The organism is Nocardia sp. NPDC047654 (assembly GCF_043205035.1).
Lineage (GTDB): Bacteria > Actinomycetota > Actinomycetes > Mycobacteriales > Mycobacteriaceae > Nocardia.
Genome location: NZ_JBIDDF010000003.1, coordinates 278805 through 333626, shown reverse-complemented (window position 1 = coordinate 333626; position 54822 = coordinate 278805). Strand labels below are relative to the sequence as shown.

At 68.6% G+C, this 54822-nt stretch carries 59 protein-coding genes, 1 tRNA gene and 1 pseudogene (1 of these 61 cut by a window edge); 23 read left to right on the top strand and 38 right to left on the bottom strand.

Annotation, left to right across the window (positions count from 1 at the left end; genetic code table 11):
- The first annotated feature begins 34 nt into the window (after positions 1-34).
- Entirely contained in the window at positions 35-523 is a 489-nt protein-coding gene (gene soxR / locus ACGF7Y_RS14795) for a redox-sensitive transcriptional activator SoxR (RefSeq protein WP_043731956.1), read from the top strand.
- Here the strand turns inward: soxR and ACGF7Y_RS14790 are convergent.
- The 7 genes from ACGF7Y_RS14790 to ACGF7Y_RS14760 all read right to left on the bottom strand — a co-directional run bounded on the left by ACGF7Y_RS14790 (position 492) and on the right by ACGF7Y_RS14760 (position 8575).
- On the bottom strand, positions 492-1331 hold the full coding sequence (locus ACGF7Y_RS14790) for an SDR family oxidoreductase (RefSeq protein ID WP_393233652.1): 840 nt from the start codon (positions 1329-1331) through the stop codon (positions 492-494). The genes soxR and ACGF7Y_RS14790 overlap by 32 nt on opposite strands.
- A 114-nt stretch (positions 1332-1445) precedes the next feature.
- Positions 1446-2573, bottom strand: a complete 1128-nt coding sequence (locus ACGF7Y_RS14785) for a glycosyltransferase (protein ID WP_393233650.1) — start codon at positions 2571-2573, stop codon at positions 1446-1448.
- Between the two features lie 93 nt (positions 2574-2666).
- A complete protein-coding gene (locus tag ACGF7Y_RS14780; RefSeq protein ID WP_393233998.1) occupies positions 2667-4484 on the bottom strand; it encodes a putative bifunctional diguanylate cyclase/phosphodiesterase in 1818 nt (605 codons plus the stop codon).
- A gap of 67 nt (positions 4485-4551) precedes the next feature.
- The gene (locus ACGF7Y_RS14775) at positions 4552-6690 is read right to left on the bottom strand and encodes an Rv1355c family protein (RefSeq protein WP_393233648.1); all 2139 of its coding nucleotides are present in this window, start codon (positions 6688-6690) and stop codon (positions 4552-4554) included.
- Positions 6680-7453 carry a hypothetical protein gene (locus ACGF7Y_RS14770; RefSeq protein WP_393233646.1) on the bottom strand — a complete coding sequence of 258 codons (774 nt, stop codon included), beginning with the start codon at positions 7451-7453 and terminating at the stop codon, positions 6680-6682. Before ACGF7Y_RS14770 ends, ACGF7Y_RS14775 begins: the two co-directional genes overlap by 11 nt.
- Positions 7454-7700: 247 nt before the next feature.
- Positions 7701-8135, bottom strand: a complete 435-nt coding sequence (locus tag ACGF7Y_RS14765) for an effector binding domain-containing protein (RefSeq protein ID WP_393233643.1) — start codon at positions 8133-8135, stop codon at positions 7701-7703.
- Positions 8132-8575 carry a GyrI-like domain-containing protein gene (locus tag ACGF7Y_RS14760; RefSeq protein ID WP_040869994.1) on the bottom strand — a complete coding sequence of 148 codons (444 nt, stop codon included), beginning with the start codon at positions 8573-8575 and terminating at the stop codon, positions 8132-8134. The genes ACGF7Y_RS14765 and ACGF7Y_RS14760 overlap by 4 nt, the downstream gene beginning before the upstream one ends.
- A gap of 363 nt (positions 8576-8938) precedes the next feature.
- Here ACGF7Y_RS14760 and ACGF7Y_RS14755 point away from each other — a divergent pair, with 363 nt between their 5' ends.
- Entirely contained in the window at positions 8939-9676 is a 738-nt protein-coding gene (locus ACGF7Y_RS14755; protein WP_393233641.1) for a uracil-DNA glycosylase, read from the top strand.
- A gap of 29 nt (positions 9677-9705) precedes the next feature.
- Here the strand turns inward: ACGF7Y_RS14755 and ACGF7Y_RS14750 are convergent, their stop codons facing one another.
- The 3 genes from ACGF7Y_RS14750 to ACGF7Y_RS14740 form a co-directional block, all read right to left on the bottom strand.
- Positions 9706-9939: a hypothetical protein gene (locus ACGF7Y_RS14750; RefSeq protein WP_393233639.1), complete on the bottom strand. Its 234-nt coding sequence runs from the start codon at positions 9937-9939 to the stop codon at positions 9706-9708.
- Positions 9940-10029: 90 nt separating this feature from the next.
- The gene (locus ACGF7Y_RS14745; protein ID WP_393233636.1) at positions 10030-10215 is read right to left on the bottom strand and encodes a ferredoxin; all 186 of its coding nucleotides are present in this window, start codon (positions 10213-10215) and stop codon (positions 10030-10032) included.
- Positions 10212-11681 (bottom strand): cytochrome P450, encoded by a 1470-nt coding sequence (locus ACGF7Y_RS14740; RefSeq protein ID WP_393233633.1) that lies wholly within the window; start codon positions 11679-11681, stop codon positions 10212-10214. Before ACGF7Y_RS14740 ends, ACGF7Y_RS14745 begins: the two co-directional genes overlap by 4 nt.
- 101 nt (positions 11682-11782) lie before the next feature.
- On the opposite strand from ACGF7Y_RS14740, the gene ACGF7Y_RS14735 reads away from it, so the two are divergent.
- Complete coding sequence (locus ACGF7Y_RS14735; RefSeq protein ID WP_393233630.1) at positions 11783-12448, top strand: TetR/AcrR family transcriptional regulator; 666 nt, start codon at positions 11783-11785, stop codon at positions 12446-12448.
- Here ACGF7Y_RS14735 and ACGF7Y_RS14730 read toward each other — a convergent pair.
- Entirely contained in the window at positions 12432-13058 is a 627-nt protein-coding gene (locus ACGF7Y_RS14730; RefSeq protein WP_393233627.1) for a TetR/AcrR family transcriptional regulator, read from the bottom strand. The two genes, ACGF7Y_RS14735 and ACGF7Y_RS14730, sit on opposite strands and share 17 nt — an antisense overlap.
- Positions 13059-13195: 137 nt before the next feature.
- Between ACGF7Y_RS14730 and ACGF7Y_RS14725 the strand changes: the two genes are divergently transcribed.
- From ACGF7Y_RS14725 to ACGF7Y_RS14715, 3 genes are all read left to right on the top strand, one after another.
- Positions 13196-13648: a hypothetical protein gene (locus ACGF7Y_RS14725; protein ID WP_393233624.1), complete on the top strand. Its 453-nt coding sequence runs from the start codon at positions 13196-13198 to the stop codon at positions 13646-13648.
- Between the two features lie 206 nt (positions 13649-13854).
- A complete protein-coding gene (locus ACGF7Y_RS14720) occupies positions 13855-14196 on the top strand; it encodes a DUF2511 domain-containing protein (protein ID WP_393233621.1) in 342 nt (113 codons plus the stop codon).
- A 406-nt stretch (positions 14197-14602) separates the two neighbouring features.
- Positions 14603-15139, top strand: coding sequence for a hypothetical protein (locus tag ACGF7Y_RS14715; protein WP_393233618.1), 537 nt, complete (start codon positions 14603-14605; stop codon positions 15137-15139).
- Between the two features lie 53 nt (positions 15140-15192).
- Here ACGF7Y_RS14715 and ACGF7Y_RS14710 read toward each other — a convergent pair whose 3' ends face one another.
- Positions 15193-15759 (bottom strand): CGNR zinc finger domain-containing protein, encoded by a 567-nt coding sequence (locus ACGF7Y_RS14710; RefSeq protein WP_393233616.1) that lies wholly within the window; start codon positions 15757-15759, stop codon positions 15193-15195.
- A gap of 101 nt (positions 15760-15860) precedes the next feature.
- On the opposite strand from ACGF7Y_RS14710, the gene ACGF7Y_RS14705 reads away from it, so the two are divergent.
- Positions 15861-17078, top strand: a complete 1218-nt coding sequence (locus ACGF7Y_RS14705) for an epoxide hydrolase family protein (protein WP_393233613.1) — start codon at positions 15861-15863, stop codon at positions 17076-17078.
- Between the two features lie 198 nt (positions 17079-17276).
- Here the strand turns inward: ACGF7Y_RS14705 and ACGF7Y_RS14700 are convergent.
- The 5 genes from ACGF7Y_RS14700 to ACGF7Y_RS14680 form a co-directional block, all read right to left on the bottom strand.
- Positions 17277-17349 (bottom strand) — tRNA-Ala (locus tag ACGF7Y_RS14700).
- Positions 17350-17439: 90 nt separating this feature from the next.
- Positions 17440-18543 carry a gephyrin-like molybdotransferase receptor GlpR gene (glpR, locus tag ACGF7Y_RS14695; RefSeq protein WP_393233610.1) on the bottom strand — a complete coding sequence of 368 codons (1104 nt, stop codon included), beginning with the start codon at positions 18541-18543 and terminating at the stop codon, positions 17440-17442.
- Between the two features lie 251 nt (positions 18544-18794).
- Complete coding sequence (locus tag ACGF7Y_RS14690; RefSeq protein WP_393233607.1) at positions 18795-19445, bottom strand: GNAT family N-acetyltransferase; 651 nt, start codon at positions 19443-19445, stop codon at positions 18795-18797.
- Between the two features lie 12 nt (positions 19446-19457).
- Complete coding sequence (gene glp, locus ACGF7Y_RS14685; RefSeq protein WP_393233604.1) at positions 19458-20714, bottom strand: gephyrin-like molybdotransferase Glp; 1257 nt, start codon at positions 20712-20714, stop codon at positions 19458-19460.
- A 151-nt stretch (positions 20715-20865) separates the two neighbouring features.
- A complete protein-coding gene (locus ACGF7Y_RS14680; protein ID WP_357035699.1) occupies positions 20866-21822 on the bottom strand; it encodes a UTP--glucose-1-phosphate uridylyltransferase in 957 nt (318 codons plus the stop codon).
- A gap of 68 nt (positions 21823-21890) precedes the next feature.
- On the opposite strand from ACGF7Y_RS14680, the gene ACGF7Y_RS14675 reads away from it, so the two are divergent.
- The 3 genes from ACGF7Y_RS14675 to ACGF7Y_RS14665 all read left to right on the top strand — a co-directional run bounded on the left by ACGF7Y_RS14675 (position 21891) and on the right by ACGF7Y_RS14665 (position 23627).
- Positions 21891-22499 carry a 5-formyltetrahydrofolate cyclo-ligase gene (locus tag ACGF7Y_RS14675; protein ID WP_393233601.1) on the top strand — a complete coding sequence of 203 codons (609 nt, stop codon included), beginning with the start codon at positions 21891-21893 and terminating at the stop codon, positions 22497-22499.
- Positions 22500-22568: 69 nt separating this feature from the next.
- Positions 22569-22874, top strand: a complete 306-nt coding sequence (locus ACGF7Y_RS14670) for an FmdB family zinc ribbon protein (protein ID WP_083864045.1) — start codon at positions 22569-22571, stop codon at positions 22872-22874.
- A gap of 87 nt (positions 22875-22961) precedes the next feature.
- On the top strand, positions 22962-23627 hold the full coding sequence (locus ACGF7Y_RS14665) for an SAF domain-containing protein (protein WP_393233598.1): 666 nt from the start codon (positions 22962-22964) through the stop codon (positions 23625-23627).
- Positions 23628-23786: 159 nt separating this feature from the next.
- On the opposite strand, the gene ACGF7Y_RS14660 is transcribed toward ACGF7Y_RS14665, so the two are convergent.
- From ACGF7Y_RS14660 to ACGF7Y_RS14625, 8 genes are all read right to left on the bottom strand, one after another.
- Positions 23787-24458: an MspA family porin gene (locus tag ACGF7Y_RS14660; protein ID WP_357035687.1), complete on the bottom strand. Its 672-nt coding sequence runs from the start codon at positions 24456-24458 to the stop codon at positions 23787-23789.
- 67 nt (positions 24459-24525) lie between these two features.
- Positions 24526-25200 carry an MspA family porin gene (locus ACGF7Y_RS14655; protein ID WP_393233595.1) on the bottom strand — a complete coding sequence of 225 codons (675 nt, stop codon included), beginning with the start codon at positions 25198-25200 and terminating at the stop codon, positions 24526-24528.
- Between the two features lie 323 nt (positions 25201-25523).
- Positions 25524-26195, bottom strand: coding sequence for an MspA family porin (locus ACGF7Y_RS14650; RefSeq protein ID WP_393233593.1), 672 nt, complete (start codon positions 26193-26195; stop codon positions 25524-25526).
- Between the two features lie 65 nt (positions 26196-26260).
- Positions 26261-26935 (bottom strand): MspA family porin, encoded by a 675-nt coding sequence (locus tag ACGF7Y_RS14645; RefSeq protein ID WP_393233996.1) that lies wholly within the window; start codon positions 26933-26935, stop codon positions 26261-26263.
- Positions 26936-27627: 692 nt separating this feature from the next.
- Positions 27628-28122: a molybdenum cofactor biosynthesis protein B gene (locus ACGF7Y_RS14640; protein WP_181719529.1), complete on the bottom strand. Its 495-nt coding sequence runs from the start codon at positions 28120-28122 to the stop codon at positions 27628-27630.
- 101 nt (positions 28123-28223) lie between these two features.
- Positions 28224-29597, bottom strand: a complete 1374-nt coding sequence (locus tag ACGF7Y_RS14635; protein WP_393233590.1) for a S1C family serine protease — start codon at positions 29595-29597, stop codon at positions 28224-28226.
- A gap of 245 nt (positions 29598-29842) precedes the next feature.
- Positions 29843-31297: an ATP-binding protein gene (locus tag ACGF7Y_RS14630; protein ID WP_393233587.1), complete on the bottom strand. Its 1455-nt coding sequence runs from the start codon at positions 31295-31297 to the stop codon at positions 29843-29845.
- A gap of 10 nt (positions 31298-31307) precedes the next feature.
- Entirely contained in the window at positions 31308-31994 is a 687-nt protein-coding gene (locus ACGF7Y_RS14625) for a response regulator transcription factor (protein ID WP_062977293.1), read from the bottom strand.
- Between the two features lie 357 nt (positions 31995-32351).
- Here ACGF7Y_RS14625 and ACGF7Y_RS14620 point away from each other — a divergent pair, with 357 nt between their 5' ends.
- The 6 genes from ACGF7Y_RS14620 (at position 32352) to ACGF7Y_RS14595 (ending at position 38565) form a co-directional block, all read left to right on the top strand.
- Positions 32352-35120, top strand: coding sequence for an ATP-binding protein (locus tag ACGF7Y_RS14620; protein WP_393233584.1), 2769 nt, complete (start codon positions 32352-32354; stop codon positions 35118-35120).
- On the top strand, positions 35117-35527 hold the full coding sequence (locus tag ACGF7Y_RS14615; RefSeq protein WP_039801134.1) for a roadblock/LC7 domain-containing protein: 411 nt from the start codon (positions 35117-35119) through the stop codon (positions 35525-35527). Before ACGF7Y_RS14620 ends, ACGF7Y_RS14615 begins: the two co-directional genes overlap by 4 nt.
- A gap of 7 nt (positions 35528-35534) precedes the next feature.
- Positions 35535-35906 (top strand): DUF742 domain-containing protein, encoded by a 372-nt coding sequence (locus tag ACGF7Y_RS14610; RefSeq protein ID WP_040782732.1) that lies wholly within the window; start codon positions 35535-35537, stop codon positions 35904-35906.
- Between the two features lie 100 nt (positions 35907-36006).
- On the top strand, positions 36007-36564 hold the full coding sequence (locus ACGF7Y_RS14605; RefSeq protein ID WP_040870011.1) for an ATP/GTP-binding protein: 558 nt from the start codon (positions 36007-36009) through the stop codon (positions 36562-36564).
- Complete coding sequence (locus ACGF7Y_RS14600) at positions 36557-37357, top strand: MHYT domain-containing protein (RefSeq protein ID WP_393233580.1); 801 nt, start codon at positions 36557-36559, stop codon at positions 37355-37357. The genes ACGF7Y_RS14605 and ACGF7Y_RS14600 overlap by 8 nt, the downstream gene beginning before the upstream one ends.
- A gap of 158 nt (positions 37358-37515) precedes the next feature.
- Positions 37516-38565, top strand: a complete 1050-nt coding sequence (locus ACGF7Y_RS14595) for a DUF1906 domain-containing protein (RefSeq protein ID WP_393233577.1) — start codon at positions 37516-37518, stop codon at positions 38563-38565.
- A gap of 480 nt (positions 38566-39045) precedes the next feature.
- Here ACGF7Y_RS14595 and rpmF read toward each other — a convergent pair whose 3' ends face one another.
- From rpmF to mrf, 3 genes are read right to left on the bottom strand one after another with little or no spacing between them, the layout of a single operon-like run.
- Positions 39046-39219 carry a 50S ribosomal protein L32 gene (gene rpmF / locus ACGF7Y_RS14590; RefSeq protein ID WP_393233574.1) on the bottom strand — a complete coding sequence of 58 codons (174 nt, stop codon included), beginning with the start codon at positions 39217-39219 and terminating at the stop codon, positions 39046-39048.
- Position 39220: 1 nt separating this feature from the next.
- Entirely contained in the window at positions 39221-39481 is a 261-nt protein-coding gene (locus ACGF7Y_RS14585; RefSeq protein WP_040869871.1) for a type B 50S ribosomal protein L31, read from the bottom strand.
- Complete coding sequence (mrf, locus tag ACGF7Y_RS14580) at positions 39478-40818, bottom strand: ribosome hibernation factor-recruiting GTPase MRF (RefSeq protein ID WP_393233572.1); 1341 nt, start codon at positions 40816-40818, stop codon at positions 39478-39480. Before mrf ends, ACGF7Y_RS14585 begins: the two co-directional genes overlap by 4 nt.
- Before the next feature lie 101 nt (positions 40819-40919).
- Between mrf and rpmB the strand changes: the two genes are divergently transcribed.
- The 4 genes from rpmB to rpsR are packed head-to-tail and all read left to right on the top strand — an operon-like array spanning position 40920 to position 41931.
- Positions 40920-41156 carry a 50S ribosomal protein L28 gene (rpmB, locus tag ACGF7Y_RS14575; protein WP_063052922.1) on the top strand — a complete coding sequence of 79 codons (237 nt, stop codon included), beginning with the start codon at positions 40920-40922 and terminating at the stop codon, positions 41154-41156.
- A 10-nt stretch (positions 41157-41166) separates the two neighbouring features.
- The gene (gene rpmG, locus ACGF7Y_RS14570) at positions 41167-41337 is read left to right on the top strand and encodes a 50S ribosomal protein L33 (protein ID WP_019049259.1); all 171 of its coding nucleotides are present in this window, start codon (positions 41167-41169) and stop codon (positions 41335-41337) included.
- A gap of 1 nt (position 41338) precedes the next feature.
- The gene (rpsN, locus tag ACGF7Y_RS14565) at positions 41339-41644 is read left to right on the top strand and encodes a 30S ribosomal protein S14 (protein WP_040869875.1); all 306 of its coding nucleotides are present in this window, start codon (positions 41339-41341) and stop codon (positions 41642-41644) included.
- 32 nt (positions 41645-41676) lie between these two features.
- A complete protein-coding gene (gene rpsR, locus ACGF7Y_RS14560; RefSeq protein WP_011211513.1) occupies positions 41677-41931 on the top strand; it encodes a 30S ribosomal protein S18 in 255 nt (84 codons plus the stop codon).
- Positions 41932-42018: 87 nt separating this feature from the next.
- Here rpsR and ACGF7Y_RS14555 read toward each other — a convergent pair whose 3' ends face one another.
- Positions 42019-42603 (bottom strand): LysM peptidoglycan-binding domain-containing protein, encoded by a 585-nt coding sequence (locus ACGF7Y_RS14555; protein WP_393233568.1) that lies wholly within the window; start codon positions 42601-42603, stop codon positions 42019-42021.
- 211 nt (positions 42604-42814) lie between these two features.
- Here ACGF7Y_RS14555 and ACGF7Y_RS14550 point away from each other — a divergent pair, with 211 nt between their 5' ends.
- Positions 42815-43276, top strand: coding sequence for a hypothetical protein (locus ACGF7Y_RS14550; RefSeq protein ID WP_393233565.1), 462 nt, complete (start codon positions 42815-42817; stop codon positions 43274-43276).
- 137 nt (positions 43277-43413) lie between these two features.
- On the opposite strand, the gene purH is transcribed toward ACGF7Y_RS14550, so the two are convergent.
- The 6 genes from purH to sucC form a co-directional block, all read right to left on the bottom strand.
- Positions 43414-44985, bottom strand: a complete 1572-nt coding sequence (purH, locus tag ACGF7Y_RS14545) for a bifunctional phosphoribosylaminoimidazolecarboxamide formyltransferase/IMP cyclohydrolase (RefSeq protein WP_393233563.1) — start codon at positions 44983-44985, stop codon at positions 43414-43416.
- Positions 44982-45638 carry a phosphoribosylglycinamide formyltransferase gene (gene purN, locus ACGF7Y_RS14540; RefSeq protein ID WP_393233993.1) on the bottom strand — a complete coding sequence of 219 codons (657 nt, stop codon included), beginning with the start codon at positions 45636-45638 and terminating at the stop codon, positions 44982-44984. Before purN ends, purH begins: the two co-directional genes overlap by 4 nt.
- Positions 45639-45695: 57 nt before the next feature.
- Entirely contained in the window at positions 45696-47192 is a 1497-nt protein-coding gene (locus ACGF7Y_RS14535) for a DUF6350 family protein (RefSeq protein WP_393233562.1), read from the bottom strand.
- 89 nt (positions 47193-47281) lie between these two features.
- Positions 47282-48358 carry a DUF5336 domain-containing protein gene (locus ACGF7Y_RS14530; RefSeq protein ID WP_393233559.1) on the bottom strand — a complete coding sequence of 359 codons (1077 nt, stop codon included), beginning with the start codon at positions 48356-48358 and terminating at the stop codon, positions 47282-47284.
- 438 nt (positions 48359-48796) lie between these two features.
- A complete protein-coding gene (gene sucD, locus ACGF7Y_RS14525) occupies positions 48797-49711 on the bottom strand; it encodes a succinate--CoA ligase subunit alpha (protein WP_357130856.1) in 915 nt (304 codons plus the stop codon).
- Positions 49712-49736: 25 nt separating this feature from the next.
- On the bottom strand, positions 49737-50903 hold the full coding sequence (gene sucC, locus ACGF7Y_RS14520) for an ADP-forming succinate--CoA ligase subunit beta (RefSeq protein ID WP_393233558.1): 1167 nt from the start codon (positions 50901-50903) through the stop codon (positions 49737-49739).
- A gap of 537 nt (positions 50904-51440) precedes the next feature.
- Between sucC and ACGF7Y_RS14515 the strand changes: the two genes are divergently transcribed.
- The gene (locus ACGF7Y_RS14515; protein WP_393233556.1) at positions 51441-52691 is read left to right on the top strand and encodes a M23 family metallopeptidase; all 1251 of its coding nucleotides are present in this window, start codon (positions 51441-51443) and stop codon (positions 52689-52691) included.
- A gap of 161 nt (positions 52692-52852) precedes the next feature.
- On the opposite strand, the gene ACGF7Y_RS14510 is transcribed toward ACGF7Y_RS14515, so the two are convergent.
- Positions 52853-53851 carry a hypothetical protein gene (locus ACGF7Y_RS14510; protein WP_393234026.1) on the bottom strand — a complete coding sequence of 333 codons (999 nt, stop codon included), beginning with the start codon at positions 53849-53851 and terminating at the stop codon, positions 52853-52855.
- A 36-nt stretch (positions 53852-53887) separates the two neighbouring features.
- A pseudogene (locus tag ACGF7Y_RS14505) lies at positions 53888-54163 on the bottom strand (multiprotein-bridging factor 1 family protein); the annotation flags it as partial.
- Positions 54164-54280: 117 nt separating this feature from the next.
- On the opposite strand from ACGF7Y_RS14505, the gene ACGF7Y_RS14500 reads away from it, so the two are divergent.
- Entirely contained in the window at positions 54281-54595 is a 315-nt protein-coding gene (locus ACGF7Y_RS14500; RefSeq protein ID WP_393233554.1) for a hypothetical protein, read from the top strand.
- An 81-nt stretch (positions 54596-54676) separates the two neighbouring features.
- Here ACGF7Y_RS14500 and ACGF7Y_RS14495 read toward each other — a convergent pair whose 3' ends face one another.
- A protein-coding gene (locus ACGF7Y_RS14495) for an MFS transporter (RefSeq protein WP_393233990.1) crosses the window boundary here: on the bottom strand, positions 54677-54822 show its 3' end. Its footprint extends 1414 nt past the window's final position; only the last 146 of its 1560 coding nucleotides appear in the window; its start codon lies beyond the right edge, outside the window; its stop codon occupies positions 54677-54679.

Sequence of the window (54822 nt, the reverse complement as noted above, 5' to 3'; positions counted from 1 at the left end):
TCAAGTATTGTTGAGGTGATTGGGAGGAGCGTGCATGTCGACAGCAGCCGATTGGCGGGCGAAGGAGCTGACCCCCGGGCAGCTCTCCGAGCGTAGTGGAGTCGCGGTCTCCGCGTTGCACTTCTACGAACGCGAGGGGCTCATCACGAGTAGACGTACCAGCGGCAATCAGCGCAGATATGCCCGTGAGACCTTGCGCCGCGTGGCGTTCATCCGCATCTCCCAGCGCGTCGGCATACCGCTGAGCGAGATCCGGGCCGCCCTCGATCAGCTGCCCGAGGGCCGCACCCCCACCCGGCGCGACTGGGAGGCCCTGTCCACGGTCTGGCGCGCCGATCTCGACGACCGGATCACCCAGCTGATCCGCCTGCGCGACAGCCTCACCGGTTGCATCGGCTGCGGCTGCCTGTCGCTGGGCAGCTGCCGCCTGGTCAACGAGCACGACCGGCTCGGCGCCGAGGGTCCGGGCGCCCGCGTGCTCGACGTACACCTCAACTGCCCGTCGAAGCCAGCAGCCTGCTGAAACGCGCACTGGTGCGCCGCATCACGAACTCGTAGGGGAACGCGAATTTGCGTGCCCACCAATATCCGAAGCGGATGTCGAATGAGCTGTAGACCAGGAACCGGTTGCGTTCGATCCCGCGCAGGATCGCGGTGGCCACCCGTTCCGGCGGCACCGCGTGCTCGGCGAAAGCCGCGGTGAGCCGCTTGATCTTCGGGTCTTCCTTGTTCACCCCGGCCAGCTCGACGCTCTGCACCAGCGGCGTGTTCACCGCGCCCGGCGCCACCAAGTGCACCGTGATGCCGTGTTGCGCCAGATCGAAACGCAGCACCTCCGACACGCCGCGAATGCCGTATTTGCCCGCGCTGTAGGCCGCGTGCCATGGCAGCGCGAGCAGCCCCGCCGCCGAGGACACGTTGACCAGCGCACCGCCCTTGCCCGCACGCACCATAGGCGGCACGAAGGTCTCGATGACGTGGATCGGGCCCATCAGGTTGACCTCCACCATGCGCCGCCAGTGCTTGTGCTCCAGGTTCTCCACGGTCCCCCACACCGAGGTGCCCGCGATGTTCATGACGACGTCCAGACTGCCGATTTCGGCGTGTGCCCGGTCGGCGAAGGCGCGCACCGCGTCGTAGTCGGTGATGTCCAGCGCTTCCGCCAGGGCGACGCGACCGCCCGCGGCGCGGATGTCGGTCACCGTGGCGTCCAGGCCCTCGGCATTGATGTCGGTGAGCACCAGCTCGGCGCCGTCCGCGGCGGCGGCCAGCGCGGTGGCCCGGCCGATGCCGCTCGCCGCACCCGTGACCAGAACCTTCGCATCGCGCATCGTCGTTCGCCCCGCTCGCCCACGACCTCTACCCAGCACCGCGCATCCCATCTCGAATCGCCGAATCGGTTCTCCGCAGGGTAGTCCAGTGGGCTGTCGCCGACCGGGACGCCGCTATCGCCCCAGGACCGCGAGCATGCCCGCGACGGCTCGCGGCCAAGTGAACTGCTCGGCGCGGCTGCGGGCGGCGCGGCGGCGACCGGCCTGCGGCATGGCCAGCACGTCGCTGACCGCCGCCGCGAACGCGGAGGGATGGTCGGCGGCCACCGCGCCGCAGTCGGCGGTCACGATGTCGGCCAAGGCGGAGGATCGGCTGGCCACCACGGGTGTGCCCGCGGCGAGCGCTTCCAGCGCCGCGAGGCCGAAGGTCTCGTGCGGGCCCGGCGCCAGCGAGACGTCCGCGGTGGCGAGCAGCTTGGCGACCATCGCGCGCTCGGAGATGAAGCCGGTGAAGTGCACGGCGGGCACCCCGCCCGGCAGCGGGGCCAGCGCGCGGGCCCGCCGTCGCAGCGCGTCCCGGCGCGGACCGTCCCCGGCGACGACCAACCGCGCCTCGACCCCCGCCTCCCGCAACGCGCCGATCGCCTCGATGCTGCGATCCACCCGTTTCTCGACCGACAACCGGCCGCAGTGCACCAGCAGCGGATGACCCGGCACGCCGAGATCGGCGCGCAGCCTGCGATCGCGCCGGTGCGGGCTGAACAGCTCGAGGTCCACCCCGAGCGGGACCAGCTCCACGTTCGCCGCGCCGATGCGCAGGAACTCCTCGCGGGCGAACTCGGTGGTGCACACGACCATGTCGTAGTCGGTGGCGGTGCGCCGGTTGGCCAGGTCGGCGCAGCGCCGCGCCAGCGGACCGGGCAGCACCTGACCGAGCAGCCGGTCGAGCCGCTCGTGCGAGATCATCACGCCGGTCACGTCGCGCCGCCGAGCCCAGCGGCCGAAGCCGCGCAGCGTCAGCCGGTCGGACACCTCGAGCACGTCGGGCCGCAATCCGTCCAGGACATCGGCCACCCGACGTGGATCCGCCGCACGATAGCCACCCGTCCACGGAATGGCCAACGCGGGCAGCGTGATCCGCGCGACCCCGGTGGGCAGGATCTCCTCCGACCGGCGTGGACCCGGCACGATCAGCACCACGTCGTGTCCGGCGGCGACGTATCCCTCTCCCAGGTGGTGCAGCGCCGTGCGCAGCCCACCCGAACGCGGGCCGTAGAAGTTCGCAAGCTGAACTATGCGCACGCGGCCGATCGTGCAGCGCATCGGGGCACCCGCGCCCAACGGTGCGTGAACGGCCGTGAAAGACCCGGATAACCGGTGGCTGCGGCCGTGATTTCAGTGCGCGGGCAACCCGCGCCCGGCCCGGGGCAGATCCAGATCGAGCGGGATGCGGCCGGCGGTGAGGTGCGTTTCGACCTGCTCGGCGGGCATCGGCTTGGCGATCAGGAAGCCCTGCGCGCGGTAGCAGCCGAGGCCGACCAGGGTGCGCGCGGCGACGGCCGTCTCGACGCCCTCGCCGACTACACCGAGCCCGAACGAGCCGGCCAGGCCGATGATGGATTTCACGATCGCCAGATCATCGGTGCTGGCGCCGAGCCGCTGCACGAACCCCCGATCGATCTTCACCGCGTCCACCGGCAGCGCCTTCAGATGCGACAGCGAGCTGTAACCGGTGCCGAAGTCGTCGATGGCGATCTGCACCCCCATCCGCTTCAGTCCGCGCAGTGTGACCTGGGTCCGGGCCAGATCCTGCACCACGACGTGCTCGGTGATCTCCAGGCACACCGAGCTGCCATCGATGCCGAACAGGCGAAGGATGTCCTCGATGCGCTCGACGAAGTCGAGGCTGACCAGCTGCACCGGCGACACGTTGATCCGCATCACCACGTTGCCCGCCAGGCCGCGCCTGCGCCATTCGGCGAACTGCGCGCACGCCGAACGGATCACCCAGCGCCCCAGCTCCCCGGCCAGGTTGGTGGCCTCGGCGACGGTGACGAACGCGGCGGGCGGCAGCAGCCCCCTGGTCGGGTGCAGCCAGCGGACCAGCGCCTCCAATGCCACGATGCGGCCCGTGCGCAGATCCACCTCGGGCTGATAGTGCAGCAGCAGCGAGCCGTCCGACACCGCGCCGCGCAGGTTGAGCTCCACGTCGTCCTGGAGTTCGAATTGCGCGCGCATGGTGTCGGTGAACACCGCGACGCCGTTGCCGCCGCCCGATTTCGCCGACAACAAGGCGTGATCGGCGCGGCGCAGCACGTCGGCGACGGTGGTCTCACCGGGGAAGCCGAGCGCTACGCCGACGCTCGCGCCCCGGCTGACCGACTCGCCGCCGACGGTGACGCGCCGGGCGATCAACTGCTGGATGCGGTTCGCCTCGTATTCGGCGGCCACCGCGTCCATGGGCTTGGCGGGCACGATGACGAATTCGTCGCCGCCTAGCCGGGCGATCATGTCGTTCGGGTCCAGGTTCTCCCGCAACCGCGTCGACAACGTGCGGATGAAATTGTCCCCGGCGGTGTGACCGAGGAAATCGTTGAGGGCTTTCAGGCGGTCCAGGTCGAGGAAGAAGGCGGCCACCGGGCCGGGACTGCCGGAGCGTAATCGCTCCTCCATGTGTTCGAGCAGCGCACGCCGATTCGCCAGGCCGGTCAGATCGTCGTGCAGCGCGATATATCGGAGACGTTCCTCCGCGACCACCCGCGCCTGCAGCTGCGCGAACAGCGCCGCGATGGCTTTCAGCACGTTGAGTTCGCGAGTGCTCCACTCGCGATCGCCGGACTTGACGAAGCCGAGCACGCCGGTCGGCTCGCCCCGCGACAGCAGCGGCACGGCGGCCGAGGTCACCCCCGCGATGCCGGACCCGCGGCGGACGGTCTCCTGGTAATCGGCGAACTCCGGGGTCGGGCGCGCGACCATCGGCTCGGTCGCGTTCTCCAGCGCACGGAACACGGGATCGGCCCCGTCGAAGTGGATCACGCCGAGCGGGTCGGGATCGGGAATGTTCTGCCGGTGCGGCCATTCCGCGACGAGCACGGTTGCCCGGCGTTCGCGGTCGGTGTGCCGCACGTAGCTGAAATCCACGTCGAAGTACTCGACCAGTTGAGCGAGCACGCGTTCGGTGGCGGCGACCATGGTCGTGGCGTCCACACCCATGAGCTCAGAGGCGACCTGGGTCACCAACGAGTCGAGTGTCCGCCGTGGCACATTGTCTCCGATCGCGCTAACTACTGGTGTCCACACCGAGCACCGGACGCCGCCTGCTGCGTACGGTGGCGGCGGAGGCGTAGCTCAGGCGAAGCACCAACGCCATGGTCTCATGCTCAGGCACTTCCAGCAGGTCCAGGAAACGGCCCTGAAGTGACGCTAGTGTATCCGCGAAGTCGGGGGAAATCGCAGCAAGTTCGCCATGGCGTCGGGCGTAGAGGTATACGGGGGAAATCGGTTGCACACTCAATCCGAGGCGCTCGGCCTGCACCCAAACCCGCGCGACCGCCGCTCCGGCCGCAGCGTAGTCGGTCAATCGCGGGTCGATCCCGTCGAATGTCACCGCCAGAATGGCGGAGCTGGAGCGCACCCGGTCACCGGTGTATTTCCCCAGCGCCGAACCGCCCGCCCAGGACCGCAACTGCGCCATGACGTCGGCGCGGGTGGTGATCTCGAATGCCGCCCACTCGTCGTCGGTCAACTCCAGGCTGCGCGCGTCGATTCCGGTCTCCGGGTCGTCGTCGGAGGCCCAACGGACCTCGGCGAGCATTTCCTCGTATAAGCGCGGCGTGAGATAGCGGATTCGATCGGAATCGCCCAGCAAACGCGCAGCTTCTTCGATGTCCTGCCGATCCACGACCGCGCGCACGTGCGCCCCGGCTGATTCGGCGACCGCTGTGAGCGTGTCGAGTACGCCGTCGGCAGGCCCGGCCCCGGTGCCGATCCTGCGGTTGGTCTCGCGGCGCAGCACCGCGGGATAGTCTGCGGCCAGCTCTGCACTGCGGTCGTCTCCCAGTCGCAGGCGGGCGAGGAGACGACCGGACCCCGGCGGCCCCTCGACGAACTCGTGCGGCCCGAGAATCCCGTGCGCGGCGGCGGCGACCCGCGCGTTGTACACGGCCGCGCCGAGCGCGACGGCGCTGCCGCGATAGCCGATGTCCATCGCCGTGCTGTGCTGTGGCGCCAGTTCGATGGAGATCTCCCCCGCCTCGGCGCGCAGCGACCACGGCTGCATGTTTCCCCCGGACGGCGCCCGTTGGGCGCAGGCCAGGACGCTTTCGACGGGTCCACCGACGAGCTCGGGCGGCGCCTCGGCCCACACCGGCTCGTCGTTCGGCGGAGGGTCGGCCAGCTCGTCGAGATGCCGCTCCACATCGACCCGGACGCGACCCGAAGCCAGCTTCATCCCCAGTCCGATGCGCCGTATCGCGGCGACCACGCTCGCGGCGCCGAGGGTGACGTCACCGGCCAGCTGCGGCCAGCTGGTCACCGTCTCGCCGACTTCGACCAGGCTCGCACCCAGCCTCGGCGACAGGCCGGCGGCGCCTAGCAGCTTCACCACGAACGGCGCCTTCTCACGCGAGGTCAGCCCGCGCAGATCCTGCGCGCGAACCTCGCCGAGCAATCCGTGAAACGCCGGACGCCCCGGTTCGAGATCGAAACGCTCGACGTCCAGCAAACCGCGGTCACTGGTTTCCATCAGCACCGGAACGCGATGCCGGGCCGCCGCCTCGCGAATCACCAGCTTCATATCGAGAGAATCGCATTCCTCGACCACGATCGCGAGGCCGTCCAAGAATTCATCCGCCGAATTCTCGTCGACACCGGCAGCAAAGATCTCCACCGGCAGATAGGGATCCAACTCGGCGATACGGCGGGCGGTCACCACCGCTTTGTTGACGCCGACGTCGAACAGCGTTCCCGCCACCCGGTTGAGATTCGACAATTCGATTTCATCCAGATCGGCCAAGCGCAGCCCGCCGCAGACGCCCTCCAGTGCGAGCAGTTGCGCGATCGCGTTTCCCGCGCTTTGTCCGATTATCCCGATGGTGCCTTCGGCCAGACGTTCCTGTTCGGCTCCGGTCAGTTTGTTCCGATTGCGATCCAGCCGAATCGACCGGAAAGTACGCGGCCCCGGCAATCCGACCACCGCGGCGCGCCACGGATAGTAGATCCAGCGATCCGCTTCCGGCCCCTCCGGGAAATCCGGCGCGGCGACCATCTTGCGACGCTCGGCGCGCAACGACACACGCAGGTCGCGGAACTCGACGTGCGGGTCGTCGCGCAGGCCCGCGAGGGTCCGCGCGTCCGCCGGATCGGCCGGGTCGAGGATCAGCGGCCGGTATTCCGCCACTCGGTTCGGGTCATCGCCCATGGCCGCGCCGGCCCTCCGTCGCCCGGCCGGCCCCGCACCGCGTGTCGAGCGGACGCGCGGTGGGCAAGCCGAGCGCGCCCTGCTCGGCTCGCGTCGCGGACCGCTGGGATTCCTCGGCGAACGCGCCATAGCTTCGCGTGTCCCACCACAGCGGGACGGTTCGGTAGCGCTCGTCCGGATACGGCACCGCCGGGATGCGCTCGGCCGCGACCGCACCGCACGCCTCGTGCCGGGCCACGGTGAAGGAGGCCACCGTCGCGAAGCCGTACCGTGCGCCGAGCAGGCGCGCGCCGTGCAGCACGGTGCGCGAGATCGCGGCACCGAGTTCGGCCCGGTGGGCCGCGTCGCGGGCGACCCATGCCCCCTTGGCCTCGACCACGCCGTGCGGTATCCGGTCGGCGATCATCCGCCGCAAGTCCTCCGCGCCCGGATGACCGGCCCATTCCACCAGCGCGTGCGCCTGCCGCGCGTCGGTGTACGGCCCTTGCATCCGCGTTCCGGCGACCATGCCGCCGTCGGCGTCGAGCGCGGCGAAGAACAGCGACGTCGACGCACCGTCGGAGACGGCGTCGTATTCGAGCGCCTGTTCGACTCCGAATCGCCGGTAAACGTCGCGCGCCCCGTTCAGATACCGGTGCCAGAGTTCCGGCTGATCACTCGGTTCGGAGACAAAGAACGCACACTCGGATTGCGCGTCGTAATACCGTTGCACTCCCCGTCCACGGGAGTTCCTCGGCACGACTGCAATCAGATCCACAGTCATGTTGTTCCACTCCATCGCCGCGCTGCCCTGCGCGATAGTCCAGCCCGATGCAGCCCCACACGGCCCCGAGCCGAGACGAAGTTGCCCAGGGCAGTATCCGTCATCGGACAGGAATTGACCAGCCGTCCGGCTAATCTTCCGAAAACTCTGCGGTACATGCAATATTTTTGCAGGTCAAACCCGGCGCAATCGCAATCGGAAATAACGAGGAGACCAGTCGGTTCGAGGGTAGTTACTATTTAGCAAGCTAAACGAGGATGGAAATGAACAACTCGACCGAATCCGGCCCGTGCCAGATCTCGATCTCCTCGCGGTAAGCCCGGGTGATCTCGGCGGACGCCGTCGCGTCATCTACCTGCGCCCAAACGTCCTCGACGGGATCGTGATAGTCGCCATTCGGCGCGAAACGGGCATAAACGCCTTTCGGCACCCGCACCAGGACGTCGCCCACCGGCACAGCGTTCGGGGACGGGTACTCGAAGCAGACCACCGCGTTGTAGTTCCCGGCCGGATCCGGCACGTACACCGTGTACATCGGATGGTCGTCGCCGGCCCGGTCGCGCAGCCGGTCCTTGAGGAAATCGATCAGGTCGCTGTTGCTGACCTTGAAGCTCGGGCGCACCCGCGGCACCACCAGCCCGCCGTAGATCGCCTCGGCGCGCACCACGATCGCATAGCTCATCGCGCGTCGACCGCCAGGTACAGATCGATCTTGTAGGCGTGCGGGTAGCACTCGAAATCGCCGGTGTAGGTCCGTTTGATCTGGTTGTGCTCCTCGGCATAGGCGATCTGCGTCCACAGGTCGGTCATCACCTGCGGGAAGTTGCCGACCGAGGAGAACCGGGCGTAGGCCCCGCCCGGCAGCCGAGCGACCAGGTGCCCGCGGGTGACCTCGTCGAACGACGCGCACTGATAGCCGACGATCTGTGTGTTGTAAGTGCCCAGCTCGCCGGTGTAATCGGTGTAGGCGCTGGCCAGCGGGCCGCCGAGTTCCTGGTGCAACACCGCGGCCCAGGCGGCTTCCAGATCACGGTCACGCAGTTCCCCGAGCGCACGTTTGGGGCTGCGCACCGGCAGCCCGGCAACCCACGTCTCGTCCCGCTCGACGATTTCAAACTGCATGGAAAGACTCTTTCGGAGAAAGCCGGAGGTGAACCACCGCGTCCGGTCGGTCGGAATCGCCATGCTACCAACCCGGACCGGGTGGTACCGATCACACATCGCCCCCGGCGGCGGCGCGATCAGCCCGCTGAACTGGACAGATGTCCGAAGCGGTACGGTCCGGACGGAGGCGACCGGCGGCCGACGGCACCGGCGGGTCGCGCTGATGCATAGTGGGCATGATCGTCCGGTTCGCCCCTCGGGCACCCCCGAACGGAGTTCTGATGAACGAGACGCCGATCTGCGAGCGGCACCGCCGCGCCGCGCCCGGGCACGCCCGCGAGCCGCGCGAGCACGCCGCCGACCCGAACAACCGATACTGACATGTGCCGGACCATCGCCGAACTCGACGCGACGATCGCCGACTGCTTCGCCTGCCCGCGTCTGGTGGCCTGGCGAGAGCTCGTCGCGAGACAGAAGCGCGCCGCCTTCCGCGACCAGACCTATTGGGGCCGCCCGGTCCCCGGCTTCGGCCCGGCGGACGCGCGGATGCTGATCGTCGGACTCGCACCCGCCGCGCACGGCGGCAACCGGACCGGACGGATGTTCACCGGCGACCGTAGCGGCGACGTGCTCTACGCGGCGCTGCACGCGGTCGGCCTCGCCAACCAGCCGACCGCGATCAGCCTCGACGACGGCCTGCGACTCGACGGCGTGCGGATCACCGCTCCGGTGCATTGCGCGCCACCGGACAACAAGCCGACGCCCGAGGAGCGGGATCGCTGTGGCCACTGGCTGGATACCGAGTTGCGGTTGCTGACGCCCACCGTCCGGTCGGTGGTGGTACTGGGCGCGTTCGGCTGGCAAGCCTTGCTCCCGGTACTGGCACGGGCGGGCTGGGTGGTGCCGCGCCCGCGCCCGCGCTTCGGCCACGCGGCGCACGTGGAACTGGCCGCGACCGACGCCGAGCGGAACCCGCTGCACCTGTTCGGCTGCTATCACGTCAGTCAGCAGAACACCTTCACCGGACGACTCACTCCGGCCATGCTCGAGGCGGTACTCGCCGACGCGGCCGAAACCGCCGGGCTCGAGGTGCGGCGAAGCCACGCACCGCGCGGGTGATCGCTCCCGCATCGCCGCTGTCGCGCGCTTCAGACGTGATCGACCAGGGCCGGGTGACCCGCTTCATGGGCGCAGTGCGCGCAGCAGAAGTACTCTCCCCGCGCCTCCACTCCATGGCCGACGATGCGGCATGAACAGTGCGTGCACGTGGGCGCCATGGCGTTGATCGCGCATTCGAAGCTGTCGAAGGTGGCGGACTCGCCGTCGCGGGTGATGGTGAACGTCTTGTCGTAGTCGTTTCCGCAGGTGTCGCAGGTGGCCATCTGGTCTCACCGGTCCTCTCGCGTCGAATGGACTAGCGCGTCGCAGTTCGCGGTACCCAGCGCCGTCGACGCAAAACGAATCGGGAAACCTCAGGTCAGGCGCAGCGCTTGGACCGGGCAACTGTCCACGACGAGTTCGAGCAGTTCCCGTTCGGTCGGCGCGACCGTGTCGGCCGGCACGACGATTCCGTCCGCACCGACCCGGAACAGATCCGGCGCCAGCGCTTCGCACATGCCATGGCCCGCGCACACGATGCGGTCGGCGACGATCCTCATCGGCCGATCCGCTCCAACCGGAGGGGCAGGCCATCGGCCGGCACCGGTCCGGTGCCGGCGACCAGCGGTAGCTCGTAGCCGTCCGGCACGCTCCAGCGATACCGCAACAACATCTGGTGCACCACGGCTTTGACCGTCATGCCGCCGAAGTAGAGGCCGATGCACTTGTGCGCCCCGCCGCCGAAGGGCGCCCACGCGAAGCGGTGCGATCTGTCCTCACGGCGATGGTCGGCGAAACGTTCCGGATCGAATGTGTCCGCGTCGTGCCAGTACTCCTCGTTGCGCATGAGCCCGTACGTCCCGCACAGGATGAACGTCCCCTTCGGCAGGTAGTAACCGAGGATGTCGGTGTCGGCGATGGTTTCGCGGACCTGCTGAGCCACCGGCGAGTAGACCCGCAGCGCCTCCTTGAACGCGAGGTCGAGCGAGGGCAGGCGGTCGAGATCGTCGTAGTCCAGCGCGGGCTTGCCCAGCGCGACGGATTCCGCGCGCAGCCGCTCCTGCCATTCCGGATGCCTGCCCAGCTCGTAGACGAGCATGGACGCCGCGATGGTGCTGGTGTCGTGAGCGGCCATCATCACGAAGATCATGTGCTCGACCACCTCGTCGTCGGTGAAGGTCTCGCCCTCCGCGGTGCTCGCCCGGCACAGCACGCTGAACAGATCGTTGCCGCAGCCCGCGCGCTTGGCGGGCAGCTCGCGGCGGAAGTGCTCCTCCAGCACCCGGCGCCCGCGCACGCCGCGGGCCCACACCCCGCCCGGCACGTTCGCCCGGATCAGCGCGGCCCCACCGCGCACCGCGTCCTCGAAGGCGCGCTCCAGCCGTGCGGCGTCCGCGCTGGGTTCCGCGCCCGCGAAGACCTCGGTGGCCTGCTGGAGCAGCAGCTTCTTGATCGCGCGGTAGACGCGGAAGTCGTCGGCCGGCTCCCACCGCGCGATGCCGCGGGTGATCCGGGACGTGGTCATGTCGAGGTAGCCGATCAACCGCGGCCGCGTGAAAGCCTGCTGCATGACGCGCCGGTGGAAGAGGTGGTCGTCGAAATCGCGCAGCAGCAAGCCGCCGCGGAAGAACGGGCCGATCAGCCACTCCCAGCCGCGTTGCGCCGACAACACCTTGTTCCGGTCCAGCATCACCGCCTCGTACCCCTCCGGGCTGCCGAAGGTGACCATCCGCCTGCCGAGCATGCCGAACCACTGCACCGGACCGAGGCGATCGAAGCGGGCGCGCGCGAATCCGATCGGATCGGCCAAGGCGTGCACGGTGTACCCGATACCGGGAAGCCCGAAGTCGCCGAGCACCGGTTTCAGTCCGCTACCCTGCGGCGGATCGGCCAGCGGCCGCACCGGCGCCGGGTAATGCGCGACGGCCCGTGCGGCCGCCCGCTGCGCATGCCACGCCCAGGTGGTCCGCGCTCGGCGGATCGCGCCGGAGACCTCATCGAACGACTGGGGCACAAGCAGACTCATGACCGTCTTCCCTTCGCGACACTGCGGTAGTCCGACGATAGAGGAAACATACGTTTCCGTAAACGTTTGTTTCCCAATTTTGACTGTGCCAAGCTTGCGTGGTGACCCGAACCGTCAGCGGCACCTACCGCGGAGCCTCCACGGCCGAGCGCCGTGAGGACCGGCGCAGGCGGTTGCTCGACGCCGCACTCGATATCATCGGCACCCAGGGACTGTCGGCGTTGACCGTGCGCGGGGTCTGCGAACAGGCCAAAGTCGGCCCGCGCTTCTTCTACGAAGCGTTTCCCGACCGCGACGCGCTCGCCTCCGGCGTGCTGGCGGAGATCCAGCAGGCGGCGCTCGACCGGGCGAAGGCAGCCATCGCCGAGACCGCGGGCACGCCCGCCGACCGGATCCGCGCCGGGGTCGCGGCCCTCATCGTCGAACTCACCGACGATCCGCGGCGGGCGAAGGTGGCCTTCGCCCAGACCTACGGCGACGAGGCGCTCATGCGCAGCAGGTTCGCGGGCATGCGCCAGGTCGCCGACGTCATCATCGAGCAGACGCGCCTGGTGCTCGAATTGCCCGAAGGGCAGGACACCGCCATCGCCGCGACTTCCCAGCTGATCACCGGCGGCGCGGCCGAGCTGGTCATGGTCTGGCTGGACGGCGGACTCGACGTCGACCGGGACGGATTGATCGCGCTGCTCGGCGATTTCACCGTGGCGATGCTCGATCGGCTGCCCGCGGTCGCCGCACGACTGTCCGGTCTCACACCAGATTCCTGATCAACGACGACATCAGCGGCTCGCGCAACCCGGGCAGCGCGGCGAAGTCGCCCGCGACGACGCGGTTGGTCGCCAAGGAGACGACCGCGCCGATCACCGCCTCGCCCGCCAGCCGCTGATGCGGCCGGGCCGCGCCGAGCGCCGCGGCGAATCCGTCCACCAGAGCGGCCTGGGCCGCCAGCCGCCGCTCGAGCACGGACCTGCCCGCCGCGTACACCTCGACCAGAAAGACCTTCGCGACCTGCGGTTCCTGTGCGAGGGTGGCGAAATACGCGTCGAGTGCGCGGTCTATCCGCTCGAGCGGCGTTCCGTCGGCCGCGAGCGCTCCCGCGATCCGGGTCATCACGATCTCCACGGCCATGTCGTAGGCGGCGAGGAAGCACGCCTCCTTGTTCGCGAAATGCTGATAGAAGGTCATCCGCGACACCTCGGCGCGTTTCAGCACGTCGGCCACCGTCGCCGCCGCGTAGCCCTTGTCCGCGGCCGCCTCGATCATCGCCACCAGCATGCGGGCCCGCTGCGCGGCCACCACGTCTTCCGGCGCGATGCCGTGATTACCGCCGTGCAGTTTCCCGCCCGCCCGCGCTTTCAGCAACGATCCTCGCTCCACGTACCGATGCTAGGCCGGTCACGGTCCCGCGCATACCGCGGCGACGATGCGCGGGAATCGGACCGCGAACGGTACCGGGCGGGGCACAATGGCCGTCCGAGAGTGCTCGATTCGACGAAGAAGGAGCGTGATCGACGATGCTAGGCAGACAGCCGACGGGACGAAGCGCCCTGGTCGCGGCGCTGTGCATCGGCGGGTTCGCCGCGTCGGCGGCCCCGGCGACGGCGGATGAACCCGCGTTCGTGAACATCGGAGTGATCTACACCTTCGGCGATATCTGCTACGGCGAGGGCCGGGCAGGCGTCTCCTCGCCCACCGGAACACCCGGTGCGGCCCGCTTCGGCATCAGCTTCGCCAATCAGACCCCGGTGGACACGCCGTGCGCCTTCACCGCGTTCGCCAACTGGCGCAACCTCGACACCGGCGCCGCGGGCACCGTGGCCGTCCCCATCCGCGACGACACGGCTGGGAACCAGCCACCGGGAACCGCCTTCGCCGCCCTGCCCACCGGCCCCGGCCGCGTACAGGTCGACGTGACAACCGACTACCCGCACCTGGCGGCCCCGCCGGTCGAGATCCGGATCAACTGAGGCTCGTTTCTTCGTGCACAGCGCCCGCCTGCACCGGACCGAATCTCCCTGGCGCTCCAGTGGGTTCGGCCAGTACGCTGCCTGCCAGCGCCTCGGGACGGCGCGACGCAGAGGGGGATTCACGGATGCTCGTGTCGGAAGATCGCGCTGCTACTCGGCGGAAGAATCGCAGGCGAATAGTGATCGCCGGTCTCATCGTCGGTGCGTTGGCGACCTCCGCGTGCGGCGGCGGCTCGGGCCCGAAGAATCCCGAGCACCCCGTTCCATCACACCTCCCGCCGCCCACCTCCAGCAGTCAGACGATCAGCAGCGAGAATATGGGCTACTCGTGGCCACTCACCGTCGACCACGGCACCTTGGAATGCCGTCCCGGTGACCTCGCCGTGTTCATCGCTCCCGACGGCACCGTCTACGCGTTGAACGACAACGCCTCCACCGCCGGAATCACGAGCATCGAACCCCTCCGCGCCACCGGTGCGGGAGGCGACAAGATCAGCCTCGGTGCCATGCGCAGCAAAACCCTCGCGCTCTGCCACGTTTCCGGCTGACGGCCGGCAGCTTTCCTCGACTCCTCGTAGCCTCTTACCAGCAGCAGAGCGACGCGCGGGCTCGGTGCAGTGCATCACCCGCTGACCGTCGCAGCTCAGGCGTTCACGGCAGCCCGAGTCGATACGGAGAGGTGGAATCTCGGGCGAGACCGCGATGAACGACCGTCGCACAGCAGGGATATCCAGTCGTGAACGAGCGGCCGAGTCCGAGGACATCGCGGACGCTCGGCGGATCCGCTGACGAAAGCGGGTGATGGCGGTGCGCGAGCTGTGCCCGGCTCCTAGACTGGGGAATTGCGGCACGGTCGACCGTCGAAGCGCCGCGGCAGCTTCGCGATCGGCGCAACTCGAAGTCCCGATCCAGCGAGGGCCGGTGCGTCCGGTCCGCCCCATGCAGGAGGGCCGCATGCCCGACTCGTTCCATCTACGCGTCTGCCTGGTCGGCCCAGGTTGCCTTTGCCCGACGGTGACGCTGTTCCTCGCACCTGAGCCGCTCATCCCCGGTGGCAATATGCTGCACCTACTCGAGCAGACCCCGCTCTCCGCCGACACCGGCGCACCGACCCCCGACGCCGAGGTGATCGACCTGGTCGAGAACGAACCGGCAGCCGGGGACCCAGGGTTACGTCCCGAACTGCACGAGTTCCGCACCGGCCGCCCCGATCCCCATCAGGTCCACGACATCCTGCACGACCACCACATCACCGACGCCGCGCCGATCGGCTTGGAGATCACCGATCCCACCGAACTGACCCGCCTGGCCCTGCTCCCCGAACACCCCATCGGCTACCGCCGCATCGACGACTTCCAGCAGGAAGCGACCGCCCGCGCCATGCTCGCGGTCTACCGCCTCTTCGAGGTGGACCAGCGAGTCCGCCTGATGTATCACGGCTTCGCCGACCCCGGCACCGGCTGGTTCGCCCTGCGTAGCGCCACTGCTTGAGCCACCGGGCATCTGCCCGATACGAGCGCCCCGGCATCAGAGCCACCTGGCATTCAGCGCTTGTTCTTGCGCTGGTTGGCATTGAAGCGCGCCTTCTTCTGACGATTCCCGCACGTGTTCATGTCGCACCATTTGCGGGTGCGACTCTGGCTGGTGTCGAAGAAGGCGGCTCGGCAGGTCGGCGATGCGCACAAGGCCAACTTTCCGTCGCGTTCGCCCGCGATGATGCTGATCGCGTCGGCGGCGATCACGCCTAGGGCATCTTCTACGCGGGAAGCCGGGCCGAGTCGCCATTGACGACTGCCCTCGGGCGTCAGGATGGCCGCTGCCCGGCCCGCCATGCTGCGGTCATTGATGACTTGGACAGCAGACGCGGGCAGAGCGTCATGAATCGCGGCCGCTGTCGCGGCGGCGTGAATCGATTCCCTCAGTTCCCGGGCGAGTTCGAGCTGAGCGGTGGTGCAGGAGTCCACGGCCAGACCGTTCACGACCAGCCAGTCGACGAGTCGCTGCGGCGTGGGAATGCGTTCCACCGGGTCGCCGTGACGCTCCGACAGAGTCCCCGTGAAGCTGGTCGCCAGCACGTTACCGAGGCGAAAGTCAGGAGGCCCAGCAGGCATGGAACCACCTTAGCTGGTTGCCGGCCGATGCGGAGCCATGTTAGAACCGTCTTAGCCGGTTCTCGATACCGTAGCCGGTTCCGCGATGACCAGGAGGTCTCATGCCCGCACTCGACCACCTCGATCCGGTCTCCCCGCCCGACCCCGTCGGCGTGCAAGCATTCGAAGCCCACGCGAGTGAAGCCGACCTCGACGATCTGCGCGCGCGACTAGGCGCGGCGCGGCTACCGGAGGCCGAGACGGTCTATCGCGCCGCCCCCGACCCTCGCCGATGGGACCAGGGCGTTCCTCTCGCCGACCTCGTCGATGTCGTGAACTACTGGCGCACCGGGTACAACTGGCGGTCGTTCGAGGAGCGTCTCAACCGGATCGGCCAATTCCGCACGACCATCGACGATCTGGGAATCCACTTCCTGCACCGCCGATCCGCGCGCGCAGACGCCACTCCTCTGATCTTGACGCACGGCTGGCCGGACAGCATTGCCCGGTTCAGCGATGTAGTAGACGAGCTGGCAGATCCGAAAGACGCGGACGCGCCGGCGTTCCACGTCGTGGTTCCGTCGCTACCAGGCTTCGGTTACAGCGACAGGCCGGCCACCACCGGGTGGGGAACCGAAAAGATCGCAGCCGCATGGGTGGAACTGATGGGAAGGCTCGGTTACAGCAAGTTCGCGGCCCACGGCGGTGACTGGGGAGGCAATATCACCACGGTTCTCGGCGGCAGGTTCCCGGCGCACGTTCTCGGCATCCACACGACATTCGCGGAGGCGCCGCCCGGGTTGACAACGGACGGGCTGACGGCGGTCGAGCGCGAATGGACCGAGGAAACCCGCGATTTCTGGAATGGCACCGGCCGGCGCCACCGCGCGGCCTACGCGAAGCAGCAGGCGACCCGACCGCAGACCATCGGCTACTCGCTCGTCGACTCACCGGTCGGGCTACTCGCCTGGATCCTCGACAAGTTCGCCGAGTGGAGCGATACCGAGGACAGCCCGTTCGAGACGATTTCCAGAGACCGCATTCTCGACGACGTCACCCTGTATTGGCTGACGCGAACGGGAGCGTCGTCGGCCCGCATCTACTACGAGAGCCACAACTCGCTCGACCCCGAACTTCGGGTCGACGTCCCCTCGGCACTCACTATGTATCCCCGCGACATCGAGAAGTGTCCGCGCCCTTGGGCACAGGAGCGGTACCGGCAGATCGTCCGATGGAGGTCGCCCGAAACCGGGGGACATTTCCCGTCGCTGGAGGTTCCCGAGTATTTCGTCAAGGACCTGCAAGAAGGCCTCGCAGCAGTGCTGGACGCCGATCGGTGAACGCGGCCGGAATCGGTCCGAGGATCTGAGCTGCGCCGAATGCTCGGCCCGGCGAGGGTTTACGCCCCACCTGCCCGGAGCGCGCCGACCATGAGCCCTGGACGGCTCGGCTACAACAACACACGACCATCGTGATGGTGTTCGCATGCCACACAACGACGAAGCCGCAGGTCGATGACCTGCGGCTTCGTCAGTAAGTGGAGCTAAGGGGAATCGAACCCCTGACCTTCTCGATGCGAACGAGACGCGCTACCAACTGCGCTATAGCCCCGTGCGGTTCCGGGGAACCGCGCTGTGACACTGTATCAGGCCATCCGCCCAGAGTCCGAATCGGTGCCCTGACCTGCGGGAACAGGTGGGGCTATGCGCCGGCGGCGCGGCGCATGTCGCCGTTGGCGCGGGTGCGCAGGGCGCGGGCGGTGGCGGGGTCGAAGGGGTCGAGGTGGGCGAACATGGGGTCTTCGTCGTCGGGCTCGACCAGGGTGGAGCGGCGGCGCAGGGCGCGGGCGGTGTCGCGGTCCATGGTGCCGTGTGCGGAGCGGGCTCGACGGGCGTGCGGATCGGCCTCGTCCTGGTGCCCACGGTTGAGGCGGGCGGCGCGCCTGCGGCGGATCTCCTCCTCCATCCGCACCTGCTTGCGCAGGTAGGCCAGGTAGGTCACCAGCACGGTCGCGGCGAGCCCGCAGGCCCACCACAGCAAGGGGGTCAGAACCAAGGCGAGCGCGCCGGAGAGGATGGCGGTGAGCAGCAGGCCGAGCACGGCGCGCTGCCGGAAGGTGTAGCGGGCCGCGCGCGCGATGGCGTCGGCCTCGGGGTCGTAACCGCCCCGGCCACGACGGCTGGGGACGAAATCCTGTTCCGCCGAGCCTCCGCCGTCGTAGTCGTCGTAATCGTCGTAGTCCACGCGCGCGGGCGCGGTGGAGCGCGCAGGCGGGATTCTGGCCGCGACCGTCTCGGGGTGGTATGCGCCCACGCCGCCATCATCGGTCTCCGCGTCGATCTTCGCAGCGACTTCGGCGGCTTCGTCGTCGTCCGACTCCTCGCCGGCCGACTCGGCCTCGTCCGGCTCGACCTCGTCCGGCGCGTCGGTCCCGAAGTCGGCGGCCTCGGTGTCGTCCGTTTCGGCGTCAGCGATGTCGGATGCCGCGACGTCGTCGGCCGCGGGCATGTTCTCCTCGTCGGTCTCGGTGACGGGCTCGTCGGCCGGTGTCGTCATCCGGTCCTCCGCATCATCGCTGTGGGGATACTTTCTCGGTACGCGGCGGGGCCGCCAGTTGGGATCGGTTTCGTGCCCGGCGGCCGGGCCTTTCCGGAGACGTCGTTTGCCTCCGCCGCGATGCAGGACCCTGGTCGCCAGCGCGGCGTCGGTGGTCCGGCGGATTCTCGGGTGGCGATCGGCGAGGATCGGGAACAGGACGAAGACCCAGAGCACGACCAGCCCGATCCACAGGATCGAATTCGGCATCGCGTCAGCACCTCCGTCCCGCCTGGGGTTTTGTCCGGCTCGGCCCGCGAGCGGTTCGTCACACGCTCCGCCCTCGGCCGGCCCCCGTCCGACGCAGCGGCGCGGACGCCGGTCCCCTCGCAGGCTCTATGCCGATGACGCAAGACGCACCATCGACGTCCGTAGGCTAATTCCGGGTAGCACCAAGTTCCGGCAGGCGCGCCGTGCACATCCGCCACACCTGTCACATTTCCACCAATGTCACCGCGGATCTACAGCAGGGTGACGCGCCCCTCTCGCACCAGCCGGTCCAGGACCGTTCCGGCCAACTCCTCGACGGTTATGCCGACCAGCAGGTGATCCCGCCAGGCGCCGTCCACGTCGAGGTAGCGCCGTAGCAGTCCCTCTTCCCGGAAACCGACATTGCGCAGCACCGCCTGGCTGGCCAGATTCTCCGGCCGGACGGTCGCCTCGACCCGATGCAGACCGACCGGCCCGAAGCAGTGGTCGAGGCCCAGCGCCAACGCCGCCGTCGCGACGCCCTGCCCGCTGAGATCCTTGGCCACCCAGTAGCCGATCCAGGCCGAGCGCAGGGCGCCGCGCACGATATTGCCGACGGTCAACTGCCCGCTGAACACTCCGTCGACTTCGATCACCAACGGGATCATCGCGCCGCGCCTGGCTTCCGCCTTGAGACTCGACCACAGCGACGGCCAATTGGAGGCGTGGTTGCGCGCCTCCCACGACCCGCGGCCGGTCGGCTCCCACGGCTCCAGATGCGCTCTGTCGCGCAAGCGGATCCGGCTCCAGGCCGCCGCATCGCGCAGCCGCACCGGACGCAAGGTCACCTGTCCCGCGGCCGCCCGGACCGGGCCGAGTCGTGCGGGCCACCCCGGATGCTGCGTGGCCCGGAAGACATTCATCGCGTCCACGTCTCAGCCACGCTGTGCGAGAAAGGCGACCTGGACTTCGTCACCGGTACGGATCTCGGTGTCGTCCGGGTCGATCACGATCAAGCTGTTCGCCTCGGCGAGCGTGGCGAGCAGGTGCGAGGAGGAGTTCCCGTTGCCGAGCGGCTGTACGAGGTATTCACCGGTCGCCTCGTCCCGCATGAGCTGCGCGCGCAGGTATCCCTTGCGGCCGGCCATGGAACTGATCGGGGTGATGGTCCGCGCGTTGATGATCCGGCGCATCGGTTGCCTGCGCCCCAACGCGATTCGGATCAAAGGCCGCACCATCACCTCGAACACGACCAGCGCACCCACCGGGTTGGACGGCAGCAGGAAAGTCGGCACCTCGTCGCGGCCGAGCCGGCCGAAACCCTGCACGGAACCGGGATGCATGGCCACGCGCGTGATTTCGAGCTCGCCGAGTCCTTCCAGCGCCTCCCTGACCTGTTCGGAGGCCCAGCCGCCGACCGCGCCCGCGATGACGACCACCTCGGAGCGCACCAGCTGCCCCTCGACCACGTCGCGCAACCGGCGCGGATCGGAACTGACGATGCCGACGCGATTCACGTCCGCGCCGGCATCGCGAGCGGCCGCGGCCAGCGCGTAGGAGTTCACGTCGTACACCTGGCCGGGGCCCGGCGTCCGATCGATATCGATCAGTTCGCCGCCCACCGAGAGCACCGATAGTCGCGGGCGCGGATGCACCAGCACCTTGTCTTGACCGACCGCCGCGAGCAGACCGACTTGCGCGGCGCCGATGATGGTCCCCGCCCGCACCGCCACGTCACCCGGCTGCACGTCGTCGCCGATGCGCCGCACGTAATCGCCGGAGCGCACCGGCTCGTACACCTTGATCCTCGCCCGGCCGCCGTCGGTGAAATCCAGCGGAAGCACCGCGTCGGCGAGGGTCGGCATCGGCGCGCCGGTGTCCACCCGGACGGTCTGGCGCGGCTGCAAGCGGATCGGCTGACGCGAACCGGCGACCACCTCACCGACCACCGGGAGGGTCAGGTCGACGAGGTCGCCCGCTTCGTCGCGGATGTCGGCCCCGGCGGAAGCCACATCGACGCTGCGCACGGCGTAACCGTCGATGGCGGCCTGATCGAAGCCGGGCAACGGCCGCTCGGTGACGACGTCCTCGGCGCACAGCAGGCCCTGGGCCTCGGAAATCGCGACCCGGACCGGCCGGGGCGCGACCGCCGCGGCGGTCACCTTGATCTGCTGATCCTCAACCGAGCGCATCCAGCCCTTCCTGATCCTCTCCGCACTCCATCCGGTCTCGCCTGCGCGGGCACGCGCGATCCCGCCGCGGCGCAAGCGCATTCGCGCGCACCGCGGTGACCATCATTCGTACCCGACGGTCCACGCTCGGCGAAACCCCCGGCCGGGTCCCTCAGTCGTCGGTCGTCAGCTGCGGATCCCAGTCCGGACCGAGGCGGTGCTGCAACCACTCGCGCAGGGCGGGACCGTATTCCTCTCGTTCCAATGCGAAATCGACCGCAGCACGAAGATAACCGCCCGGGTTGCCCAAATCGTGGCGCGACCCACGGTGCACCACCACATGAACCGGATGTCCCTCGGCGATCAGCAGTGCGATCGCGTCGGTGAGTTGCAGTTCGCCGCCCGCACCGGGCTCGATGCGGCGCAGCGCGTCGAAAATCGCGCGGTCCAGCAGATACCGGCCCGCGGCCGCGAACGTCGACGGCGCGTCGGCGAGCGCGGGCTTCTCCACCATTCCCTTGACGCGCAGCACGTTCGGGTTCACCGCGTCCGGCACCGGCGCGACGTCGAACACGCCGTAGGCGCTGACCTCGTCCTTGGGTACGTCGATGGCGCACAGCACCGTTCCGCCGCGCTTGCGGCGCACCCGGCACATCACGTCGAGCACACCGCGGGGCAGCACCAGGTCGTCGGGCAGCAAGACGGCGATGACGTCCTCGTCGTCGTCGAGAGCCTGCTCTGCCTGGGCCACGGCGTGCCCGAGCCCGAGCGGCTCCTCCTGCACCACCGAGGTCACATCGAGCAGTCCCGGCGCCTTGCGCACCTTCTCCAGCAGCTTGAACTTGCCGCGCTCTTCCAGCGTGCTCTCCAGCACCAAGTCCTCGACGAAGTGCGCGACCACGCCGTCTTTGCCCGGGGAGGTGACGATCACCAGGCGCTCGGCGCCCGACCCGGCCGCCTCGGCGGCGACCAGCTCGATGCCGGGGGTGTCCACCACCGGGAGAAGTTCTTTGGGCACCGTCTTGGTCGCGGGCAGGAACCGTGTTCCGAGCCCGGCCGCGGGCACCACGGCCGTGCGAAAGCACGACTCCGCCGGGGTGCCACCGGGCTGTCCGGACTTTGCTGTCATACGCATACCCTATCCATCCATCACGCCGCCGGATCGGCGTCGAGCCGACTCGGTCCCGGGGTGAGCCTATGGTGATCACTGTGAAGATGCCCGGCGAGCGCGATAAACATGCATGGCGCATCGAACTACTCGCCCGGCGAGCTGTGATGAGCGCCACGGAGCGCGAAAAAGAAGCGTTCGCCCTGGCCACGGCGATGGACACCCTGCAAGCCCAGGGGTGGGTCTGCGCCTACGTACCGGTGGCGGGTGAACCGGGATCGACGGCGATGCTGGACGCGCTGCTGGCCGGTGGCGCGCGGATACTCCTGCCGGTCACCGGGCCGCCGGGACCGTTGAGCTGGGCCGAGTACACCGGCGCGGACGCGCTGCGGCGGGCCCGCTACGGCTTGCTCGAACCCACCGGCGCGGTGCTGCCGCCGGACGCCGTGACCCGGGCCGATCTGATCCTGGTCCCCGCCCTCGCGGTGGACTCGCGCGGCGTGCGGCTGGGTCGCGGCGCGGGCTACTACGACCGCACGCTGCCCGCCGCGCGTCCGGACGCGCGGCTGGTCGCGGTGGTCCGGGACGACGAGCTGGTCGACCGGCTGCCCGAGGAGCCGCACGATCGGCGCATGGGCTGGGCGCTCACGCCACGGGGCGGCCTGCGCCGCTTGGGCGACCATTACGCTGGGGAATGAAACACCGATTGGCGGTGTTGGCACTGTCGGCTGTAGAGTGCCAGATCGACGAACACCGCGGAGGATCCTGTGCCTACTTACTCGTATGCGTGCACCCAGTGTGACAACCGCTTCGACATCGTTCAGTCCTTCACGGACGAGGCGCTGACCGTGTGCTCGGAGTGCTCCGGCAAGCTGCGCAAGCTGTTCAACTCGGTCGGCATCGTCTTCAAGGGCAGCGGCTTCTACCGCACCGACAGCCGGGGCGGCTCCACGACCGCCAGCGAGCCGGCCAAGTCCGACAGCGGTTCGAGTTCCTCTTCCGATTCCGGGTCGTCGAGTTCCGGGTCGTCGAGTGGGTCCACCGCATCCACCAGCACGGCCGTGGCCAGCTGATTCGACGGTTTTCCACAGCCAGTCACCTATCCACAGCCCACCGTGATCCCGGCCTGGTGAGTGCGCGTCCGGCCATAGGATCCGGCCATGATTCGTGCATTCGCCGACCTCGGCCGCGGCGGCTGGAATCCGTCCGGGTGGCAGCGACCGCCCTGGGCCGACGCCGTGCTCGCCCGACGGCTGCTCGCGGCCGCGCTCGCCGCCCTCGCGGTCTTACTCTTCCTTCGCGGTGACCCGGATACCGAACGCACGACGGTTCTCGTCGCGGGCCGGGATCTGACGCCGGGACAACTCCTCGAAGCAGATGACCTGCGCCCCGCACCGCGCGAAGCGGGCACACTGCCCGCGGGTGCGGTCGCCGATCCCGCCGTGCTCGTCGGCGCGACGCTGACCGGCGCCATGCGGCAGGGAGAGATCTTCACCGATCTACGCGTCGTCGGCCCGCGTTTGGCCGCGGCGGCGACCGGTACGCGTGAGGCGCGCATCGTGCCCATCCGCCTCGCCGACACGGCGGTCGCCGACATCTTGCGCGCGGGTGATCGCGTGGACGTGATCGGCGCCGAAGACGCGAACGGCCCCGGCGCCCGTCCCGCCCGCACCCTCGCCACCGATTCCGCCGTCATTCTCGTCGCCGGCGCGGGTGACGGACGCGGAGCCGCCGAACGCGTGGTGTTGGTGGCGATGGACGCCGAGCACGCTACCGCCGTGGCCGGGGCGTCACTGCGCACCGCGCTCACCGTCGTCTTCCACTGACCCGCCGAGATGCTTCGCCGAAGCACCACACCGAGAGGTGCTGATTCGGATTCGTGATCTGCGCGCCGAGAGCCGGACCGCGGTCACTTCACCCGCGCCGCAAGCGAAACGGGCCCGTCATCGACGGGCCCGTTCGCGTTGCGCGCGTTACTCTCCGGCTCAGCCGAGGCTGAAAGGCGCTCCCCACAACGTCACCCAGGTGATCACGTTGTCGGTCTCGACCTCGACGCTGACGAAGGCCCGCGCCTGGGCGTAGCCTCCGCAACCATTCAGACCGATGGTCTCGTCGGCCCACGTCACCGAACCGGACGTGCCCTTGAACGCATTACGGGTCTTGTGCGTCTCGTTACCGAAATCATCCGCCTGCTCCAGATCGAGCACATAGAACGACTTCGACTGCCCCGGGCCCAGGGACAGATTGCCGCCCGAGTTGGCCCCGACGCCACCGGTGACGTTCTGCCCGTCGCTCCAGTCCACGTTGCCGTCCACACCACCCGTGGCACCGCCACCGGCGATGTTCACCTGGCAACCGACGGTGTAGCCCGGGAAGATCTTGCCGCCTGCCGAGCCCGACAGGTCCACTTGGGCGCTACCGGACACCCACGCGTTGCGGTGCAAGGGTGTAGCGCCCATGGATGGACTGATGGTCGCGGACTCGCCGACGAGGCGAATGGTCACGACGGTGCCGTCCGACAGCGTCTTGGTCAGTTCCCCGCCCGGCAGCGGGACGAAGGTGTCGGCGTTCGCCGCACCCGTGGAGAGCAGACCTACCGCGATGGCCGCGGACGCGCACAGCCCGGCAGCGCGCGCCAGTTTTTTACGATCGAACATGATGGTAATTCCCCTAAAGAATCGAGTTCGCTTCAGCGAAAAGAGATTTGATGGATCCGACCCGCGTTCAGCCGATGCTGAACGGCATCCCGTAGAGGGTGGTCTTCGAGTAGTGATCGCCGATGATCTCGACGACCGTGTACGAACGAGCCTGCGCGTAACCCGCGCAGCCCTGGATCTCGATCTCGGCATCCTGATACTCCACCGAGTACACACCCGGCTTCAGAATGTCCTTGTAATCGATCTGAACGAACTTGACCTCACCGGGACCGAGGTTGATGCCGATCGAACCACCGGCGCTCGCGCCGCTGAGGTTCACACTGCCCGACACTCCCGCCGAAATCGCGTCGTCGGCGATGCTGACCTGGCAGCCGACGATGTAACCGGTGCTCAACTGCGACGCACCGTGCGTGGACGAATTATTCGTTCCCGGATTCCCGGTCGGCCCGTTGTTCGGGCCGATTTCGCCTTCCGGCGTCACGGCGACATCCGCGATGGCATTCCCCGAAACCCACACGACACGGCCGGCACCGTTCGCGGCGAGGGATGGGGAGATCAGGGCGCGCTCGCCCGTACGGGCGATGTTCACGCCAGGGCCCGCCTTGTGGCCGTCCGGCAACGGCACGAAGGTATCGGCGTCGGCGGCGCCGGTCGAGAACAGACCGGTGGCCACGGTCGCCACGGCGGCGGCGCCCGCGACGCGGACGCCTCGAGACAGACCGTTGATGCGGTACTTGCTCATGTTTTTCCTCATCAGGTTGCATCCGCCCGCCCCAGGGTGTCGAGGCGGACGTGTCCCTCCAAAGCCGACGGCGCGCTCGGTGGAATGTGCTGTCCACCAGACGATCCGCCGACCATCGCGTCATCGAGCGATCTCGGACGAAACAATGCTATTCGGTATCAACCAGACTTTTCCGGAAATTCGGGCAATTCGTCACGCAACGTAAACGATCCGGCTAGGATCGCGCCGACTTGCGGCGCAATGGAATTCATGACGAAATGGACCCGCCGCGATACGAGGGGTCCATTTCATCAATGGCTACGGGCTTTTCACCCGTAGTTCACTCAGCCGAGGCTGAAAGGCTGTCCCCACAACGTCACCCAGGTGATCACGTTGTCGGTCTCGACCTCGACGCTGACGAAAGCGCGCGCCTGGGCGTAGCCTCCGCAACCATTCAGACCGATGGTCTCATCGGCCCACGTCACCGAACCGGACGTGCCCTTGAACGCATTACGGGTCTTGTGCGTCTCGTTGCCGAAATCGTCGGCCTGCTCCAGATCGAGCACATAGAACGACTTCGCCTGGCCGGGGCCGAGCGAGAGGTTGCCGCCGGAGTTGGCCCCGACGCCGCCGGTCACGTTCTGCCCGTCGCTCCAGTCGACGTTGCCGTCGACGCCACCGGTGGCACCGCCACCGGCGATGTTCACCTGACAACCGACGGTGTAGCCCGGGAAGATCTTGCCGCCTGCCGAGCCCGACAGCTCGACCTGCGCGCTACCGGAGACCCACGCGTTGCGGTGCAGCGGCGTGGAGCCCATGGACGGGTTGATGTTCGCCGACTCGCCGACGAGGCGAATGGTCACGACGGTGCCGTCCGACAGCGTCTTGGTCAGTTCCCCGCCCGGCAGCGGGACGAAGGTGTCGGCGTTCGCCGCACCCGTGGAGAACAGGCCCATCGCGATGGTGGCAGCGGCGCCGACGCCGGCCATCCGCGCCAGGTTCTTACGGTTGATCATGGTTGGTATCCCTCGAGGGTTGAGTCCGCTTCAGCGGGAGGATGGTTCGTTGGAGTCGACAGACGTCAGCCGATGCTGAACGGCATCCCGTAGAGGGTGGTCTTCGAGTAGTGATCGCCGATGATCTCGACGACCGTGTACGAACGCGCCTGCGCGTAACCCGCGCAGCCCTGGATCTGAATCTCGGCATCCTGGTACTCGACGGAGTACACCCCGGGCTTGAGGATGTCCTTGTAATCGATCTGAACGAACTTGACCTCACCGGGACCGAGGTTGATGCCGATCGAACCACCGGCGCTCGCGCCGCTGAGGTTCACGCTGCCCGACACGCCCGCGGAGATGGCGTCGTCGGCGATGCTGACCTGGCAGCCGACGATGTAACCGGTGCTCAGCTGCGACGCACCGTGCGTCGAGGAGTTGTTGGTTCCGGGGTTTCCGGTCGGACCGTTGTTGGGGCCGATCTCACCCTCCGGCGTCACGGTGACGTCGGCGACCGCGTTGCCCGATACCCAGACCACGCGACCGGCGCCGTTGGCAGCCAGCGACGGCGAAATCAGGGCCCGCTCTTCGTTCCGGGTGATCGTCACGCCCGGCCCCACCTTCTGGCCGTCCGGCAACGGCACAAAGGTATCGGCATCGGCGGCACCGGTCGAAAGCAGGCCCAGGGCAACAGCCGCGGCAGCGCCCACGCCCGCGACGCGGGCACCGCGGCGCAGACCTTTGGTGCGGTTCTCGCTCATACTTCCCCTCATCAGGTTCAAACAGTCAACCTCGACCATCGAGGCTGGACAGTGGTCCTCTCAGGCCCAGCTCAGTGTGTCGCTCCTTTGTTGCCGGTGTGTAACCGGTTGTTATTTCGGCGCAACGGACTTGCTGGTAACGGAACCGAGCCGGGTTCCGCCGAACGGCTCCATGCGTGCCGGTACCCGCGCCTGCGGGGCCCGAATGCGAGTGGCTCGATGGGGAGATTAAACGTTTTATAACGGCGCTCGCAACGTGACGTTTCGTAAAGTTCAAGGTGACCTGCATCACACTTGCGCACATTTGAATATGGCTTGACGTGCATAAATACCGGATCGCTACAGCCGGGGCGGGATGAGTGGAGCAGGTCGCGGCACAGGAGCGCCAGTGTCCGGATACGGGACAGGGCCGTAATGATCGCGCCGGTATTACTTCCGGGCAGAAATGATCACTGGCCGGTTACATACCAAGGGGGATTGATTACGTAGCTACTACGTAGATAACGGTCAGCCGTGATGCGGGGGGATCTGGGCGCGCAGCCAGTCGTCGGCGGACCGGACGTCGTCGCGCTCGTCGCGCTCGTCCGCGGTGGTCTCGGGCAGAGTGTCGCCGAAGATCTTCGCCAAGCGCGCGGCATCCCTCGCCCGGCGCGCCGCCGGGCGAGGGTTCTCAGGGGGTGTGGGGGCGGTGATTACTCGACCAATCCGGACAGCTCACCGATCACCCGGCTCGCGAGCGGGCCGAGCGTCGCCATGCCGTCCCGGATGGCGGAACGGGTGCCGGGCAGGTTGACCACCAGGGTGCTTCCGGACACGCCTGCCACACCACGGGAAAGCCCGGCGTCCAGCGAACCGGCCACCCGACCGGAGGACCGCAGGGCTTCGCTGATTCCCGGCAACTCGCGGTCGAGCACCTGCGAGGTGGCCTCCGGCGTCACGTCGCGCGGGGACATACCCGTGCCGCCGACGGAGATCACCAGATCGACGCCGCCGATCACCGCGGTGTTGAGTGCGTTGCGGATTTCCACCTCGTCGGCCTGCACCGACACCGACGCGTCCACGAGGAAACCCGCCTCGGTGAGCAGCTCGGTGACCAGCGGGCCGAGCGAGTCAATACCTCCATGCGCCGTTCGATCGTCGACGACCACCACCAGAGCACGCCCCGCCACAGGAGCATCGATTTCCATGGTGCTCACCGTAGCGCCTGCGTCCAGCAACTCGGCGGCCGCGCCGAGAACGTCGGCGTCCACATCGATCTCCGGGCCCCGCCCGCCGGGCACCAAGCGCATCACCGGCCGCCGTCCGCGGGCGCGCCGGAGAGGGTCACCTCGACGGTCTTGGGGTTGTTGCCTTGCGCGTCGGTGTAAGTGACCTTCACCTTGTCTCCTGGCTGATGCGAGCGAACCGCGGCGACGAGCGCGTTCCCGGAATCGATCGGGCGGTCGTCGAGCTTCGTCACCACAGCCCCCGGCGGAATGCCCGCGCGTGCCGCGGGACCGTCCGGCGTGACGTCGCGAACCTGCGCGCCGGAAACCTGTTGGGCCGGGTCCTGCTGGCGCGACACCGTGATGCCGACCTGGGCGTAGGTGGCCTTGCCGGTCTTGATCAGTTCGTCGGCGACGCGGCGTGCCTGATCGACGGGGATCGCGAAGCCGAGTCCGATCGACCCGGTCTGGCCGCCCGCCGTCTCGGTGGGCCCGAGCGTCGCGATGGCCGTGTTGATACCGATGAGCTTGCCGCTGCCGTCCACCAGCGCGCCGCCCGAGTTGCCCGGGTTGATCGCGGCATCCGTCTGGATCGCGTCGATCACCGGGCTCACCGCAGCGGCGGGGTCGCTACCGTCGCCGCTGGTCACCACGGGCCGGTTCAGCGACGACACGATGCCGGTGGTGACCGTGCCCGCCAGCCCCAGCGGCGAGCCGATCGCGACGACAGGCTGGCCGACCTGCAGATTCGCCGAGGTACCCAGCTCGATGGGGGTCAGGCCGCTCTTCCCGGACGCCTTGATGACGGCCAGGTCGGAGACCGGATCGGCGCCGACCAGCGTCGCGGGCGCGCTGCTGCCGTCGGAGAACACCACTTCCATCTTGGCGCTCGGTCCACCGCCCGCGGCGACGTGATTGTTGGTCAGGATCAGGCCGTCGGACGACAGGACCACCCCCGACCCCTCACCCTCGGCCTTACTGCTGGCCACCTTGATCATCACCACACTGGGCAGCACCTTCTGAGCGACCGCTTGGGTGGAGCCGGCCGGAGCGTTGACGGCATTGCTCACGTTCGGCCTGGGAGCGTCCAGGGCGTTGGTGGCCGGGGCGCGACCATCGTCGCCGTGTGTGACCAACGCGCCGACCGCACCGCCGACTCCACCACTGACCAGCGCGAGCGCGACGGCGCCGACGGCCAGGCCCGCGCGGAACGGACGCCGCGGCGGGGCGGGTGGGGCGCCATAGGCCGGGCCGTGCGGTCGAGTGGGGTCGTTCGGCGGACCGAAGGACGCCGGATATCCCGGGAACGGCGCGGCCGGATGTTGCTGCGGCGGGTACTGCGCGGTGGGATGCGGCGCTTCCTGCGGACCGTAACCGGCGGCATGCGCGTCCCCCGGCCCGAACGGGCCTGCGGCCTGCGGGCCCGGCTCCCGGCGATCCTTCGAATCCTCGGTCATGGACTCCTCGTTTCTCCTCGCGTCCCGACCAGGTTGGCCACGGCGACTGAGAGCGGACTGAGACCGTGCTTTCAGTTTTCCGAGAGCTGCGCAGTCGGTACTGCGATAGAACCACTGACTACTTCATGTCTCAAATCCTGCGGCAAACCAATCGGAGCAATGTTCGAAATATCCGGCCGACGATGAATATTCCGCACAGCACTCGACATTCTGTCGGAAATGGACTTCCGTCGCCCGGTATTGCGTCAATCGGACACCGGCGCGCCCGGCTCACCGGGCAACACGATGCGGACAACGGCGCCGCCGCGTTGCGAGGTATCGATCGCGATGGTGCCGCCGTGTTTTGTCACCACCTGCTTGACGATCGCCAGACCGAGGCCGGAGCCCGGCATCGATCGTGACGACATGACGCGATAGAAACGCTCGAACACCAGCTCGCGTTCCGCCGCCGGAATACCGGGACCCGCGTCATCGATGGACAGCTCGAGCAGGCCCGGGCCGCTCTCCCGCATGAGGATGCGGACCTGCGCGCCGGCCGGGCTCCACTTGGCCGCGTTGTCCAGCACGTTCAGCACCGCGCGCTCCAAGCCCGCCTCGTGCCCGTAGACGAACCACGGGCGCAGATCGGCGACGAACTCGATGCCGGTACGGCGGCGGCGGGCGCGTTCGAGTGCGCGTTCCACCACCTCGCCCAGATCCACGCGCTCGTAGACGGTTTCCGGCGCGTCCTCGCGCGCGAGATCCACCAGATCGCCCACCAGGGTGGACAACTCCTCGATCTGGGCCATCACGTCGGCGCGCAGTCCGGCCATGTCCTCGTCCGGGATGCGGGGAGCGCCGGGGCGGCTCGAAGCGATGAGCAACTCCATGTTGGTCCGCAGCGACGTCAGCGGCGTACGCAGTTCGTGTCCGGCGTCGGCGACCAGCCTGCGCTGCCGATCGCGCGACTCGGTCAGCGCGCGCAGCATGGTGTTGAAACTTTCTGTGAGCCTGGCCAGTTCGTCGTCACCGGTGACCGGGATCGGAGTCAGGTCGTCGGTGCGGGCGATCCGCTCGGTGGCCGCCGTCAGCCGAGCGATGGGCCGCAGACCCGTCCGCCCGACCGCCGTGCCCGCCGCGGCGGCCAGCACGACGCCGCAGCCGCCGACCACGAACAGCAGCCAGGCGAGCCGGTCGAGCACCTCCCTGGTTCGGTCCAGCCGCTGGGAGATGACCAGCGTCGCACCCGAGTTGGTGTAGACCGCCAGCACGCGCTGGTTGCCGTCGGTGCGCAACGACGAACTCCGCTCGCCGCGCGCCACGGCCAGCTCCTGGTTCCCGACCGGTGGATCGGTGGATTGCGGGGGAAGCCAGCGCCGGAGGTCGGGATAGATCAGCGCGATGCCGGTGTCGTCGTAGAAGGCCGCGGCGACCATCAGATTCAGGTTGTTGAACCCGTACGGATTGCTGGCGATCACGGCCGTGGAACGGCTGCGCAGCTGGGCGTCCACGTCGGCGTACAACGCGCGCGCCACCAGCGCGTAGGCCGCGATCGAGGTGACCGCCACCGCGATCGCCACGACGGAGGCGGCCAGCAGCGTCACCCGCCAGCGCAGCGAGACCGACCGCGTCAGCGGCATGGGCGGCCGCATGTCCGCGGGCTCGGGCGGCCGCTGGCCGAGTGCGGCGACGGCGGGGCGTCTGGGTGTGTTGCGTGCCATATCCCGCGACCTACGGTGGCGTTTCACGCAGCACATAGCCCACGCCGCGCACCGTGTGAATCAGCCGCGGCTCGCCTTCGGCCTCGGTTTTGCGGCGCAGATAACCGATGTAGACCTCGAGCGCGTTTCCCGAGGTCGGGAAATCGTAGCCCCAGACTTCCTCGAGAATGCGGCTACGGGTCAGCACCCGGCGCGGGTTCGCCATCAGCATTTCCAGCAGTGAGAACTCGGTGCGGGTGAGACTGATCGGCCGGGCGCCTCGGGACACCTCGCGGGTCACCGGATCCAGCGACAGATCAGCGAACTTCATTTCCTCCGATGCCTCACCCGGACCCGCGGTCGTCCGCCGCAGCAGCGCGCGCAGCCTGGCCAGCAGCTCTTCCAGTGCGAAAGGCTTCGGCAAATAGTCGTCCGCCCCGGCATCCAGCCCTGCCACCCGCTCCGATACCGAATCTCGCGCGGTGAGAACCAGAATCGGCAAATCATCGCCCGTACTGCGCAGACGGCGGCAGACCTCGAGCCCGTCGAGCCGGGGCATCATGACGTCCAGGACGAGCGCGTCGGGTCGCTGGACGGTTGCCTTCTCCAGCGCGTCCACGCCATCCACCGCGAGATCGACGGAGTAGCCGTTGAACGTCAGCGACCGGCGCAGCGATTCCCGGACCGCCCGATCGTCGTCGACCACTAGAATGCGCATGCCCCCAGTTTGACCGTACCGACTGAGAGGTAACTGAGAGCGCGCTCTCGACACGCCGTGGCGAACACCCGCCAGAACCCCCGGCGCGTCGCCCGCGTCAACCCCGGGTGACCAGGCTCTTCCAGGGCCCCGTCGAGAAGTTGACGCGTCCCTTACGCATTCCACCGCGAAACACGTTCTCTATAGCCATATTCGGTAAATTGAAGACCGACTCCCCCGGATTGCCGATGACCCCTCTGCACGGTATGTTCCGTGCGGTAAAAAAGAAGACCTCTAGTTGGTTCTTTGCGGGTTGAATCAATACCGAACAGCCACGCGCGCCCGAGGTCACTGGTGAAGCGGAGGCGACGGAAGCGGATGGAAGCTGCACCGCGGTCCTGGCAATTCAGCCTGTCGAACTGGTCGGTCACCCGCAAGGTTGGCGTGGTGCTGGTGCTTCCGGTGCTGCTGGCCACCGTCTTCGCCGTGCTCCGAATCAACAACGAACTGCGTACCATGGCGCAGTTGGACGCGGCGACCGAACAGGCGATCATCATCCGGCCGATCGTCAAGTTCGGTTCGGCCACCGAGCAACTCGGCGTCACCGCGACCGCCACCTGGGGCAATACCGCGGACCCGCAGACCGACGCGGCGCTGACGAAGTTCGACCAGGCCCTGGCCGAACTGGAAGGCGCCTTGCAGACCACCAAGGTCAGCGGCCGGGTCACCTCCGAACTCGCCTCGGCCATCGCCACCGGCACCACGATGCGCAACAGCCTGCGCAACGGCTCGCCCGCCATGGTCGGCGAGCAGTCCGACGAGATCATGGTCCGCATCGGCAACGCGCTCGCGCTGTCGCCGTCGGTGGACGACCTGGTCATCCAGCGGTACTTCCTCCAGCTGGCGTCGGTGCAGACCGCCCGGCGGGTGCTCACCCAGCAGCGCATGCTGATCGGCTCGCCGGACGCGGGCCGCAACCCGAGCGTGCGGCCGCGCGTGCTGGTCGCGGCGGGCGCCGAGATCACGATGATCTACCAGTACGCGCAGATCCTGCCGGACTACGCGGGCAATATGCGCCCGCTGCTGGACGCGGTGCAGACCCGTCTGGGCACGTTCAGCCAGAACGTCGCCGATCCGGCGTCCAACCCTGCCGTCATCGACTCGCTGCTGGTCAGCTCGGACACCTACGAGAAGACCACCGCGCAGCTGATCGACACCATCGACACCGCGCTGGCCGCCCGCACCACCGAAGCGCAGGCCGGCGCGCTGCGCGAGACGACGATCGTCATCGGCATGCTGCTCGCGGGCCTGGCGCTGGCCCTCTCGGTGGCGCGCACCCTGGTCGTCCCGGTCCGCCGCCTGCGGCGGGACGCGCTCGAGGTGGCGCACATCAAGCTGCCCGACGAGCTGGCCGTGGTGCGCGCGGGCGGCACCACTCCCGAGATCACCCCGGTCGCGGTGCACACCACCGACGAGATCGGCCAGCTGGCCCGCGCCGTGGACGAGATCCACGAACAGGCGCTCAACCTCGCCGCCGACCAGGCCCGCTTGCGCCTGCAGATCGGGAACATGTTCGAAACCCTGTCCCGCCGCAGCCAATCGCTGGTCGAGCAGCAGCTGGCGCTGATCGAGGACCTCGAGCACGACGAGGACGACACCGACCGGCTACAGAGCCTCTTCCGCCTCGACCACCTGGCCACCCGCATGCGCCGCAACGGCGACAACCTGCTGGTGCTCGCCGGTACCGCGCTGCGCCGCGGCCAGCTGCACCCGGTGCCGCTGTCGGACATGCTGTGGAGCGCGGTCTCCCAGGTCGAGGACTACCAGCGCGTCGAGATCGGCGCGGTGCCCGACGGCATCGTGGCGGGCGAGCCCGCCGTCGACATCGAGCACCTGCTCGCCGAGTTGATCGACAACGCGCTGCGCTACTCGCCGCCGACCACGCCGGTCACGGTGATGGTTTCGCGCGCGGTGGACGGCGGCTACCTGATCGAGATCACCGACCGCGGCCTCGGCATGTCGCTGGAGGATTTGCAGACGACCAACGACCGGCTCGCCTCCGGTGGTGAGGTGACGGTCGAGACCGCGCGCCGCATGGGTCTGTTCGTCGTCGGACGGCTGGCCAAGCGCCACACCATCACGGTCAGCCTGCGGCGCACGTCCACGATGGCGCAGCAGCCGGGCATCACCGCCAGCGTGCACCTGCCCGGCGCGCTGGTCGCGCCGCCGATGGACGTCACCGACCCGGCGGGCAAGCCGCTCGACCTGACCGCCGAGCATCACTTGCCCGCGCACGTCACGCCGCCCACCGGCGCGCACCCGCGCAACCTGGTTCCGGTGCCGAGCCTGCCGCAGCGCGACACCGCGCGTTTCGGCGTGACGAGTTCCGGCTTGCCGCAGCGTCGTCCGGCCATCCGCGTGGCCGACGCCCCCGACCAGCCCACGGTCTCCACGCCGGTCGGCCGGGCGGTCAACCCGGCGGATCAGCCGCCGACCCAGCCGTGGCCGGTGCTCACGCCGCGCACGGATGACCGCACCCCGACCGGTCCGTTCGCCCCGGTGACGCCCACCACCGGTGAACACGCCGTCGAGCGGGAGCAGAAGCCTGCGCGCACCGATCTGTGGGCCGAGGTGAAGGACGACGAGCCGGCGACCGGCCCCACGCCGACCGTGCCGAGCCAAGCGCCCGCACCGCAGACCACCGCGCGATCCGGTCTTCCGATCCGGAAGCCTGCCGCACCCGTCGACCCGCCGCAGGAGGAGGTGGCACCGGAACCCGCGACGGTGACCTCCTCCCGGCTGCAGCCGGTCGCCGGAGCGTCCCCGACCCCGATCTATCAGCGCATGGTCTCGGAATGGCTGGTCGAGCCCTCGACTTCGCAATCGCCGGAAAGCTCGTGGTCCTCGCCTGGTGACGCGGGCTGGCTGGCCGCCGAGGATGCGAGTCATCCGACCACCACCGCGCGCACCGTCGGCGGACTGCCGATCCGCAGGCCGGGCGCCCAGCTGGTGCCGGGCGGTCTGGCGCCGGTGGAGGACGCGGGCCCGCGTGATCCGGAAGAAATTCGCAACAACCTGACCAGGCATCTCAGTGGGGTCCGCAGCGGGCGGGCCAATGCGCAGTACAACGACGGAGGGCTTGCATGACCAACGCGAACAACAGCACCACAGACGAGAATCTGAACTGGCTGGTCGCCCGCTTCACCCGCGATGTGCCCGGCGTGTCCCATGCGGTGCTGGTATCGGCCGACGGCTTGTTGCAGGCCACCAGTCCGCATCTGCCCAGCGATCGCGCCGAACAGCTCTCCGCCGTCACCGCCGGGCTCGCCAGCCTCTCCATGGGCGCGGCCTCGCTGTTCGACGGCGGCAAGGTGATGCAGTCGATCGTGGAGATGCAGCGCGGCTACCTGCTGGTGATGAGCGTCGGCAACGGCTCGCATCTGGCCGTGCTGGCGAACAAGTCGCATGACATCGGCCGCATCGGCTACGAGATGGCACTGCTCGTCGATCGGGTGGGTTCGGTGGTCACCGCGACCGCGCGCACCGCTGTCTGAGCGTGAGATGTCCAACCCATACGGCCCCGGACCACGCCCGACAACGCGCGTCCGGCCCTACGCCCTGACCTCGGGGCGTACCGAACCCGCGATCGACCTGCCATTGGAGGCGGTCATCGAAACCTTGTCGTACACTGCACATCTCGACTGGCCGACCGGCGACATCCGCACCGAGATACTCCGGCTCGGCACGCACCGCCTGTCGGTCGCGGAGATCGCGGCACATCTGGACCGGCCGCTCGGCATGGTCCGGGTGGTGATCGGCGACCTGGTCGTCGATGGCACCATGCGCGTGCATTCGACCCTGACCGAAGAGGCGAGCTATGACGAGCGCCGTTCCCTGATGGAGAGGACATTGCGTGGACTCCGCGCCCTATAGGAATCTGGGGCCCAGTGGACACCCCGGGCCAAATGCGAATCCCGGACCGGGAAATGCCCCCGGACCGGACGGCTTCGAGAATCGGGTCGCTTCGACGAAGATCGTCGTCGCGGGCGGCTTCGGCGCGGGCAAGACCACGTTCGTCGGCGCGGTGTCGGAGATCGTTCCGCTGCGCACCGAGGCGATGGTGACCCGATACTCCGACGGCATCGACGATCTCGCCGAGACGCCGGAGAAGGAGACGACCACCGTCGCCATGGACTTCGGCCGGATCATCCTGCCGGGCAACCTGGTGCTCTACCTGTTCGGCACGCCGGGCCAGCGGCGGTTCTGGTTCATGTGGGACGACCTGATCCGTGGCGCGATCGGCGCGGTGGTGCTGATCGACACCCGGCGGCTGGAGGACAGCTTCGCCGCGGTCGACTTCTTCGAGGCACGCAAGCTGCCGTTCCTGATCGCGGTCAACCGCTTCCCGGACGCGCCGCGCTTCCCCATCGCGGAGCTGCGCGAGGCGCTGTCGGTGCGCGAGGGCGTGCCGATCGTGGACATCGACGCGCGCAACGCGATGGAGGTGCGTCAGGCGCTCGCCGCGGTCACCGAGTACGCGATCGCTCAGCTGAAAGCCAGCGAGCTGGAAGGGACCGCCCGCCATGCGTGAGGTCGCGGTGCTGGCCGCAGGCGGGGCGTCCGTCGACCAGTTCGCCCTCGGCTACTGGATGATCGCGCTCTCGCTGGGCATCTCGGTGCTCGGTGCGGTGGTCGGTCTCGCCTGCATCGTGCACGGCGCGCGCTCGGTGCAGTTCCGGCTCGTGTGGCTGGTCTCGGCGGCGATCTCGCTCGGCGGCGTCGGGGCGTGGCTGGCCACCTCGGTGGCCATGCTCGGTCTCAAAGTGCCCGGGAGCGCGATGCGGTACGACCCGGGCAGGCTGATCGCCGCCCTGGTGGTGTCCATCGTGGCCGTCTTCGCGGCGCTGCTGATCATCGGGCGCACGCCTCGGCTGACGCTGCTGCTGCCCGGCGGCTTGGTGCTCGGCCTCGGCATCGGTGTCACGCACTACCTCGGCATCGGCTCACTCGAGATCCAGGGATCGGTCGGCATGACGATCTGGCTGGCCTCCGTCTCCGCCGTGATCGGGGTGATCACCGCGACCGCGACGCTGTGGCTGTTCCAGACGATGCGCTTCCCGCTGGCCCGCGCCGCGACCGTGCTGCTGTTCGGCGTCGGCGTGTCCGCCACGTACTACACGGCGCTGGCCGCGCTGCATTTCGACGTGGACCGGACGGCGAAGGTGCCCGGCGGCGTCGAGCTGTTCGACTTCGTGTTCCCCATGTTCGTCATCGGCTTGCTGGCGTTGACCGTGCCGATCTCCGCGGTGCTGATCGCGCCGGATCGCCGTGAGCTGGCCGGCCCGCCGAAGGTGCGGCGGCCGAAGCTGCAACCCGTCCGCTGACCCGCGGTCGCCGACAACGGCGAATCACACGGCCCGCGGTTCGGATTCACGGCGCGGAACGGGGCGGTTCGACCGTTTCGCGCTGACCGATCCCCGCGGGCGGTGCGGATTCGGCGATGCCCCGGATTCACCCGCCCGGCCCACTTACAGTGGAGGCCATGCGTTTCGGTCTCGACTACGCCGCGGGACGTCCGGGGGGCGCGGCGATTCGGGCGGCGGGGTACGACTTCGTGGTGCGGTATCTGTCCGAGGGTGGCCCGAGCTTGCCCGGAAAGCTGCTCACCCCGGCCGAGGCGAACGATCTGCGGACGCACGGAATCTCGATCGTCTCGAATTGGGAGACCACGGCCGCGCGGATGCTGGACGGCTACGGTGCGGGCATCGTGGACGCGCGCGCGGCCCTCGCCCAGGTGCTGCGTTGTGGCGGCCGGGTGGACCGGCCGATCTATTTCTCGGCGGATTTCGACGCTTCGCAGCAGGATCAGTTACGCGTCAACGCCTATCTGGACGGTGCGGCGACCGTGCTCGGCCGTGCGAACGTCGGTATCTACGGCGGGTACTGGGCGGTCAGCCGCGCACTGGACGCGGGGTACGCGACATGGGGATGGCAGACCGACGCGTGGTCCGGCACGAACGTGGAGACCAGACGCGCGATCCGTCAGACGCTGCGCCAGGTGACGGTCGGCGGCGTGCGCTGTGACGTGAACGAGGCCGAGACGACCGATTTCGGCCAGTGGGATTTCGTGGGACGGGAGGATCCGGACGTGACGCCGGAACAAGAGGAAGTGCTGCGCGACATCCAGATTCAGCTGCGCGGACCCGGCTTGTCGGGCTGGCCGCAACTGGGCGCCGACGCGGACGGCCGGAATCGGACGCTGGTGGACGGATTGGCCGCCGCATTGGCGCGAATCGCCGCATTGGAGCGCGAATCCGCCGCATTGCGAACGCAAGTCGGCGAATTGCGCACCGAGATCAGCGAACTGGAGGCGACGACCGCCGAACTGACCGACCAGGTGGAACGTTGGAACGGGCGGCACTGGCCGTGGCCGCTGTCGCTGATCGAGGGTCCCGCGGCGCTGGTCGGCGAGCAGCTCGCGCGCTTGGAGGCTTTGTTACCGGACCTGCCCGGGCTGCCTGGACACGACGGTGGCGTTCGCCGCGCGCCGGGCGGTGACGACGGACCCGCGGCGCTGACCTCGAAAAACTGAGTCGCACACCGGCGCGACGATCGGAGCCGCGCAGTCCGGTGGGCGAGAGCGACTCGGGAGAGCGGAAACCGGCGAACAGCCCCCGAATTGGCGATGGACGGGTTCTCTTGGAAACCAAGAGAACCCGCCCTCGACGACGAGGGTACCGGTATCGGGCTGTCAGCGCACCATTTTCGATGAACTTTTCCTCTGCCGAAAACCAACCGTTGGTCCGGGATTCATCGCCTGGCTATCCGATCGCAATCGCTTCGCGCGCAATAGTGCGACGTGATGCGGGACACATAGTTTGCTAAAAGTTAGCCGATAGACCTGGGGGCTAGCGCGTAATTCTCCTCAGGAGACCTCGACGTGGCTGTTTCCGGACGGTTGACCAGCATCCCGCTCATCCGGAGCCGCGCCGGCATCGGCCGAGCAAACCGCCCGTCGACACCAGGCGCTCGCGCGGCGAAGGGCTGCACGACAGTTTCCGGCGCGTACCGCTCAGAGCTTCTCGACGTCGATCAACCCGCGCCGTACGGCCGCGACCAACCGGCGCGGCACCTGGTGCACGACGCCCGCGACGGTCACCGGCACCAGATCCACGGGCGCGGCCTTCCAATTCGACCGGCGGCTGCGAGTGTTCGACCGCGACATCCTCCGCTTCGGTACCGCCATCTCAGGATTCCTTCCGTGCGCGCTTGCCGTATTTGCGTTCGAACTTCTCCACCCGGCCCTGGGTGTCCAGCACGCGGTGCGCACCGGTCCAGAACGGGTGCGAGTCGGCGGTGACGTCCACCGTCAGCAGCGGATAGGTGTTGCCGTCCGCCCACTCCACGGTGCGCGTGCCGGTGGCCGTGGACCGGGTGAGAAATCGCTTGCCGGTGTTCACGTCCTCGAAGACCACCAAGTGGTAGTCCGGGTGGATCCCTTTCTTCATTTCGCCTCTCCTCTCGGGCTTTTCGCGTCCTCTACGGGTTGTCCCGGTTGGTCGCCGCTCGCGCACGGGTCGGCGTGCCATTCCCCGAACGGGTCCTCCCACTGGGCGACTCGCTCCGGCGCACGCTCGACCAGCCGCAGTTCGTCGTCCTCCACCAGCGCCCAGTGCAGCGCTTCGCGGATCTCCGCCGGATCGGCGTCGTGCACCAGGATCGACAGCGAGACGTCCCGGTCCCCGAACCGCTCGTCCCAGCGCAGGGCGGCCATCGCGCGACGCTCCGGATCGGCCTCGGCCAGTTCCTCTTCAGGCAGCGCGGCCAGCCAGCGCCCGGCGCCGCCCACCCGCAAGCCGCCACCGGCGGATTCCAGCCACACCACCTCGTCGGGCTGGGTGGCCAGCCAGACTCGCCCGCGCGCGGTGACCACGCCCTCGAGCAACACGTCGAGAGCCTGGTGCAAGCGGGCGGGATGGAAGGGCCGCGCGGCGGCGAACTCCACGAGTTCGACGCCGTAGTCACCGGTCAAGGGCGGTCGGCCACGCAGCAGCGGCGCGTGCGCGTCGAAGATCCTGCCGCGGCGCGAATCGGCGGGGACGCGCGTGAGCAGCGTTTCGGCCAGCGCGGGGGTGATGGACTCCGGCTCGTCCACCCAGGCGATCGGCGCGCCGGGGACCAACCGGGCCAGGACGGCGGCGAGCTTGCCGCGGTCGACCGCCATGTCCGCGAGCAGCGCTTCGGGTGTGACGGCGCCCAAGACGATGACGGCATCGGCGAAATCGACCTGCCCGACCGCGACCTGCGCCACCGTGCGGTCGTCGTCGGCGGCGGCGAGGCCCCGTTCGGCGAGCGTCTCGTCCCCGGTCGCGTCGGCGAGCCAGGCGCCCGAGTCCAAGCAGGTGACAACCGCGTCCACCCGCACGTCGCGCCCGGCCGGGCCGTCGACGCGGCCGTGCACGCCGGCGACCACGACATGCTCGATGGCCTGGCACACCGCTTCCGCCTCGAACGCCGGGTCCAGTGCCAGCACGATGCGATCCACCGATTCACGCTGGGAGAGAGTGCGCAACAGCGGAAGCAGATCCATCCGCAGCGTGCACGAGACGCAGCCGTGCGCGAGTTCGAGCACCGCCGAGGTCTCCCGCGTCGCGGTGCGCACCGTGCGGTGCACGATGCCTTCCCGCAGCTGCGTCAGATCGTGGCGGACCACGATGGTGCCCGGAGCCATGCCGAGCACCGCGGCCGCGCGATCGACGCCCGTCGCGGCGAGTCCCGCGAAACCGGCGAGCACCACCACGGGCGTTCTGCGGTCGGACTCGGGTGGGGAATCTGCCGCCGCCACCGGAACTCCTTTCAGTAACGATTTTCATTTGCTGTAAAGCAACGGTACATTGCTGGACAGCCGTTGTCGAAAATGATTGTCATCTACTGGAGGGAGTCCGGATGTCGGCCCACTGCCAGGTCACCGGGCGCAAGCCCGGCTTCGGTAAGTCCGTGTCGCACTCGCACAAGCGGACCAGCCGCCGCTGGAACCCGAACGTCCAGCGCAAGACCTACTACCTGCCCAGCGAAGGCCGGCGCATCACGCTGACCGTCTCCGCCAAGGGCATCAAGACCATCGACCGGGACGGGATCGAGGCCGTGGTGGCCCGGCTCCGGGCCCGCGGCGACAAGATCTGAGGAGCGACCCATGGCGTCGAAATCGACCGACATCCGCCCGATCGTCAAGCTGAAGTCCACGGCGGGCACCGGGTACACCTACGTGACCCGCAAGAATCGCCGCAACGACCCGGACCGTCTGGTACTGCGCAAGTACGACCCGGTGGTGCGCAAGCACGTCGACTTCCGCGAGGAGCGCTGAGATGGCCAAGAAGTCGAAGATCGCGCGCGATCAGCAGCGCAGGACGATCGTGGCGCGCTACGCGGCACGCCGCGCGGAGCTGAAGAATCTCATCCGGAAGCCGGATACGCCGGAGTCCGAACGCGCGGCAGCCCAGGCAGAACTGCGGAGACAGCCGCGCGATGCCAGTCCGGTACGATTGCGCAATCGGGACGCCGCCGACGGACGACCGCGCGGTCATCTCCGGAAGTTCGGACTCTCCCGTGTGCGTGTGCGCGAGATGGCCCACCGGGGCGAATTGCCCGGTGTGCACAAATCGAGCTGGTAGACAACCACTGATCTCGAGAAGGAACTCGTCATATGGCAGTCAAGCGAGCACCGTCGAAGAAGGTCCGCGCCGAGCAGGCCCGCCGTCCGAAGAAGAACCCGCTCATCGCCGCCGGCATCGAGACGGTCGACTACAAAGACGTGAACCTGCTGCGTACGTTCATCTCCGATCGCGGCAAGATCCGCAGCCGTCGGGTCACCGGGCTCACCCCGCAGCAGCAGCGCCAGGTCGCTGTCGCGGTGAAGAACGCCCGTGAGATGGCCCTGCTGCCGTTCACCAGCCGGTAGGCGGACCGCGCGAGACGAGCGAAGCTGAAAGACCCCCGATGCGTGCGCACCGGGGGTCTTTGTCATCGCATTACCGGACCGGTCGGATCACGGGATGGTCAGCACCTGGCCGGGGTTGATCGCGTCCGGGTTCGGGATGCCGCTGGCGTCCGCGATCTCCTGGTAGCGGTTTCCGTCGCCGTAGAAACGCTCGGCGATCGCCCACAGGGTGTCGCCCGGCTCGACGGTGTAGGTGCGCGGCTCGGGAGCCGGAGGCGGAGGCGGCACCTCCTCGACGGCCGGAGCCGCGACCTGTTCGGGCTCCGGCGCCTGCTCCGGTTCCGGGGCGGGCAGCGGAGTGTCGGTGTGGGTGCCGGAAGCCCACAGCGCGCCGCCGTCGGCGCCGTACAGCACGACGTTGCGATCGGCCTGCACGACGAGCCGATCGGCCGCCTGGCCGTTGGTCTCGGTCGCCCACGCGGCGCCGTCGCTCTTGTAGAGCACGAAGTTGCCATCCTCCTGCAGCACGGCCCGCTCGACACCCTGATCATGAGTTTGGGTGGCCCACACCACATTTCCGCCCGGCTCGGACAGCACTAGATTGCCGTCGTCCTGCAAAGTGAGGGTGTAAGCCCCGCCCTGGAGCGATTGCCCCCGCCCGAGTTCTTCGCCTACGCGCAGCGTGTCGACCACGATACTTCCTTTCCAGAAAAAGCTGGTAGAGCATCCGACATGGACGCGCGCCACCACGTCGCGGCGCGCATCCCCGCAGAACTTACTGCCCCCGAACGGTTTTCGGAGCTGTTACGCGCAGGGTTCGCGGAACGTTCACTGTGGGGTTCGTCCCAGTGCGAACGCACCCGCGGTGCGCTACGCGGCGCAACGCCGGGACTAGGGTGGCGGTATGGATCGGATCCAGGCCGGACGCGCCGCCACAGCTGTCGCCGTAGTACTCGCCTGCCTCGCCGTCGGGGGCTGCGGCGGCTCGGACGACGAGGGAGCACCCCCGAGCACGAGCGCCATGTCGAGCGCCGCGCCGCAGACGCCGATCGAGGATCCTCGCGGGAACCAGGGCAACGAGTTCACCGCCGATCCGGCCATCGTCGGCGCGCACCCGATCCCCTTCCAATCGTGGACTCGCTTGGCGGACAACAAGATAGCGGTGAACTTCGAAACCGGGTCACCGGAGTGCTACGGCGTGGACGCCACGGTCACCGAGTCCGGCTCGACGGTCACGGTCGAACTGCGCTCGGGCAGCCGCGCCGAGGCGGTGGGCCGGATGTGCACGATGATCGCGGTCTTCGGCACCCTGGAGGTGCCGCTGAGAGAGCCGCTGGGCAACCGCACGGTGCGCAGCGCGGTCTAGGACTCCGCACAGCGCGGGCTCGGCTGCGCCGTACACGCGGGTCCAGAGGGTAGCTGCCGGCTTGCGCCGATCCTCCACGTGCCACGAAAACGCCGCGCCGGATCATGATCCGGCGCGGCGTCGCGAAACTGCCTGTCTCAGTGGGCGAAGTGGCGGGCGCCGGTGAGATACAGGGTGACGCCGGCCTCGCGAGCGAGGTCGATGGTCTCCTGGTCGCGCACCGAACCACCCGGCTGCACGATGGCGCGGACACCGGCCTGGATGAGGGTCTGCGGACCGTCCGGGAACGGGAAGTAGGCGTCGGAGGCCGCCACCGAGCCCTTGGCGCGGTCCCCGGCCCGCTGGACCGCGAGGCCGACCGCGTCCACGCGGTTGACCTGGCCCATCCCGACACCGACCGAAGCGCCCTCGTGCGCAAGCAGGATCGCGTTGGACTTCACGGCCCGGCAAGCGCGCCAGGCGAACGCCAGATCGGCGAACGTTTCGGCGTCGGCGGGCTCGCCTGCGGCCAGGGTCCAGTTGGCCGGGTCATCGCCCGGCGCGTCCAGCACGTCGCGCTGTTGCAGCAGGACGCCGCCGCTGATCGGGCGCAGCTCGGCGCCAGCGCGTCGCGGCGGCTCGGCGACGAGGATGCGCACGTTCTTCTTGCGCTGCAACACTTCCACCGCGCCGTCTGCGTAGGACGGCGCGACGATGACCTCGGTGAAGATCTCGGCGACCTGCTCGGCCATCTCCACGGTGACCTCACGGTTGGTGGCGATCACGCCGCCGAACGCGCTGACCGGGTCGCAGGCGTGCGCCTTGCGATGCGCCTCGGCGATGTCGGCGCCGAGGGCGATGCCGCACGGGTTGGCGTGCTTGATGATCGCGACGGCGGGGGCCTCGTGGTCATGGGCGGCGCGCCAGGCCGCGTCGGCGTCGACGTAGTTGTTGTACGACATCTCCTTGCCGTGCAGCTGCCGCGCCTGCGCCAGTCCGAGGCTGCCGTCGCCGTTGGTGTACAGAGCGGCGGACTGATGCGGGTTCTCGCCGTAGCGCAGCACCGCCGACCGCGCCCAGGTGCCGCCGAGCCATTCGGGGAACCGGATCGCCGTGTCTTCGGCCGCGTCGCCCGTGGCCAGCACGTTGGTCATCCAGCTCGCGACCGCCACGTCATAACTCGCGGTGTGCTGGAACGCCTTGGCCGCCAAGGCCGTGCGCTCGGCCAGCGTGAAACCGCCGGACTTCACCGCGGCCAGCACGTCGTCGTAGTCGCCGCTGTCGACGACCACCGCCACCGAGGGATGGTTCTTGGCCGCGGCGCGCACCATGGACGGCCCGCCGATATCGATCTGCTCAACGCACTCGTCGGGGGTCGCGCCGCTCGCCACGGTCTGAGTGAACGGGTAGAGGTTGACCACCACCAGCTGGAACGCCTCGACGCCGAGCTCGACGAGCTGGTCGACGTGCTCCTGTTTGCGCGAGTCCGCCAGGATGCCCGCGTGCACCCGCGGGTGCAGGGTCTTGACCCGGCCGTCCAGGGTCTCCGGGAACCCGGTCAGGTCCTCGACCTTGGTCACCGGGATGCCCGCGTCCGCGATCTTGCCCGCGGTGGAACCGGTCGAGACCAGCTCGATGCCCGCGGCGTGCAGACCGGTCGCGAGCTCGACGAGACCCGTCTTGTCGTAGACGCTCACCAGCGCCCTGCTGATCGGCTTGCGTTCACTCACCGGAGAACTCGCTCATCTGGGATAACTGCCTTTCGTCCGTCGGAGACAATGCCTCGCGTCGCGACGGCGGCGACGACCTCCGCCAGCAACCGTCGCTCGACAACCTTGATGCGCTCGTGCAGGGCGGCCTCGTCGTCACCCGGCAGCACCGGCACCGCCTCCTGCGCGAGAATCGGCCCGGTGTCCACGCCCTCGTCGACCAGATGCACGGTGCAGCCGGTGACCCGCGCGCCGTAGGCGAGCGCGTCACGCACGCCGTGCGCGCCGGGGAAGGCGGGCAGCAGGGCGGGATGGGTGTTGATGATCCGGCCGCCGAACCGGTCCAGGAAGGCGGGACCGAGCAGCTTCATGAAACCCGCCGATACGACCAGATCCGGCTGGTGCGCGGCGACGGTCTCGGTGAGCTCCACATCCCACGCGGCACGGTCCGGAAAGTCCTTCAGCGCCACCCGGAAATGCGGTATGCCCACGGCGTCGGCGTGGGTGGTGGCGGCGCAGAGCCGGTCGACGCCGACCGCGACGACCTTCGCCGGGTAGCCGGGTGCGGCCGCGGCGTCCAGCAGGGCACGCAGCAGTGAGCCGGTGCCCGACGCCAGCACGACGACGGTGGCCGGCGTCGCTGCCGGCTTCCACGAGGCATGCGGGGACGTCAGCGCTCTACTCCCTGATCGATCGGATGGCGGATGGATGCGGCACCGCCGGGTTAGAGCCTAACGACCGTCCACCCGGTCACTGTCCGGCAGGTCCGCCTCGACCACTTCGGCGTCGACGATGTCCGATGTGGCGTGATGGTGGTATCGGCCGCCGGACTCGATCGCGGGCGGATCGTCGACGAGTTCGGCGTCCAGCGGGGCTTCCAGCTCCGGCCGGTCGTAGTCGTCGTAGTAGTCGTCGTCCTCGTAGTAGTCGCCGTCGTCCGCTTCGTAATACGCGTCGTAGTCGGCGTCGTCCTCGTCGAGGTAGTCGTCGTACGGATCGGTGTAGTCGCCCGGTGGAACGCCGACCGGCACGAGGAACCACCGCGCGAACGCCAGGCCCGCGTAGCCGGGAACGGCCAGCCAGGCGAACGTGATCAAGGGAAACACCGGCAGATCCAGCCCGACCCGGCCGACCGCGCCGAGTTCACCGCCCGCCACCGCGCCGGCCAGCGTGAGCGCGAGCGCGGCGAGCCCGGCGGAGGTGAGCGTGGCCCACGGCGCGGTGATCCGGTCGGTGGAGGTGCGCGCGAGGTCGAGCCCGCCGAGCACACCGACCGCGGCGGGAACCACCAGCAACACCGGCCACCACCCCGCCGCCGGACCGGTGGGCACGGCGGCCAGCAGTGGAAAGGCCGGGATGGGGCCGCCGACGACGGAGAACACCCCGAAGGACGCGGCGCCGATCTGCGCGCTGGAACCGACCAGCACACCGACGGACTGGATCGCCAGGTTCGGCACGTACGCCAGCGAGAGCAGCGTCAGGCCGAGGACGCCTCCGAAGTTGCCCGCCGACTGATACATCTCGCCCAGCCGGGGAATGTGCGCGAGGAACGAGATCACCACGACCGCCGTCGCACAGCCCAGCAGGCGCAGGACCGAGCGCCCCGCGCCGTAGAGACCGGATACCGCCCAATCGGGCAGGCGCAGCAGCGCGAACAGCTGTCGCCGCAGACGGACGGCGATACCGATGGCGGCGGCGAGCAGATACAGCGCCGCGACCCAGGCGAAGGCGGCGAGGGTGTTCGGCGGTTGCAGTGCGATGACACCGGAAGCGTCTTCGGTGACCGCGAGGCAGACGGAGGTGACCAGCAATGGACCGCCCACCGCGGCGCCCACGATCCATCCGAGATCCGCCCTGGTGGACTGCGGTTCCACGGCGCGGGCGCATTCCCGTGCGGCCAGCCAGACCAGCAGCGCGGTCGGCAACAGCGGAAGCAGTCCGAGCGAGGTCTTGCCGATCACCAGCGGAACCTGGTGCACGCCCAGCCAGGAGGCGGCGATCGCGCCGGAGGTGCCGTCCAGATCGCTGCCGGAGGCCAGCAGCGTGACGAAGACGAGGACGACGAGGGTGGTCAGCCCGAAGGCCGAGGGGCGGCCCGCGACCGCGATGAGCACCCTGGACCGCTCGGGGGTGAGGGACAGAAACCCGTCTTCGTCCGCGTCCGGGGGCGGCTGCGACACACGCGACCCGCCGATCCGGCGGGTCGAGGAGTTTCTGGAGGAGCTCATGGCAATTCAGCGTGGCATCCTCCCCGGCGCGAGCGGGTCAGGCGCGCCGCAGGCACGCGACCGCCGCGCCGGGGGACGCCGCCGAGTTCCTACTTGTTGTTGTTGTCATCCGACGAGGGACGGAACGCCTGGGTGGCATCCGAGGAAGGATCGCCACTCTGCTCGCCGCCGAACGGCTTGTTCTGCTGGCTCGGCTGCGCCTGCTGCTGGCCGTAGCCGGGCGTACCGTAGGGCGCCTGCTGACCGGACTGCTGCTGGCCGCCGAAGTGCTGGGTGACGCTCTCGTCCGGGCGCGGCTGCGCGCCGTACGGCGAACCCGGCTGCTGGGACGCGCCATAGGCCGTGGTCTGCTGGCTCTGCCCGTAGGGCGACTGCGGCTGGCCGTACGACTGACCTTGCTGCGCCTGACCGTAACCCGGCTGACTCTGCTGCTGCCCGTAGGGCGATGGCTGCCCCGCCTGCGACGGGAACTGCGGCGGCGCGGACTGACCGCCGTAGCCCGCCTGACCGTACGGGCTCGCGCCGTAACCGGGCTGGCCCTGGCCGTAGGACTGCTGTCCCTGTCCGTACGACGGCGGCTGCTGCTGGCCGTAGCCGCCCTGGCCGAATCCGCTCGGCGCGGTGGCCGGGCGCGGCGCGGGGGCCTTGAGGATGCCCGCGTCGAACAGCGCCGCGGCGATCGACACCGCCGCCTGCGCGAAGGCCAGCACGAGCAGGACGTACGCGCCCGCCTTCAGCTCGCTGCCCTCACCGAAGTTGAACGACTGGAACAGCAGCGCGATGAAGCCCGCGGTCGAAGCCGCCGCGGCCGCGCCGATCCAGTTCTGCTTGGGCAGCAGCGACAGCGCGGCGAGCAGACCGCCGAGCAACAGCAGGCCGAGCAGCGGCGTGCCGGACGCCACCTCGAAGAAGTTGGCCGTTTCCGGTGCGCTGACCCTGCGGCCGCCGATATCGACGGGCTTGCTGCCGAGGAACGGCAGGAAGCCGAGCAGGAAGTTGATCACGCCGAGCGCGGCTACGCCGACCACCAGGAAGAACGGCAGACCTTTGGCATCGGAACCGGTAGCGCTCGAACCTGAAGTGGCACCACCCGTCGCCGGGCTCTGACTGGATGGTGCTGAGGGCTGGGGTGTGTTGTACCCGGAGCCCCCGGTCGGGTAGGACATGTCGTCGTCTCCTCAATCGAGTCGTACATGGTCTTCACGGCTGGATTACTTCTGACGCTACTGCACTGTCTCGCCCCGGTCACCCTGCCGCGACGGCCGGAATGGGCGAGTCCGCCCGTATCCCGGCAGGTCGCGGCACATGTCCGGCGCGAAGCACCTAGCGAGACCACCTACCGCTCCTTGAAACTGTTGCCCGCGATGGCGCTTTTCACACCACGAGGGTTCTCAATAGCGGGGAATTTCCGGTGACAGGTCGATGAACCATCCATTCGGCTGCCTCGTGTGACAGAGAAGGGGACAACGGAGCCCCCGGCAGATCGAACAGTTCCGCGCGTGGCGGGTCCGGATGCTCGGCTACTGCCCAAGCCAGAGCCCGCCGCCACACATGACGAAGGCCGCCCCCCGAATTCGGAGGCGGCCTTCGTGCGCGGGGGGAGATCAGGCGGTGATGCTGGCCTTCTCCAGGATCTCGCGAGCCAGCGCGGCGGTCTCGGACGGCGTCTTGCCGACCTTCACGCCCGCGGCCTCCAGCGCGTCCTTCTTCGCCTGGGCGGTGCCCGACGAGCCGGACACGATGGCGCCCGCGTGGCCCATCGTCTTGCCCTCGGGGGCGGTGAAGCCCGCCACGTAGCCGACGACCGGCTTGGTGACGTTGGCCTTGATGTAGGCCGCGGCCCGCTCCTCGGCGTCGCCGCCGATCTCGCCGATCATCACGATCAGCTTGGTCTCCGGGTCCTTCTCGAACGCCTCGATGGCGTCGATGTGGGTGGTGCCGATGACCGGGTCGCCGCCGATGCCGATGGAGGTCGAGAAGCCGAAGTCACGCAGCTCGTACATCATCTGGTAGGTCAGGGTGCCGGACTTGGAGACCAGGCCGATCGGGCCCTTGCCGGTGATGTTGGCCGGGGTGATGCCGACCAGCGACTCACCGGGGGTGATGATGCCGGGGCAGTTCGGGCCGATGATCCGGGTCTTGGCGCCCTTCTCCACGTTGTAGGCCCACGCGTAGGCGGTGTCCTGCACCGGGATGCCCTCGGTGATGACCACCAGCAGCGGGATCTCCGCGTCGATGGCCTCGATGATGGCGTCCTTGGCGAACTTCGGCGGCACGAACGCGATGGACACGTCGGCGCCGGTCTCCTTGATGGCCTCGGCGACGGTGCCGAACACCGGCAGCTCGACCGCGTTGCCGTCGGAGTCGGTGTGCGCGACGGTGGTGCCCGCCTTGCGCGCGTTCACACCGCCGACGATCTGGGTGCCCGCCTTCAGCATCAGCGCGGTGTGCTTGGTGCCCTCGCCGCCGGTGATGCCCTGGACGATGACCTTGGAATCCTTGTTCAGGAAGATAGACATTCTTTTCGTCCTTACTCGGCCGTCGTTATCGGGCGGCTGCCAGTTCGGCGGCCTTGTCGGCGCCTTCGTCCATTGTCTGCGCCAGCGTCACCAGCGGGTGCGCGGCCTCGACGAGGATCTGGCGACCCTCGTCCACCCGGTTGCCGTCGAGGCGGACCACCAGCGGCTTGTTCGCGTTGTCGCCCAGGATCTCCAGCGCCTTCACGATGCCGTTGGCGACCGCGTCACACGCGGTGATGCCGCCGAACACGTTGACGAACACGCTCTTGACCTGGTCGTCGTTCAGGATGACGTCGAGACCGGCGGCCATCACCTCGGCCGAGGCGCCGCCACCGATGTCCAGGAAGTTGGCCGGCTTCACGCCGCCGTGGCCCTCGCCCGCGTAGGCGACGACGTCGAGGGTCGACATGACCAGACCCGCGCCGTTGCCGATGATGCCGACCTCACCGTCGAGCTTGACGTAGTTGAGGTCGTTCTCCTTGGCCTTGAGCTCGAGCGGGTCGGTCGCGTCCCGGTCGGCGAACGCCTCGTGCTCCGGGTGGCGGAATCCGGCGTTCTCGTCGAGGGTGACCTTGCCGTCCAGCGCGAGGATCTCGTCCTGCGGGGTGCGCACCAGCGGGTTGACCTCCACCAGGGTGGCGTCCTCGGCGACGAACACCTCCCACAGCTTCTGGATGGTCACGGCCGCGGCGTCCAGCACGTCGGCGGGCAGGTGGCCCTGCTCGGCGATCGAACGCGCGAACGCCAGGTCGACGCCCTTGACCGCGTCGACGGGAACCTTCGCCAGCCGCTCCGGCTTGGTGGCGGCGACCTCTTCGATCTCCATGCCGCCCTCGACCGAGCACATGGCCAGGTAGGTCCGGTTGGCGCGGTCCAGCAGGAAGGAGATGTAGTACTCCTCCGCGATGTCCTTGGCCTCGGCCACCAGGATCTTCTTGGTGATGTGGCCCTTGATGTCCAGGCCGATGATGTTCTGCGCGTGCGTCAGCGCGTCATCCGGGGTGGCGGCGTACTTCACGCCACCGGCCTTGCCGCGGCCACCGGCCTTCACCTGAGCCTTGATCATCACCGGCTTGCCGATTTCCGCCGCGATGGCGCGGGCGTCCTCGGCCGTGTCCGTGACGCGGCCCTCGGACGAAGGCACTCCGTGCTTAACGAAGAGCTCCTTCGCCTGATATTCGAAGAGATCCATGTACTCACCGTCTCGTCTGCGTTGTGATGACAACGTCTTTGTTGGCGGCCCGACGTCGGAAGCGGGTCGGGTCGGACTCTAATCAGTCACATGGAGGGCCAATCGGCCACGTTCATCCTAAGTGGCGCAGGTCACGGAGTGGTGCCCAGGGCGGCAAAACCGCTGGCCAACGCTACTCGCGAGTAGGTTGCTGGCACCGCGCCAGGTAGAGCGGGCGAACCCGGGAGCGAACCGCGATCTACTACGAATCGTCGTTGAACGACCTCTCCGGAGTGCCCATACAGCAGTGAGATATTCCATGGGTTTAGGGTGATGAATCTCACATGTTCGTCACGGACCCCCCACACCGCTTGTGGGCACGACATCGTTTCGTTACCGTCATTGCGGTCGATGTCACAACACGGTCACGACTAGGAGGACGGCAAGCTTGACGCAGCACAGCACTCCGCAGACGGAGAGCCGCTCCGCATTCGACCGATCGACGCCGCTGGTCAAGCGGCATCCGAGTTCCATCCGCTTCACGATGTGGCACCGCCGATGAACCACAGCTCCACCTTCGCTTCCGATGATCGCTTGCGGTCGGGACATCGTTATCGCCCCGACGACGAGCCCTTCGCTCCGGCGGCCCGCCACGCAGGCCCCTCGTTCGACCAGCATCACGCCGGGTACGAGGCAGCGCCGCAGGCGGAATACGACTTCCGTCCCGCCGGTGGCGATTACGGCTTCGCGGCCGAGCCCGCTCACGATTCGGGCTACGACCAGCCGGCCTATGAGAACGCGGCCTACGACAACGCGTGGGACACCAACAGCGCGTGGTCGCAACAGAATTGGGCACAGGAGGACTCCTGGTCCGACGGCGGCGCCTGGACCTCCGGCGACGCGTGGGCCGAGCAGGAGCCCTGGACGCCCGGCGAGAAGTCCTGGGTGTCCGACACCGGCTGCTGGGCTCCCGAGGAATCCTGGGCGACCGAGACCCCCGAGGCCGAGGCCGACGAGGAGCCGAGCGCACCCGTCCTGCCGACCGTCATCCGCGGCGGCCGCTCCGCGAACAAGCGCGGTGGCGCACATCGGGTAGCGGCGCCGCCCGCAGCACTCAAGGGTCGGGCCGCGGTCGCCGCCGTCGCCGCGGGCGCGGTCGTCGCGGCCGGGCAGGCCGCGTTCGCCTCGCCCGAACAGCCGTCGCAGGCGGTCGACTACGAAGCCGCTGGGCAGATCCACGAGATCGCCGCGCAGTCGATGAACATGGCCGATCCGACGGCAGCGCCGGACTCCCCCCAGGTGCTGAACGTCTCCTCGCCCGCCCACCTCGACCAGTTCAACGACATCCTGCAAAAGGGCCAGAAGTACGCCGAGGACCTCGCCGCCCAGGAGGCGTCGAAGCTTCGCCCGCTCTTCACCAAGTTCGCCGCGGGCACCTTCACCTCCGGCTTCGGCGCCCGCTGGGGTGTGCAGCATCTGGGCATCGACATCGCGGGCCCGATCGGCACCCCGATCTACGCCGTCGCCGACGGCACCGTGCTCGAAGCCGGTCCCGCGTCGGGCTTCGGCATGTGGGTCCGCCTGCTGCACGACGACGGCACCGTCACCATCTACGGCCACATCGACACCGCCACGGTGTCGCAGGGCCAGCGTGTGCTCGCCGGAGACCAGATCGCCACCATCGGCAACCGCGGTTTCTCCACCGGCCCGCACTGCCACTTCGAGGTCTGGCTGAACGGCGTCGACAAGGTCGACCCGCTGCCCTGGCTGGCGACCCGCGGCATCAGCCTCGGCCCGCAGCGCGACTGAACGGCGCGGCTACGGGACGCGTTCGACGTGCCGCTTGGTCGGCTGACGTCGAACGGCGGCTGAGATCTGTATCGCTACCGAACCCGGGGCGGAAGCGTACGCGCCCGCGCTGGTCGAGTGCTGCGGGCGTGTGAATCTTGCTGTGGCGGAAGAATTTTCATCTAGCCGGCGAACAGTTCCGGCGCGGCCTTTCGCACCTTGCGCAGAACTTTCGACGCCCGGTCCGAGGACACGGCGGACAGAACGGGTAGCGCGGACCGCCAGAGCTTCGCCGCGTCCTCGTGCCGTCCGAGACGCCAACGAATCAACCCTGTTTCGGCGGCGGAAAGAGCGTGAATCCTGGTGTGCGTCTCGGGACTCCACATCGAATGCGACAAGTACAGGTACCGCTCGGCTTCAGCGTGATCACCCAGGGCGGCGAACGCTTTCGACGTCTGCCTGGCCACGCTCGCTTTGTTCGGGCACCAGAGCGCCGCCCACCGTGGTAACTCGGTGGTGATTTCCGTGGTGGTTATCCATGGTTCCGCCTCGCGCAAGGTATTGCGCGCTGCTCGCTGCTGCCCCGTTTCGGCGTAGCAGCGCGCGAGACCGACCAGGAACAAGGACATCGTGTCCGGACTTACTTTGTCTCGTGCCGCTGCCGCTCCACGTTCGGCAAGCTCGGCGGCATGCTGCGGCTGTCGTACGTCGGTGGCGTGTAACCCGAGAATGCGGAAGCAGAAACCTTCCTGTCCCGGGATACCGGATTCCTGCGCGAGCCGCAGCGCCGAGAGGAAATACCGCTGCGCGATACCGTCCTCCCCCGCGTCGTGCGCTTTGAAACCCGCCAGATACGCCAGCTCGGCGGCGGAGCTGAACGCGGCGGAACGGACCGTCGAATCGGCGAACCGTGAGCGCAGCAGTGACGCGACATCGGTGCTCAGGAATTCGGCGACTGCGGTCCGGCCGATGCCGCCGCCCTTGACTTCGTCCAAGCGCAAGAAAGCGTCCGTGATCCCCTGGACGGCGCGCACTTCCGGCATCCCGACGTGCGCCGAGTCGTCGACTCGCACCAAGCGGGCCATGTCCGACTGCGACACCAGCGCGGTCGCCGAGAGCGCCGCGCTGTAGACCGACGTGCGCAGGAACGACCGCCGGTCCACATCCGCTCGGCCCAACATACCGACCAGTGTGACAGGGTCGCATGTCACTTCGCCGCACGCGCGCGTGTAGGCCGCGACCACATCGGCCGAGGCGACGCGTGTCCCCGTCTCGACATGCCCCAAGTAGCTGCGCGAGAACGGTATTCGTGCCGCCAGATCGGCCGGTGAGAGTCCCGCCGCCTGCCTGGCGGCTCGCAAATGTTCCCCGATGTCAGGAGGCAACCCCCGTCCGTCCCCATGGGTGGATCGTAGGCGGATCGGTAGACGTGCTGTAGCCGTTTTACCAGTCCAGAGCGATGTTTTCCGCGCGACGCTTGCAGCCGCACCCACCCGGCGGCGCGTCTGCTCTGGAACGGACGCACCGCGAGCCGTGAGCGGCCCCCGGTGATCACACCCCGCCGGGTGGCGTGCACCCAGAGGACAACGACGAAGCAGGGGTGAAACACCATGGGGTTCAACTGGTGGCGAGACGCCGGGCCGGACGACTTGTCGGCGCAAGCGATCATCGACCGTGTGGCCGCCGAGTGGCGCGCCGAGCGCGAACGCGAACGGATTCGCGCCGAGCGGCCCGACCCTGGATTGTGGCCTACCGGCTGGCCGCATGAAGCTCCCGAGCGCCCGCTGAGCCTTTCCGAAGCGCACCAGACGATGCAGCGGCACAGGGACTGCCGCGCGGACCGACGCCCGCGTAAGGCGGCGGCCCGGCAGACGCTCATCGACGCCGGGCGCATGAAGCCGGGCACCTCGCGCGAGCCGCGCTGACATATTCCCGCATTGCTCGTGTTCGGCGGATCCGGTCGGATAAGCGCAACTCGGCCACATGCGACCCGACCCGACTCTTCTTCAGGGGGTGGGCTTGCGTTTCCAGCCGAGGAACACGGAGTCGCCTGCGGGTTTCCAGGGCAGGAAGATGGCGATGGCACCCGCGACGATCAGCGAAGCCGAAACCGTGACGTAGGAGGCGAGTTGGAACCCCTCCATGGACGCGG

Coding starts and splice junctions, on each gene's coding strand:
- ACGF7Y_RS14655 (WP_393233595.1), bottom strand. CDS start 25,200: ATGAGCAAGTACCGCATCAACGGTCTGTCTCGAGGCGTCCGCGTCGCG.
- ACGF7Y_RS14755 (WP_393233641.1), top strand. CDS start 8,939: ATGTGCCGGACCATCGCCGAACTCGACGCGACGATCGCCGACTGCTTC.
- ACGF7Y_RS14615 (WP_039801134.1), top strand. CDS start 35,117: ATGACCAACGCGAACAACAGCACCACAGACGAGAATCTGAACTGGCTG.
- ACGF7Y_RS14610 (WP_040782732.1), top strand. CDS start 35,535: ATGTCCAACCCATACGGCCCCGGACCACGCCCGACAACGCGCGTCCGG.
- ACGF7Y_RS14710 (WP_393233616.1), bottom strand. CDS start 15,759: ATGCCTGCTGGGCCTCCTGACTTTCGCCTCGGTAACGTGCTGGCGACC.
- rpsN (WP_040869875.1), top strand. CDS start 41,339: ATGGCCAAGAAGTCGAAGATCGCGCGCGATCAGCAGCGCAGGACGATC.
- ACGF7Y_RS14760 (WP_040869994.1), bottom strand. CDS start 8,575: ATGCAGTTTGAAATCGTCGAGCGGGACGAGACGTGGGTTGCCGGGCTG.
- ACGF7Y_RS14500 (WP_393233554.1), top strand. CDS start 54,281: ATGGGGTTCAACTGGTGGCGAGACGCCGGGCCGGACGACTTGTCGGCG.
- ACGF7Y_RS14535 (WP_393233562.1), bottom strand. CDS start 47,192: ATGAGCTCCTCCAGAAACTCCTCGACCCGCCGGATCGGCGGGTCGCGT.
- glp (WP_393233604.1), bottom strand. CDS start 20,714: ATGCGCTCGGTTGAGGATCAGCAGATCAAGGTGACCGCCGCGGCGGTC.
- rpmB (WP_063052922.1), top strand. CDS start 40,920: ATGTCGGCCCACTGCCAGGTCACCGGGCGCAAGCCCGGCTTCGGTAAG.
- ACGF7Y_RS14620 (WP_393233584.1), top strand. CDS start 32,352: ATGGAAGCTGCACCGCGGTCCTGGCAATTCAGCCTGTCGAACTGGTCG.
- ACGF7Y_RS14740 (WP_393233633.1), bottom strand. CDS start 11,681: ATGAGTCTGCTTGTGCCCCAGTCGTTCGATGAGGTCTCCGGCGCGATC.
- rpsR (WP_011211513.1), top strand. CDS start 41,677: ATGGCAGTCAAGCGAGCACCGTCGAAGAAGGTCCGCGCCGAGCAGGCC.
- ACGF7Y_RS14765 (WP_393233643.1), bottom strand. CDS start 8,135: ATGAGCTATGCGATCGTGGTGCGCGCCGAGGCGATCTACGGCGGGCTG.
- ACGF7Y_RS14550 (WP_393233565.1), top strand. CDS start 42,815: ATGGATCGGATCCAGGCCGGACGCGCCGCCACAGCTGTCGCCGTAGTA.
- ACGF7Y_RS14780 (WP_393233998.1), bottom strand. CDS start 4,484: ATGGGTGTGGACGCCACGACCATGGTCGCCGCCACCGAACGCGTGCTC.
- ACGF7Y_RS14625 (WP_062977293.1), bottom strand. CDS start 31,994: ATGCGCATTCTAGTGGTCGACGACGATCGGGCGGTCCGGGAATCGCTG.
- ACGF7Y_RS14660 (WP_357035687.1), bottom strand. CDS start 24,458: ATGTTCGATCGTAAAAAACTGGCGCGCGCTGCCGGGCTGTGCGCGTCC.
- ACGF7Y_RS14665 (WP_393233598.1), top strand. CDS start 22,962: ATGATTCGTGCATTCGCCGACCTCGGCCGCGGCGGCTGGAATCCGTCC.
- ACGF7Y_RS14790 (WP_393233652.1), bottom strand. CDS start 1,331: ATGCGCGATGCGAAGGTTCTGGTCACGGGTGCGGCGAGCGGCATCGGC.
- rpmG (WP_019049259.1), top strand. CDS start 41,167: ATGGCGTCGAAATCGACCGACATCCGCCCGATCGTCAAGCTGAAGTCC.
- ACGF7Y_RS14745 (WP_393233636.1), bottom strand. CDS start 10,215: ATGAGGATCGTCGCCGACCGCATCGTGTGCGCGGGCCATGGCATGTGC.
- ACGF7Y_RS14705 (WP_393233613.1), top strand. CDS start 15,861: ATGCCCGCACTCGACCACCTCGATCCGGTCTCCCCGCCCGACCCCGTC.
- ACGF7Y_RS14750 (WP_393233639.1), bottom strand. CDS start 9,939: ATGGCCACCTGCGACACCTGCGGAAACGACTACGACAAGACGTTCACC.
- ACGF7Y_RS14600 (WP_393233580.1), top strand. CDS start 36,557: ATGCGTGAGGTCGCGGTGCTGGCCGCAGGCGGGGCGTCCGTCGACCAG.
- ACGF7Y_RS14585 (WP_040869871.1), bottom strand. CDS start 39,481: ATGAAGAAAGGGATCCACCCGGACTACCACTTGGTGGTCTTCGAGGAC.
- ACGF7Y_RS14515 (WP_393233556.1), top strand. CDS start 51,441: ATGAACCACAGCTCCACCTTCGCTTCCGATGATCGCTTGCGGTCGGGA.
- ACGF7Y_RS14595 (WP_393233577.1), top strand. CDS start 37,516: ATGCGTTTCGGTCTCGACTACGCCGCGGGACGTCCGGGGGGCGCGGCG.
- glpR (WP_393233610.1), bottom strand. CDS start 18,543: ATGCCGAATTCGATCCTGTGGATCGGGCTGGTCGTGCTCTGGGTCTTC.
- ACGF7Y_RS14675 (WP_393233601.1), top strand. CDS start 21,891: ATGGTGATCACTGTGAAGATGCCCGGCGAGCGCGATAAACATGCATGG.
- ACGF7Y_RS14680 (WP_357035699.1), bottom strand. CDS start 21,822: ATGACAGCAAAGTCCGGACAGCCCGGTGGCACCCCGGCGGAGTCGTGC.
- rpmF (WP_393233574.1), bottom strand. CDS start 39,219: ATGGCGGTACCGAAGCGGAGGATGTCGCGGTCGAACACTCGCAGCCGC.
- ACGF7Y_RS14770 (WP_393233646.1), bottom strand. CDS start 7,453: ATGACTGTGGATCTGATTGCAGTCGTGCCGAGGAACTCCCGTGGACGG.
- ACGF7Y_RS14635 (WP_393233590.1), bottom strand. CDS start 29,597: ATGACCGAGGATTCGAAGGATCGCCGGGAGCCGGGCCCGCAGGCCGCA.
- ACGF7Y_RS14630 (WP_393233587.1), bottom strand. CDS start 31,297: ATGGCACGCAACACACCCAGACGCCCCGCCGTCGCCGCACTCGGCCAG.
- ACGF7Y_RS14715 (WP_393233618.1), top strand. CDS start 14,603: ATGCCCGACTCGTTCCATCTACGCGTCTGCCTGGTCGGCCCAGGTTGC.
- ACGF7Y_RS14650 (WP_393233593.1), bottom strand. CDS start 26,195: ATGATCAACCGTAAGAACCTGGCGCGGATGGCCGGCGTCGGCGCCGCT.
- ACGF7Y_RS14775 (WP_393233648.1), bottom strand. CDS start 6,690: ATGGGCGATGACCCGAACCGAGTGGCGGAATACCGGCCGCTGATCCTC.
- sucC (WP_393233558.1), bottom strand. CDS start 50,903: ATGGATCTCTTCGAATATCAGGCGAAGGAGCTCTTCGTTAAGCACGGA.
- ACGF7Y_RS14645 (WP_393233996.1), bottom strand. CDS start 26,935: ATGAGCGAGAACCGCACCAAAGGTCTGCGCCGCGGTGCCCGCGTCGCG.
- ACGF7Y_RS14510 (WP_393234026.1), bottom strand. CDS start 53,851: ATGTTGGGCCGAGCGGATGTGGACCGGCGGTCGTTCCTGCGCACGTCG.
- sucD (WP_357130856.1), bottom strand. CDS start 49,711: ATGTCTATCTTCCTGAACAAGGATTCCAAGGTCATCGTCCAGGGCATC.
- ACGF7Y_RS14640 (WP_181719529.1), bottom strand. CDS start 28,122: ATGGAAATCGATGCTCCTGTGGCGGGGCGTGCTCTGGTGGTGGTCGTC.
- soxR (WP_043731956.1), top strand. CDS start 35: ATGTCGACAGCAGCCGATTGGCGGGCGAAGGAGCTGACCCCCGGGCAG.
- ACGF7Y_RS14690 (WP_393233607.1), bottom strand. CDS start 19,445: ATGAATGTCTTCCGGGCCACGCAGCATCCGGGGTGGCCCGCACGACTC.
- ACGF7Y_RS14530 (WP_393233559.1), bottom strand. CDS start 48,358: ATGTCCTACCCGACCGGGGGCTCCGGGTACAACACACCCCAGCCCTCA.
- ACGF7Y_RS14725 (WP_393233624.1), top strand. CDS start 13,196: ATGCTAGGCAGACAGCCGACGGGACGAAGCGCCCTGGTCGCGGCGCTG.